The organism is Qipengyuania sp. S6317L1, from assembly GCF_023015615.1.
GTDB lineage: Bacteria > Pseudomonadota > Alphaproteobacteria > Sphingomonadales > Sphingomonadaceae > Erythrobacter.
In genome coordinates this window covers 223,045-265,768 of record NZ_JALKAJ010000001.1, presented here as the reverse complement: position 1 = coordinate 265,768, position 42,724 = coordinate 223,045, and the positions used below count along the sequence as shown (strand labels likewise).

43 protein-coding genes (1 of these 43 cut by a window edge) are annotated in these 42,724 nt (G+C 60.0%); 23 read left to right on the top strand and 20 right to left on the bottom strand.

From position 1 onward, the window contains the following. The 3 genes from MWU38_RS01325 to MWU38_RS01315 all read right to left on the bottom strand — a co-directional run. The coding region (locus MWU38_RS01325; protein ID WP_247270028.1) for a M10 family metallopeptidase C-terminal domain-containing protein at positions 1 to 2,471 on the bottom strand (2,471 nt) is incomplete at its 3' end. A 35-nt stretch (positions 2,472 to 2,506) separates the two neighbouring features. After that, the gene (locus MWU38_RS01320) at positions 2,507 to 2,827 is read right to left on the bottom strand and encodes a hypothetical protein (RefSeq protein WP_247270027.1); all 321 of its coding nucleotides are present in this window, start codon (positions 2,825 to 2,827) and stop codon (positions 2,507 to 2,509) included. A gap of 131 nt (positions 2,828 to 2,958) precedes the next feature. Then, a complete protein-coding gene (locus MWU38_RS01315) occupies positions 2,959 to 3,804 on the bottom strand; it encodes a sterol desaturase family protein (RefSeq protein ID WP_247270026.1) in 846 nt (281 codons plus the stop codon). Positions 3,805 to 3,854: 50 nt separating this feature from the next. Between MWU38_RS01315 and MWU38_RS01310 the strand changes: the two genes are divergently transcribed. Next, a complete protein-coding gene (locus MWU38_RS01310; RefSeq protein WP_247270025.1) occupies positions 3,855 to 4,532 on the top strand; it encodes a Crp/Fnr family transcriptional regulator in 678 nt (225 codons plus the stop codon). A gap of 31 nt (positions 4,533 to 4,563) precedes the next feature. Here the strand turns inward: MWU38_RS01310 and MWU38_RS01305 are convergent, their stop codons facing one another. From MWU38_RS01305 to MWU38_RS01290, 4 genes are all read right to left on the bottom strand, one after another. After that, positions 4,564 to 5,085 carry a hypothetical protein gene (locus tag MWU38_RS01305; protein WP_247270024.1) on the bottom strand — a complete coding sequence of 174 codons (522 nt, stop codon included), beginning with the start codon at positions 5,083 to 5,085 and terminating at the stop codon, positions 4,564 to 4,566. Positions 5,086 to 5,115: 30 nt separating this feature from the next. Further along, positions 5,116 to 8,676 (bottom strand): YadA-like family protein, encoded by a 3,561-nt coding sequence (locus MWU38_RS01300; RefSeq protein ID WP_247270023.1) that lies wholly within the window; start codon positions 8,674 to 8,676, stop codon positions 5,116 to 5,118. A 265-nt stretch (positions 8,677 to 8,941) separates the two neighbouring features. Beyond that, complete coding sequence (locus MWU38_RS01295) at positions 8,942 to 9,706, bottom strand: anti-sigma factor (protein WP_247270022.1); 765 nt, start codon at positions 9,704 to 9,706, stop codon at positions 8,942 to 8,944. Continuing rightward, on the bottom strand, positions 9,699 to 10,250 hold the full coding sequence (locus MWU38_RS01290; RefSeq protein WP_247270021.1) for a sigma-70 family RNA polymerase sigma factor: 552 nt from the start codon (positions 10,248 to 10,250) through the stop codon (positions 9,699 to 9,701). Before MWU38_RS01290 ends, MWU38_RS01295 begins: the two co-directional genes overlap by 8 nt. A gap of 374 nt (positions 10,251 to 10,624) precedes the next feature. Between MWU38_RS01290 and katG the strand changes: the two genes are divergently transcribed. Both katG and MWU38_RS01280 read left to right on the top strand, forming a co-directional pair. After that, positions 10,625 to 12,934, top strand: a complete 2,310-nt coding sequence (katG, locus tag MWU38_RS01285) for a catalase/peroxidase HPI (protein WP_247270020.1) — start codon at positions 10,625 to 10,627, stop codon at positions 12,932 to 12,934. An 88-nt stretch (positions 12,935 to 13,022) separates the two neighbouring features. Continuing rightward, a complete protein-coding gene (locus MWU38_RS01280) occupies positions 13,023 to 13,490 on the top strand; it encodes a pseudoazurin (protein WP_247270019.1) in 468 nt (155 codons plus the stop codon). Between the two features lie 61 nt (positions 13,491 to 13,551). Here MWU38_RS01280 and MWU38_RS01275 read toward each other — a convergent pair whose 3' ends face one another. The 4 genes from MWU38_RS01275 to MWU38_RS01260 all read right to left on the bottom strand — a co-directional run bounded on the left by MWU38_RS01275 (position 13,552) and on the right by MWU38_RS01260 (position 17,339). After that, positions 13,552 to 15,672: a TonB-dependent receptor gene (locus MWU38_RS01275; RefSeq protein ID WP_247270018.1), complete on the bottom strand. Its 2,121-nt coding sequence runs from the start codon at positions 15,670 to 15,672 to the stop codon at positions 13,552 to 13,554. Positions 15,673 to 15,756: 84 nt separating this feature from the next. Then, the gene (locus tag MWU38_RS01270) at positions 15,757 to 16,257 is read right to left on the bottom strand and encodes a hypothetical protein (RefSeq protein ID WP_247270017.1); all 501 of its coding nucleotides are present in this window, start codon (positions 16,255 to 16,257) and stop codon (positions 15,757 to 15,759) included. Positions 16,258 to 16,326: 69 nt separating this feature from the next. Further along, entirely contained in the window at positions 16,327 to 16,680 is a 354-nt protein-coding gene (locus MWU38_RS01265; protein ID WP_247270016.1) for a metalloregulator ArsR/SmtB family transcription factor, read from the bottom strand. After that, positions 16,677 to 17,339 carry a peroxiredoxin gene (locus tag MWU38_RS01260; protein ID WP_247270015.1) on the bottom strand — a complete coding sequence of 221 codons (663 nt, stop codon included), beginning with the start codon at positions 17,337 to 17,339 and terminating at the stop codon, positions 16,677 to 16,679. The genes MWU38_RS01265 and MWU38_RS01260 overlap by 4 nt, the downstream gene beginning before the upstream one ends. Positions 17,340 to 17,411: 72 nt before the next feature. Here MWU38_RS01260 and MWU38_RS01255 point away from each other — a divergent pair, with 72 nt between their 5' ends. The 16 genes from MWU38_RS01255 to MWU38_RS01185 all read left to right on the top strand — a co-directional run bounded on the left by MWU38_RS01255 (position 17,412) and on the right by MWU38_RS01185 (position 29,955). Further along, positions 17,412 to 18,344 carry an MBL fold metallo-hydrolase gene (locus MWU38_RS01255; RefSeq protein WP_247270014.1) on the top strand — a complete coding sequence of 311 codons (933 nt, stop codon included), beginning with the start codon at positions 17,412 to 17,414 and terminating at the stop codon, positions 18,342 to 18,344. Beyond that, positions 18,341 to 18,802, top strand: coding sequence for a YeeE/YedE thiosulfate transporter family protein (locus MWU38_RS01250; protein ID WP_247270013.1), 462 nt, complete (start codon positions 18,341 to 18,343; stop codon positions 18,800 to 18,802). Before MWU38_RS01255 ends, MWU38_RS01250 begins: the two co-directional genes overlap by 4 nt. After that, the gene (locus tag MWU38_RS01245) at positions 18,799 to 19,218 is read left to right on the top strand and encodes a DUF6691 family protein (RefSeq protein WP_247270012.1); all 420 of its coding nucleotides are present in this window, start codon (positions 18,799 to 18,801) and stop codon (positions 19,216 to 19,218) included. Before MWU38_RS01250 ends, MWU38_RS01245 begins: the two co-directional genes overlap by 4 nt. Then, on the top strand, positions 19,218 to 19,628 hold the full coding sequence (locus tag MWU38_RS14975; RefSeq protein ID WP_348646856.1) for a TIGR01244 family sulfur transferase: 411 nt from the start codon (positions 19,218 to 19,220) through the stop codon (positions 19,626 to 19,628). The genes MWU38_RS01245 and MWU38_RS14975 overlap by 1 nt, the downstream gene beginning before the upstream one ends. Positions 19,629 to 19,649: 21 nt before the next feature. Continuing rightward, positions 19,650 to 20,873: an FAD/NAD(P)-binding oxidoreductase gene (locus MWU38_RS01240; RefSeq protein ID WP_348646855.1), complete on the top strand. Its 1,224-nt coding sequence runs from the start codon at positions 19,650 to 19,652 to the stop codon at positions 20,871 to 20,873. Between the two features lie 27 nt (positions 20,874 to 20,900). Continuing rightward, positions 20,901 to 22,658 (top strand): sulfate permease, encoded by a 1,758-nt coding sequence (gene sulP, locus MWU38_RS01235; RefSeq protein WP_247270038.1) that lies wholly within the window; start codon positions 20,901 to 20,903, stop codon positions 22,656 to 22,658. Beyond that, complete coding sequence (locus MWU38_RS01230; protein ID WP_247270011.1) at positions 22,658 to 22,804, top strand: helix-turn-helix domain-containing protein; 147 nt, start codon at positions 22,658 to 22,660, stop codon at positions 22,802 to 22,804. Before sulP ends, MWU38_RS01230 begins: the two co-directional genes overlap by 1 nt. Positions 22,805 to 22,850: 46 nt before the next feature. Continuing rightward, positions 22,851 to 23,318: a Dps family protein gene (locus MWU38_RS01225; protein ID WP_247270010.1), complete on the top strand. Its 468-nt coding sequence runs from the start codon at positions 22,851 to 22,853 to the stop codon at positions 23,316 to 23,318. Between the two features lie 187 nt (positions 23,319 to 23,505). Next, positions 23,506 to 24,135, top strand: coding sequence for a peroxiredoxin (locus MWU38_RS01220; protein WP_247270009.1), 630 nt, complete (start codon positions 23,506 to 23,508; stop codon positions 24,133 to 24,135). A 91-nt stretch (positions 24,136 to 24,226) separates the two neighbouring features. After that, positions 24,227 to 25,681, top strand: a complete 1,455-nt coding sequence (locus tag MWU38_RS01215; RefSeq protein ID WP_247270008.1) for a cytochrome ubiquinol oxidase subunit I — start codon at positions 24,227 to 24,229, stop codon at positions 25,679 to 25,681. Further along, positions 25,681 to 26,676, top strand: coding sequence for a cytochrome d ubiquinol oxidase subunit II (gene cydB / locus MWU38_RS01210; RefSeq protein WP_247270007.1), 996 nt, complete (start codon positions 25,681 to 25,683; stop codon positions 26,674 to 26,676). The genes MWU38_RS01215 and cydB overlap by 1 nt, the downstream gene beginning before the upstream one ends. Then, positions 26,676 to 26,807 (top strand): DUF2474 domain-containing protein, encoded by a 132-nt coding sequence (locus MWU38_RS01205; protein WP_247270006.1) that lies wholly within the window; start codon positions 26,676 to 26,678, stop codon positions 26,805 to 26,807. The genes cydB and MWU38_RS01205 overlap by 1 nt, the downstream gene beginning before the upstream one ends. Positions 26,808 to 26,826: 19 nt before the next feature. Beyond that, positions 26,827 to 27,423: a DUF3365 domain-containing protein gene (locus MWU38_RS01200; RefSeq protein ID WP_247270005.1), complete on the top strand. Its 597-nt coding sequence runs from the start codon at positions 26,827 to 26,829 to the stop codon at positions 27,421 to 27,423. 83 nt (positions 27,424 to 27,506) lie between these two features. Further along, complete coding sequence (locus tag MWU38_RS01195) at positions 27,507 to 28,859, top strand: MBL fold metallo-hydrolase (protein WP_247270004.1); 1,353 nt, start codon at positions 27,507 to 27,509, stop codon at positions 28,857 to 28,859. Beyond that, positions 28,852 to 29,475 (top strand): class I SAM-dependent methyltransferase, encoded by a 624-nt coding sequence (locus tag MWU38_RS01190; RefSeq protein WP_247270003.1) that lies wholly within the window; start codon positions 28,852 to 28,854, stop codon positions 29,473 to 29,475. The genes MWU38_RS01195 and MWU38_RS01190 overlap by 8 nt, the downstream gene beginning before the upstream one ends. Before the next feature lie 27 nt (positions 29,476 to 29,502). Further along, positions 29,503 to 29,955 carry an isoprenylcysteine carboxylmethyltransferase family protein gene (locus MWU38_RS01185; protein ID WP_247270002.1) on the top strand — a complete coding sequence of 151 codons (453 nt, stop codon included), beginning with the start codon at positions 29,503 to 29,505 and terminating at the stop codon, positions 29,953 to 29,955. A 13-nt stretch (positions 29,956 to 29,968) separates the two neighbouring features. On the opposite strand, the gene MWU38_RS01180 is transcribed toward MWU38_RS01185, so the two are convergent. Then, the gene (locus MWU38_RS01180; protein ID WP_247270001.1) at positions 29,969 to 30,427 is read right to left on the bottom strand and encodes an Lrp/AsnC family transcriptional regulator; all 459 of its coding nucleotides are present in this window, start codon (positions 30,425 to 30,427) and stop codon (positions 29,969 to 29,971) included. A gap of 137 nt (positions 30,428 to 30,564) precedes the next feature. On the opposite strand from MWU38_RS01180, the gene phhA reads away from it, so the two are divergent. The 4 genes from phhA to kynU are packed head-to-tail and all read left to right on the top strand — an operon-like array spanning position 30,565 to position 34,247. After that, positions 30,565 to 31,458 (top strand): phenylalanine 4-monooxygenase, encoded by an 894-nt coding sequence (phhA, locus tag MWU38_RS01175; protein ID WP_247270000.1) that lies wholly within the window; start codon positions 30,565 to 30,567, stop codon positions 31,456 to 31,458. Then, the gene (locus MWU38_RS01170) at positions 31,455 to 32,390 is read left to right on the top strand and encodes a tryptophan 2,3-dioxygenase family protein (RefSeq protein WP_247269999.1); all 936 of its coding nucleotides are present in this window, start codon (positions 31,455 to 31,457) and stop codon (positions 32,388 to 32,390) included. The genes phhA and MWU38_RS01170 overlap by 4 nt, the downstream gene beginning before the upstream one ends. Next, complete coding sequence (gene kynB, locus MWU38_RS01165; protein ID WP_247269998.1) at positions 32,380 to 33,015, top strand: arylformamidase; 636 nt, start codon at positions 32,380 to 32,382, stop codon at positions 33,013 to 33,015. Before MWU38_RS01170 ends, kynB begins: the two co-directional genes overlap by 11 nt. Beyond that, complete coding sequence (gene kynU, locus MWU38_RS01160) at positions 33,012 to 34,247, top strand: kynureninase (protein WP_247269997.1); 1,236 nt, start codon at positions 33,012 to 33,014, stop codon at positions 34,245 to 34,247. Before kynB ends, kynU begins: the two co-directional genes overlap by 4 nt. Positions 34,248 to 34,259: 12 nt before the next feature. Here the strand turns inward: kynU and MWU38_RS01155 are convergent, their stop codons facing one another. The 8 genes from MWU38_RS01155 to MWU38_RS01120 form a co-directional block, all read right to left on the bottom strand. Next, complete coding sequence (locus MWU38_RS01155) at positions 34,260 to 35,099, bottom strand: phytanoyl-CoA dioxygenase family protein (protein ID WP_247269996.1); 840 nt, start codon at positions 35,097 to 35,099, stop codon at positions 34,260 to 34,262. Between the two features lies 1 nt (position 35,100). After that, positions 35,101 to 36,339 (bottom strand): ABC transporter permease, encoded by a 1,239-nt coding sequence (locus MWU38_RS01150; RefSeq protein ID WP_247269995.1) that lies wholly within the window; start codon positions 36,337 to 36,339, stop codon positions 35,101 to 35,103. Further along, positions 36,339 to 37,103 carry an ABC transporter ATP-binding protein gene (locus MWU38_RS01145; RefSeq protein ID WP_247269994.1) on the bottom strand — a complete coding sequence of 255 codons (765 nt, stop codon included), beginning with the start codon at positions 37,101 to 37,103 and terminating at the stop codon, positions 36,339 to 36,341. Before MWU38_RS01145 ends, MWU38_RS01150 begins: the two co-directional genes overlap by 1 nt. A gap of 6 nt (positions 37,104 to 37,109) precedes the next feature. After that, a complete protein-coding gene (locus tag MWU38_RS01140; RefSeq protein WP_247269993.1) occupies positions 37,110 to 38,342 on the bottom strand; it encodes an efflux RND transporter periplasmic adaptor subunit in 1,233 nt (410 codons plus the stop codon). 124 nt (positions 38,343 to 38,466) lie between these two features. Beyond that, on the bottom strand, positions 38,467 to 39,291 hold the full coding sequence (gene kdsA, locus MWU38_RS01135) for a 3-deoxy-8-phosphooctulonate synthase (protein WP_247269992.1): 825 nt from the start codon (positions 39,289 to 39,291) through the stop codon (positions 38,467 to 38,469). Positions 39,292 to 39,300: 9 nt separating this feature from the next. After that, positions 39,301 to 40,617 carry a hypothetical protein gene (locus tag MWU38_RS01130; protein WP_247269991.1) on the bottom strand — a complete coding sequence of 439 codons (1,317 nt, stop codon included), beginning with the start codon at positions 40,615 to 40,617 and terminating at the stop codon, positions 39,301 to 39,303. Between the two features lie 3 nt (positions 40,618 to 40,620). Beyond that, the gene (locus tag MWU38_RS01125) at positions 40,621 to 41,613 is read right to left on the bottom strand and encodes a KpsF/GutQ family sugar-phosphate isomerase (RefSeq protein WP_247269990.1); all 993 of its coding nucleotides are present in this window, start codon (positions 41,611 to 41,613) and stop codon (positions 40,621 to 40,623) included. Next, positions 41,610 to 42,724: the 3' portion of a hypothetical protein gene (locus MWU38_RS01120; RefSeq protein WP_247269989.1), read on the bottom strand. The gene runs 88 nt beyond the window's last position; only the last 1,115 of its 1,203 coding nucleotides appear in the window; the start codon falls outside the window, past its right edge — the gene reads right to left on this strand; it ends in the stop codon at positions 41,610 to 41,612. Before MWU38_RS01120 ends, MWU38_RS01125 begins: the two co-directional genes overlap by 4 nt.

The window sequence follows — 42,724 nt, the reverse complement described above, 5'->3', positions numbered from 1 at the left end:
CCATCGGCCTCCATGATGGCGCGCAAGAATGCTGTGCCATCGGTGAGCGCGAAATACACCTCCTGCAACCCGTCACCATCATAGTCATCCGCGCCAAGAACGCGGTTGATATTTTCGATCGCAAGATCGTTCTGGAAACGCTGCTGGCTGTCGAAGGGGCTGCCCTGTTCGACGTCACCCGCCTGCACCAGCGGGTCAAGGTAGATACCCGCCACCCGCGTTTCACCGGCCCAGCCGTTATCGTTGAAATAGATGAGACCGTCGTCTGCCGTGCCGACAGTCGCAAAGCGGGCAATCGCATCGTTCACAAGGATCTGGTCGATGTCGCCATCGCCATTCACATCGGCCTCGCCAATGCGCAGCCATGCGCCATTTCCGCCCAGCGCATTGCCGTTGAAATCGAGGATCGCGTTCATCGCATCCTGATAGACGGACGGGTCAGCGGACGCGAAGTTCACCGCGACCCCTTCGCCCGGAAGCAGGCGCAGCGTCTGATCGTCGAATTCGAGAAATTCGATATTGGTGAGCGTGTCGGTGCCATCGGTTCCGGAAACGCGAAACACTCCAAGGGAGGTCTGGGTAACGGTGTATGCGGACCTGTTGCCTGACACGATCGCGACATCGACGTTGCTGCCGCCGTCGAGCGTGTCGTTGCCGCGGCCGCCGGTCAGCCGGTTTGCCGTGACATTGCCGATCAGCGTATCATTGCCGCGCCCTGCAATCGCGTTCTCGATCACGGTTCCGCGCGCAATGCTCATATTCCCGATGCTGCCGCCGACGCTGGAGAAAGTCTCGGGATTGAGATCAATCACCTGCGCGCTGGTGAAGATCGAATAATCGAGCGTGTCATCGCCGCCATTGTCGACGATCACAAATGCAAGCAGATCGCCATCATCATTGTTGGCTGCATCGCCAACGCCATAGGTGGCTCGTCCGCTGTTATTGCCGACCCCGTAGGTGGTATCGCCAGTGCGCGTATCGCTCGCTGCGCCATAGGCCACTTGCGCAGCGACAATATCAGCGGACATTGGCGTCACCGAAAATCGCCTGTCGAACCCCTGATCGGCGAAGAAGGTGTTCTGGCTCTGGCTGAAATACGACATCGCCGTCGTCGCCCAGGAATCGTTCAGAAATTCGGCATTTTGCGAGTAGCTGGCATCACCATTGTAGCCCCCCGGATGCCTCAACCCCAGAGCGTGCCCCACCTCGTGAATGAAGGTCTGGAAGGAATAGCTGTCGAGCGTGGTCCCCTGCGTTTGCAGCCAATTGGTCGACACGTTGACCGTCGCACTTGTGATAAAAGCGCCTGTCTCTATCGTTTGGGCATAGGCGCCCTCTTCTGTGTCCTGAAAGGTGATCTGCGCGCCAAATGATACCTCCGAGAAAAGGATCCCGGTGACATCTGCCCAAAGCTTCAGGCTTTCTCGTGCGAGCAATTGGCCTGCCGTAGTGAGCGAAGTCAGGTTGACGGTAAGGGTATCGCCCTGACCGACGTTCCAGCGCCGCAGATTGCTTTCATCAAGGGAGGCGCCATACAACAGGCGCGCGGCGATTTCGTCATTGCTCAGTTCCTGCAGCGGCGGGGCAACGCCTGCGCTGACCTGATAACTGCCCTGCTCGCCATCGGCCCAGCCCCCTACATCCAGATAGAAGGTGCCGCTTTGCGACGCGGTAAAACGGATTTTTGAATAGGTCGCGTTGGCGTCGTCATTATAGGCCAGCACATCGCCATTGGCGGTTCTGAGTGACAAGGTCGTATCGACGTCATTGGACCCGCCAGTGTCGAAAGTCTCGAAGACGTAGCTTTCGCCAGCCTGCAAGGTCACCGCATACCAATCCCGGTCACCTGTCTGGTCAAGCACGCCGGCGGTGGCGGCGGCGTCAATCTGGAGCGTGCCGCTTGTCGCGGCTGTGCCGCCGACGGCATCGCCAAGAGGCCGCGAACTGGAGAGGAAAAAGGTCCCCGTCGCGCTCGAAAAGCCGCTGACAGCAAGGAAATATTGGCCCGACGAAGTGGGTGTGTAGATGATCTCGGAATACAGCAGGTTCTGGTCGATATTCGCATCGTCATTTTCGCGGATGACCAATGCGTTGGAGCCGTGGAGGCGCAAGATGCTGTCCGGCAATCCGCCTGGGGGGAGATACACTGTGAAAGTGTATGTCTCGCCTGCGAAAAGGTTGATCGCGAACCAGTCGCTGTCGCCTGACGCATCGATCTGGTCAGCGACAAATGTGCCGGGAGACACCCGGCCATTGGTGAAGGTGTTGCTGCCTGTATCATTTTCCATCACCGCAAAGGTGACGCCGGCATCAATCGGCTCATCGCTTTTTTGATGGCACGCAAGACAGCCACATTGCCGTTCGTGCGGACCGCCCTTGTAGAAATCTTCGATCGACGCGCCCGCATCGGCCATATCACCCGCTGCATCTGCCGGTTCGAACGGATCGGTATCGAGGGTTTGCAAAGTCATGGGTTACGTTCGCTCGAATTGCGCATGCAGATGTGTCAGGGCTTGGGATCAAGCAGGGCGCGGCCAACGGCGCTCGCCAGGCTTTCGATGTCGCTTGCATTGATGGAACGGTCGAAGACCTTGACGCTTACCGGCTCCAGGACTGGTGCGCTCGTTTCCGATGCCGCATGAACGCTTGCCTCCACCTCATGCGAATTGCGCGGTTTCAAGACGATGCGAATGGCGGACAGGTCGATATCGCTGCCCACTTCGTCCGCAAGTCGGCGTTGAAAGCATTGGCACATTTGCGAAGACGACATCGACAGCTTTGCCGCGTTCGCGTTTTCGACACGGCACGAGGGCACATCGGCCGCCATCAAACGCTCTCCTGTAGAGAGTGAAAGCGCACACAGCGCGCATAAGATGGCGACATAATGAATGGCGGGCCTGCCATGAATACTGCGATGAATATTGCGATCACAAACTCATAGCCGACTTCGCGCTCCGATTACAAATGCGGCTCGGGCTCCCTTGGGCTCGCGATATCGTCACCTTCCTTGGCCTCCGGAAAGATTGGCCAGAGCAATTGCTGGCCCAAGGTTGCAGGTGTCAGATTTTCGACGCCATAGTTTTCCGGATAGGTGCGGGTGATGTGCGCCGTGCCGAACAGGACGTCCCAGAAGAACAGCAGATTGCCGTAGTTCCCCTTGTAGTTGACCGCGGGATCATCGGCATGGCGACCATGGTGGGCATGATGGGTTGCAGGGGTAGAGATCGTGCGTTCGACCACCCACATCAGGGGCGAGAGCCATTTGATTTTGTACAGCGGCCTGTCCCAAGCAACATCGGAGTGCGCGCCTGTGATGACGAGCAGTTTGACCACGATGTAGCCTGCATAAACCCAGCCCAGCCCCAGCCAGATCAGCACGCCCGAGAACCAGAGGCTCGGCATCATCGCGTAGTAGATGATGTTGTTTCGATAGACGAGGCGCACGCTCATGTAGCGTGCATTGTGATGCGCGCGGTGCAGATTGTAGAGAAAGGGTGTCGAGTGGCTGGCGCGGTGCCACCAATATTGCGCCATGTCATCGAAAACCAGAAACAGTGCGATCGCGGCAATCACCGGTATCCCGGAAAGCGCACCTGCATATTGCGGCGCAATAAGGTCTGCCAGAAAACCCGCGGTGAACAGGACCGTTGGCTGAGTAATGCCAAGCAGGAAAACCGTGCTCACCACCTCGACAATTGCGTCGTCGCGGGTCTGTTCCGCCTTGCCGAACAGGTTGGAGCGAAAAAGCTCCATCAAGGCGAAGCCCAGATAGATTGCGATGATCGCGATGGTTGAGGATGCCATGAAACGTCTCCCTTGTGTCGGCCCTTCCTACTGCGTATCGCTTGCGAAGAATGTCTGATTCTTTACATTTGAATGAACGGCGCAGTTCGATGCCCGCGCCCATGCTGTTCGCAGCGCTTGAGCCGGCGCTTAAGGAAAAGCTGATCGCGCAAAGCATCATCCGGTCGTATTCCGACGGCCAGTTCATCCAGCACAGAGGGTCGAAGGCGGACGGCTTCTGGTTGATAGAAGAGGGCAGCGTGCGGGTGGGCAGGCACCTTCCCGACGGGGAATTTCGCGCGATGGCGGTCCTGGGGCCGGGCGATTCCTATGGCGAGCTGGCGGTATTCGCGGCAAGCCGGCGCAAGGTCGACGCATTATCGCGCGGGAAAAGCAAAGTGCGCTTCATCCCGGGAAGCACATTTCTGGCCGCCCTTGCCGAACATCAGAAATCGAGCATGGCGCTGCTCGCGGCGCTGTCTGCCCAATTGCAACACACGCTGGATGAGCTTGCCGGAATGCGGCGCGGGTCCAATCCCATGCGCCTTGCAGCATTGCTTTCCAATCTTGTCGGACGAGACGGGGTGACGAAGGTCACACAGCAGGAATTGGCGGAACTTTTGGGAGTGACGCGGGCGACGACAAACGCGGCGCTGCGCACATTGGAAGAAACCAACCTGATCGAGCGGGGATATGGTCTAATCCGCGTGATCGACCCGCAACGCCTCGCCAATTTCAGCCTTGGATGAAAGCTATTGAAGGCGCCCCGCCCGTTTCAATTCATTGCTGCTGCGCCATTTCGAGCGGTTGCAGGTCGATGCCGAACAGCTTCCAGCGACCCTGTTCCCATTGGTAGTAGAGGTCAAAGCCGATCGAGATCGGACGCATCTGAAACACGCCCTGCACGCGGAAAACATCTTCGCGAACGAGCTGCGGTGCTTGCGTGTAAGTCGGCGGGACGAGCAAGGCATTGCCCAGATCAACGCCGAGCCCGCGAAGGCCGGAGAACACCTGCGCCAGTTGCGCAGGGTTGTTGTTGATCTGAAATCCCGATGAAGAAATGTCGCGCAACACCGAATAATTGCCCGAGCGATTGGCATGGTCGACCGCTGCGACCGTTGACCAGATCATCTTGGAAAGTTCGAGCTGTCCGGGTGTTGGCCTGATCGAGGCAGGCGGCTGCACGCTTCCTTGCGGAGCGGGGGCGGCCTGACCTTGCGGCGCGTTCTGTGCCGCTGCCGGAGTGGCCAGCGCAAAAAGAATTGCCGGAGCTAGAAGCCCCGGCAATCCCGTATGTTTCATGAGTGTTTTCATGATTGCGTTGCTAAGCGATTACCAAGCGAATTGGAAGCCGCCGCGTGCGCCCACTTCGCCGCTGTCGAAGCCGACACCGACACCTGCAGAGATCGACGCATTGTCGCTTACCCGTGCAGACAGAGCCATGGTGCCTGCACCCTGGTTCTCGAAGTAGCCGACACCGCCCGAAAGCGCGAATGTCGTACCTGCGGGCAGTTGTGGCGATTCCATCGCAAGCGCCATGGCAACACCTTCATTGGCGCGGTCAATCGCCTCACGGTTCGCCTGGGTCTGACCGAACAGCGTGTTGATCTGGCCCGTTTGGGTCGAGGTCAATTGCTGCAGGCTGCCGATAGCGGTCGAGTTGGCAGCGATGTTTGCGCTGTTGGTGTCGACAGAAGACTGCGCTGCAAAAGCGCCCATGCCGTTCTCACCCGTGCCGCTAAGGCCCAGAGTGCCTGTGGCGTCAGCGGTAACGAGGAACAGGCCGCCGGTCTGGCTGCCAGTGCTGTCATCAAGGCTTGCAACGACCACCTGGCCATCATTGGCGGCCGATGCGCCAGCGCCGATTGCGACCGAGTTCGCACCGGAAGCCGAAGCCCCCTGACCAAGCGCAACCGCGCCGGCCCCGCTTGCAGCAGACGTGTCACCCACTGCGATAGCACCGGCACCGCTTGCATTGGCGGCTTCACCAAGTGCGGTCGAACGCACGCCCGAGGCTACGGCCAAGTGGCCAAAGGCTTGCGCGCGTTCGGCGGTTGCCTCTGAACGCCAACCAAATGCGGTTGCGCCTGCACCATCGGCAATGGCCTGACCACCGACAACGGTCGTCGAAGGCCCGCTTGCAACAGTGGCACGGCCACCCATCCCGTCGCGATTACCACCGATGGCGATGGAATCGCCGCCGGTTGCCTGCGCGGTGTTACCGATAGCAATCGAGTTGCTGCCCGATGCCACTGCATCTTCTGCGCCGGCAAAGCTTTGTGCGCCCGACGCAGTCGTCTGGTGACCAACGGCTGTTGCCATGTCACCTGTCGCCTGCGCCTGCCAGCCAAAGGCAGATGCACCCGGGGTTGTCGCAACACTCTCACCGCCGATGGCCGTGGTCGAGTTGCCTTGCGCAAGCGCGCTGTCACCAAGGGCAAGCGCATCAACGCCTGTCGCAATCGATTCATTACCAATCGCGGTGGCAAAATCGCTCTGTGCATCGGCGTTTTCGCCCATGGCAAGCGAACGTTCGCCCTGGGCTGTTGCGAGGTGACCGAAGGCCTGAGCCCGCTCGCCGGTGGCCATAGCGCGCCAGCCAAAGGCCGAGGCGCCCGGACCCATTGCAACCGCTTCGCCGCCGACTGCGGTGGTCGAGGGGCCGCTTGCAACGGTGAAGGCAGCGCCCGCATCATCAGAACCGATGGCAATCGCATCGACCCCGTTTGCTTGAGCGCCAGTGCCGACAGCGACCGAACCTGCGCTGTCGGCACTGGTGAGCTCGCCCAGCGCGGTGCTGTTGTCACCGGTTGCTGAGGCATCGACACCAAAGGCTGCCGAGTTTGCTCCTGTGGCCATTGCATTGCCACCCACTGCGGTTGAACCGCTTGCCACTGCACCAAAACCGATTGCAGTTGCATTTTCCGAAGTCGCTTGCGCGTTATCGCCAACGGCGGTCGAACCCGTCGCAGACGCAACCGCGCCATCGCCGAACTCAACGCTGTTCATGCCTGTGCCGTCGTCGATCTCGTCGTCGACTTCATCATCGGTGGTCGCATCAATTGATGTGCCGCCGTCGCTGGCGTTGAGCGAAGCTTGGAGTGCGGTAAGCTGGGCAAGGTTTACAGCATCCGTGTCATCGACACCGGCTGCGACATTGACGATGCGACGCTCTGAACCGGTTGCCCCGACCGATACGGTATCGGCCTGATCGGCGACCGAGCCCGAGCCGAGCGCAACAGAATTTTCTGCCGTTGCAGACGACTGGTTGCCGATAGCGACCGACGTGTCTGCCGTGGCCGATGCAGCTTCACCCACTGCAAGCGAGCGCACGCCAGAAGCGGTTGCAAGGTGGCCGAGTGCGTGGGCACGTTCGGCGGTCGCCTGTGCGCGCCAACCAAACGATGTCGCCGCCGTTCCATCAGCGACGCTTTCGCCGCCGACTGCGGTGGTTGAGGTTCCGTCGGCGAGCGCGGTGTCACCCACGGCCAGCGCGTCCATGCCATTGGCGATGGATTCATTACCGATAGCGGTCGAAAAATCGCTTTGCGCGTCGGCATTTTCACCAACCGCAACCGAACGCACGCCTTGCGCTGTTGCCAGATGGCCAAGGGCGGTTGCCCGTTCGGCTCCTGCTTGAGAGCGCCAGCCGAATGTCGTGGCGCCCGGACCTGTTGCAAGTGCCTCGCCGCCTACTGCTGTGGTCGAATTGCCAACCGCTGCTGCGCCAAAGCCTGCGTCATCGCCGCCAATGGCAAGGGCATCCACACCCGCTGCGACAGAGGCGTTACCGATTGCGATGGACGCATCGCCGTCCGCCTCGGCAATGTCACCCATGGCAATCGAAAAATTGCTGTTTGCAATGGCCGCTTCGCCAACCGCAACCGAACGCACACCAAGCGCGTTGGACAGATGGCCAAGGGCGGTTGCCCGTTCGGCGCCTGCTTCAGAGCGCCAGCCGAATGTCGTGGCGCCTGGACCTGTTGCAAGCGCTTCGCCGCCCACTGCTGTGGTCGAGTTGCCAATCGCTGCTGCGCCAAACCCTGCATCATCGCCGCCGATGGCAAGGGCATCCACACCCGCTGCGACCGAGGCATTACCGATTGCGATGGACGCTTCGCCGTCTGCCTCTGCCAAATCACCTTGCGCGATTGAGAACTGGCTGTTGGCAATTGCCGCTTCGCCGATGGCAATCGACCGCACACCAAGCGCATTGGCAAGGTGGCCGAGCGCGGTTGCGCGTTCTGCCGATGCAACCGAACGCCAGCCTAAAGTCGTAGCCCCCGGCCCAATCGCAAGCGCCTCGCCGCCAATCGCAGTGGTAGAATTGCCGACCGCCGCAGCGCCTGCGCCGTCGTTGTCACCGCCAACCGCGAGCGCATCGACGCCTGCTGCAACACTGGCGTTACCGATTGCGATGGCTGCCTCACCATCTGCCTCGGAGATGTCACCGATCGCAATCGAGAATTCGCTGTTTGCAATCGCCGCTTCGCCGACCGCTACCGAACGAACCCCCAACGCGTTAGCGAGGTGGCCAAGAGCGGTTGCGCGTTCGGCTGCTGCGACAGAGCGCCAGCCAAGGCTGGTTGCGCCAGGGCCGGTTGCAGTGGCTTCGCCGCCGACTGCCGTGGTCGAAGGCCCGGTTGCGGTTGCAGGATTTGTGCCTGCATCGTCCCCACCGATGGCCAGAGCGTCGGTCCCGTTTGCCGTTGCGCCATTGCCAATCGCAGTCGCTCCTGCATTGGCGCCCGTGTCGCTGTCAGTGCCACATTCCGTGCTTTCGGCCCCTGCGCCATCGTTGCACTCCGGCGTTGCATCTGCGTGTGCCGGGGCGGCGATGGCAAGCATTGCCGTGCCTGTCAGCAACATCGCGATATTTTGTCGGTTGATCATTCTCATTTTACGCTCCTGAGCGTTGGTTCGGTTGATCTGGGACGTTCGAAATTCTCTCTCGTGGTGACATTTGAAGCGGCGCTCTCCCGCACCGAAAAAACCATCACCCCTGAGCCGACCGGCTCAGGCCCGTGACCCGGAAGACTGGATCACGCGCGCATCTACCCGCGAGGCTCCTGATCGGATGCAGCACGGCTGGAAAAAATTTAAGGAATTTTACAAAGCATTGATTGGCAGAAGAGATTTCTGCCTTTTCAAACGCATCCTAAACCTGATCGAGGGGTCCTGCGAGGAGGATAGGAGGTGTCGGTGCCTTATGCGGGACGCCTGTATCTTCTTCAAAGGTGACCGCGATGGTCGCGCCGCCTTGCAGGAGTTGTGCTTCGTCCTCGCTGATTACCCGGCGGAACTCGCCTTGTTCAGGGATCGAGCCAAGCGATACCGGATCGCCGCCTTCCGGAATGACCCACAATTCAGGCGCCTGACCGGTTTCTGCCTCCAATCCGGTGATCGAAAGCACCATTGTGCGGCGGTCACTGTCTATACGGCTGGCCAGTTTGCGCGCGCCGGTTTCGTCCTGCAATTGCGCGATCAGTTGCGGCGATGAGCTGGCCTGAACATAGGGCGTGCCGACGTCCGTGTCGGCCGATTGCGGGAGGAACAGGAACACAGCGGCTACCGCGGCGGCAGCCAGACCTGCAAGAGCAAGCGGCTTTCCCAAATTCCACCCCACATCGTCATACACGCGGCGGGATTGGAGCGGGGTGGCGCCTCCACCTTCGGACGCATCCATCGCATCAATCCTGGCTTCGATAGCGCGCCACACATCAGCCGAAGGAGTGAGCGACGGGGCGGCTTCTGCCATTGAGCCAAGCCGCCATTCCCACCACTCGCAAGCGTTTCGAAAGCCTGCATCCTCAAGCCGGCGGCGCTGGGCATCGGTAAGCTCGGCCCCCTCGAGCATGCCAAGCACCAAGGCCCCTGCGAGCACGGCAGGATCGTCGCCCTGTGCCATAAAATCGTCACCCATCGAGACACCCCTTAAGACCCGCAAGCCCGCGCCTGATCCAGCTTTTCATAGTGCCCAGAGGAACACTGCGACGATCGGCAAGCTCGGATTGTGAATAGCCTTCGAAATACGCATTGATAATCGAACTGCGATGATCGGGCTGCAGCGTGTCGAGGCAGTGCTTCAACGCGAGGCTGTCCTCCTTGTCGCACAACCAGTCATCTGCCGGCGACACGGTGTCGTCAGGGATCGCCTGAAGCGCCTCGTCGGTGATCTCCTCGCTGCGTCCCGCTCTGCGCAGATCGTTCAGCGCCGTGTTGCGGGCGACCGTGCAAAGCCAAGTGATCGGGGCGCCTTTGGAACGGTCGAAAGACCCCGCCCGTCGCCAGACTTTGACATAGACATCCTGCAACAAGTCCTCTGCGCGTTCCCGGCTTCGAACGACGCGCAAAATCGTGCCGAAGAGCTTGGCTGATGTCATTTCATAAACACTCGCCAACGCGGAGCGGTTGCCCTTCGCCACTTGCGCCATGGCCGCATCCAGTCGCTCTTTCTCGCTCGACATCTTGGAAGATCCCCCTCGTGTTACAGCACCCACACACCTTCTATCTCAAAAGATTGGCCGGTGTGAACCGGAAAGAAGCCTGAACAGTAAAGAACCGCTGCTGCGGTACAAGAGCATCCCTCCAAAGCAATCACTGATACATCGCGCGCGCGCAGATTTGCGATTGCAATTTTCAATCTCCGTGATCGGAAATTGCGGTTTTTCCTAATCGTCTTGCGCGATTAGTAGCCCTACCACTTATCGATTTCCTCGCACTGAAAGAGCGGCGTCTGCTTGCAGATTTTGATGCCGTGCCATCATGCGAAGGAAGTTTTGGGGATAGGAACTTGCCTGCACCAATCATGGGCGGGCGACAAAGAACAAAGGGCAAATATATGTTCAAGCTTCCACTTAAGAGTGCACTTTTCCTCTCGGCGAGTGCGCTTTTGGCAACGTCGGTCAGCGCAACGCCTCCGGGCTTCAACGAGCCGGGAATGGGCCAGATGCCGATGCGCACAGCGGGCGATACAAAGCCGCGCGCCGTGCAGGACTGGTGGCCTGAAGTCGTCGATCTTGCGCGTCTTCGCCAAAACGAAATGGACGCCGATCCGATGGGCGAAGATTTCGATTACGCAGCCGAATTTGCAAAGCTGGATCTTGATGAAGTCAAAGCCGACGTCGCGGCAACACTGACCGATTCCAAGGATTGGTGGCCCGCCGATTATGGCAGCTACACCGGCCTCTTTATCCGACTCGCATGGCACAGCGCTGGCACATACCGTTCAGGCGATGGCCGCGGTGGTTCTGATGGTGGACAGATCCGTTTCGAACCGCTCAACAGCTGGCCCGACAACGGCAATCTCGACAAGGCGCGCCGCCTGCTGTGGCCGGTGAAGCAGAAGTATGGCCGCGCGCTTTCGTGGTCCGATCTCATCATCCTGTCAGGCAATGTCGCGCTTGAGCAAGCGGGCTTTGACACTTTCGGCTTTGCTGGCGGTCGCACCGACGATTGGCAGCCTGAGCTGGTTTATTGGGGACCGGAAAGCAAATTCCTCACCGCATCGCGTTTCAGCCACGGCGGTCAGCGTCCTGAAGGCACAGGCGAAGCAGAAGCCACGCCGCAAGAGCTGGAGGACACGCTTGGCGCATCGGAAATGGGTCTGATCTACGTCAATCCCGAAGGGCCGGAAGGCAATATGAACATCCTCGAAAGCGCCGAGCGTATTCGCACGACCTTTGGCCGGATGGGCATGAACGATGAAGAGACAGCCGCGCTCATCATCGGCGGTCACACGCTGGGTAAAAACCACGGCGCGAGCAAAAAGGACTGCATCGGCAAAGAACCGGCAGCCGAAAGCGTCGCTGCGCAAGGGTTCGGCTGGAAAAACTCGTGCGGGACGGGCGCTGGCCCTGATGCGACGACCAGCGGGCTCGAGGGAGCGTGGACAGCTACTCCGATCACCTGGAGCAGCAATTACCTTGAAAACCTCTACAACTTTGAATGGCGCGAAACCCGCAGCCCGGCTGGCGCTGGCCAGTGGATTCCGGTGAATGCCGATCAGCTCGAATTCGTCCCCGACGCGTTCGATCCTGAGAAATTCCACCCGCCGGTCATGCTCACCACTGACCTCGCCATGCGCTATGACCCCAAATACGGGGCCATCACCAAGCGCTGGGCCGAAAATCCGGAAGAAATGGACGCAGCTTTTGCCAAGGCGTGGTTCAAGCTGACCCACCGCGATATGGGCCCGGCTGCGCGCTATGTCGGCAGCGAAGTGCCTAGCGAACAGTTCAGCTGGCAGGACCCGCTTCCGGCCGCAGACTATGGCACGATCAACGAAGCCGACATCGCCATGCTTGAGGGTAAAATCCGCGCCAGCGGCCTTGCAACCTCCGAGCTTGTCCGCACCGCATGGGCCTCAGCGGTCACCTATCGCGACACCGACATGCGCGGCGGTGCCAATGGCTCGCGCATCCGCCTTGCCCCGCAAAAGGACTGGGCGGTGAACGATCCGGAAGTGGTCGCCAAGGTCGTCAATGCGATGGAAGGCATTCAGGCCGACTTCAACGCGCGTGGCACAGGCCGCATGGTGTCAATCGCCGACCTCATCGTGCTTGGCGGCGGCGTTGCGATTGAAGATGCGGCGAAAGCTGCGGGCTATTCCGTTGATGTGCCGTTCACTCCGGGCCGCGTCGATGCGACCCAGGAAATGACAGATGCGGATGGCTTTGAATATTTGCGCCCGGCAGCCGATGGCTTCCGCAACTTCTATTCAGAGCGTGCCCGCCTCTCTCCAGCAGAAATGCTGGTCGATCGTGCGGATCTTCTGACGTTGAGCGTGCCGGAAATGACCGTTCTCGTCGCCGGTATGCGCGCGCTTGATGCCAACACCGATGGTGCAAAGCACGGCGTGTTCACCGATACGCCGGGCGAGCTCACCAACGATTTCTTCGTCAACCTTCTCGACATGGGCACCCAGTGGGCCCCGGTCGAAGGCGAGGAATATGTGTTCGAGGGCCGCGACCGTGAAAGCGGCGAGGTCAAATGGACCGCGACCGAGGTTGACCTCGTGTTCGGCTCCAACTCCGAACTGCGCGCCGTGGCCGAGGTTTACGCCTATTCCGACGGGGAAGAGCGTTTCGTCAACGACTTTGCCAAAGCATGGTCGAAAGTGATGATGCTCGACCGCTTCGACGTAAAGTAAGCCCAACACAACATGGGGGCGCAAGGTGTTTGCAGGCGGTTGCCTGCCGCCTTGCGCCCCTCTCTTTTTCGCTCAAAAGGAGCCTTTCATGTTCGACCGCCGCACAGCCATCCTTGGCGCAGGCGCAACCGCTTTTCTCGCCAGTGCCGGGCTGGCCGCAGCCCCACGCTCGCACCTTGTGGAAATGCTGACGCAGGACCCCGAGACGGGCAGGCGCATGGTCTTTACCCCCCGCATCCTGCGCGTGGCATCGGGCGACACCGTGACATTCAGGCCGTCGCAACCCATGCACAATTCCATGTCCACCCCAGGCATGGTGCCCGAAGGCGCAAGCGGTTGGCGCGGGTCAATCGGCAAGAGCGTGTCGGTGACTTTCACCAAGCCGGGCTATTACGGCTATCACTGCCTGCCGCACAAAAGCATGGGAATGGTCGGCCTTGTCATTGTCGAGGGCGAGGGGCTCGATGCGAACCTCGAGGCGGCCCAAAGCGTGCGCCAGACCGGCAAGGCCAAAGAGGCTTGGGACGAAATCTGGGCCGAGGTCGCCTCTATGTGAACAAGCGGGCCAGACCGTCAGCGCGTAGGCTGATGACTTGGCTGGCCCGATTGTTTCTGGTTTAGAAGCGGGCGGTCACACGCACCCAGCCGCCACGGCCAGCACCGGGCAACCGTTCACCCACGGGCACATCGGATGCGCCCGCGCGATTGCGTCCTGCAAGATGCGGCTCATATTCGGTGTCGAACAGGTTTTCGACCCCCGCCTCAATCGCGAGCGCATCGGTCAGCGCATAGCGTGTGAACAGCCCTACAATCGCGTAACCGTCACTGGGCGCTTCACCGTTTGAGATCGAGACGCGGCTTTGATCGGCAGCCGCGAGCAACTCTGCGCCTGCGGAAAAGCGGTCGCCGAGATAAGCGGCTGACAATCGCAGGTTCGCAGGTGCAACGCGGTAGAGATCATCGTCAATATCGCGCCTTTTGCCGCGCACGTAGCTGGCCGTGCCGGACACTTCGATACGCTTGATTGGACGCAGTCTGAAATCCAGATCCGCGCCGTAAAGCTCTGCATCGACATTGTCGAAACGCAGAGGCGTGGTGTCGCCGTTCATCGCTGCGATCATCTCGACCGGACTATCGACAACGCCCACGGTCGCATCGAAAGGCACGCCCTGAATGAAATCATCGACCCGGCGATAGAACAGCGTCGGGCGCAGCGAAAACACATCGCCTTGAAGGTCGAAGCCGATTTCCGCAATCCATGCGGTTTCCGGATCAAGGTCGAGATTGCCGACATAGATATTGCCATCGGCAAGTCCGAAACTCGCCTCTGTCGGAAGCCAGCCGAAGCGTTCGAGCAGGCTGGGCACACGCTCTTTACGCGCCAGTGTTATGCGCGGCGTGACCGCATCGCCCGGCAACCATGCGCGCAGCACCGTGTCCACCGTCGTCTCGGCGCGGGTCCGGTCGGCGGCGGTGAAGGCAGCGGCGAGAACGCGCGGCCCCATTGGCACAGCTGCCCCCAATTGCGGGAAACCTGCCGACTGGTCGGTGCGGTCAATCCGCGCGCCCAGTTCAAACTGGAGTGCATCAAGCGCGCCGCGCCACTGTGCAAAGGCGCCCAACCGCTCCGACTGCACATTGGGCTGTGCATCGATGAAGAAGCCTGCATTGAACGGATTGGTAATCTGCACGAACTTATCGGTCAGCTCCGCATCCGCGCCGACCTCGAAATAGGCGCCGCTGGTCCCGAAACGCAGCGAACCTTCGAGAGTGCTTGTATCCGCATCGGCAAAGGTTGCCCTTGCGCGCATGGGCACAGCAGCGGGTTGGCGCGTGGTCTGATTGTCCATCAGGTGACGCACCGCGACATGGCCCGCTTTCACGTTGAGAAAGACATCCTCTGCGATCTCCCCGCGAAAGCCGCCCTGGATGAAGTCCGTGTTGAAATAGACGATGTCGAGCGCGAAGGGCGGGTTGCCGGTCGGGTCGGTTTCGCTGCGGCGGTATTCGACGAACAGTTCGCCTGGCCCTGCGTGAAAACCGGCATGGGCGCCGTACAGATTGCGCTCAAACGATGTGCCAACGGCTGTCCCGCCGGGAAAGTCGTAATCATCGCCCTGTTCGCGGGCAGCGATCACGCCAAAGCGCACCGTTTCGTTGGCGATCCCTGCAAGGCCGCCCACCGCATAGCTGTCATCGACGCTGCGATACTGGCTGGTAAAGCGGAGCTGCGGGGTAAGGGCCGCGCTATCGGTGAACTGGGTTTCCACCAATTGCGCGTTCACTGCCCCTGCAAGCGATGGCCCTTGCGAGACGGGCGCAACACCGCGCGCAATGTCGATGCGCTCGACAAGGATCGAGGGAGCGTAGTGCAGCGGCGGGTCCATCGCATTGGGTCCGCCAGAGGCAAACCGCTGGCCATTGACGCGGCCCAGCACGCGCTGTCCGGCGAGGCCGCGATAGGACAATTGTCCCGAAAGCGCGCCATTGCCAACGAGCGCGCCGCCCGGCGTGCGCGCCGCAATCCCGGCGGTATCGGCGGGAAGCGCGATCTGTTCAGGGGGCGCGATATCGTCGCGCGAAACGCTTTGGGTGCGCGCGGCCGTCACGACAATCGTGTCGGTCAACACCGCTTCGGTTTCGGCCTTGGCGGGAGGATGATCTGCAAGGGCAGGCTGCGCCATGCACAGCGGGCAGGACGCCAGAAGGGCGGCCCTGCGAAGAGCTTTGGAAGTCATAGAATTCTCGTAAATTTTCAATTTGCACGCAGCCACAGGCGTCAGGGCTTCACCCTTTACGCCTTGGCCGATTTGTAACGGGGATCAGCCGCGCTGCGGTGGCCCGCGCAAAGGTGGCCGCAAACGGCGCTGCGGCGAAACCACGAGAGGTTCAAGGGCGGGCGAAAATTCCTGACCGGGTTCAAGCGTGATGGCGACGGGCGCTGGCGGTTCGGGCGATTCACCGGAAAAGGCGAGCGCCGAAAACGCACAATCGACATTGCCACGGCTCGCCCCCGGCTCGTCATTATGCTCGTGACCGTGCTCTCCACCATGCGCTTCACCATGCGCTTCACCATGCGCGCCCGTAACATGATGCCCCATTGCTGCATGGTCGTGGACCTGCTCGGAAGCGGTGTGTCCCTGTGCCGCAGCAAGGGAGCGGGCAAGCGAGTTCGTCTCCGGGCAAAGCGTAACGCTGAGACCATGCTGCGAAGGCGACACCATGAAGCCCGCCGGAATGAACGCATTCATCCCCAACGCCATCAAAAGCAGCGTCAGAAACAGCTGCCCCTTACGGGCTGAAAGACGGGACAGGCGGGTCATGGTCGGCGAGTGGCAGGAACCATCCGAAAATCGTCAAAAAGCGTTCGCGTCGCCCTATGGTGAAAACGGTCAGGAAAGTCGTGCGAAATTTGCAACACCGGGTGCAGGCGTTCGGTGCGCAGAGGTTTGCCGGGGCGCATTTCTGGCAAGATCGCCCGCATCAAGCCCGCCAATCAGCGCGCCCAGCTCGCGCATGCGATCCGCGTTGAGCGTGTAGTAAACCAGCTTTGCATCCTTGCGCGTCTCGACCAGCTCCGCCTTGCGCAGAACGCCGAGCTGCTGCGACAGGGCGGGCTGGCCAATGCCGGAGGCTTGCTCAATCTCGCCGACATTCATTTCGCCGCCCCTCAACAGCTGGACGATCTGGAACCGCAGCGGGTGCGCGATGGCTTTCAATTCTTCGATAGGCGCGTCGTCGCTCATTTGCCTTTACCTGTGGTCTTGCCGGTTTCGCGCAGGAACCATGCGGTTTCATCGCCCGCGCCGAACACTTCATCAAGGTCCTGCGTGGGCGATCTCAGCATGGGCTCGCCCGGCTGCCAGTTGGCAGGCGCGAGCGCTTCATTCGCGTCAATCGCCTGAAGCGCATCGAGCATACGCAGCATCTCGGGGATCGAGCGCCCCATATTCGCAGGATAACAGGTCATCGCGCGGATCACGCCCGCCGGATCGATGAAGAATGTGGTGCGCACAGTCGCGCTGTCATTGTCCTTGGGCGCAACCATTCCGTAGGCGCGGCCAATAACCAGTGTCGGGTCCTCGACGATGGGAAAGCGCACCTCGACATCGAAGCGGTCGCGGATCGCGCGCAGCCATGCGAAATGCGAAAACAGGCTGTCCACCGACAGCGCCATCAGATTGCAGTCGCGCTTTTCAAACTCATCCGCCTGACGCGCCAGTTCGACAAATTCGGTCGTGCACACCGGGGTGAAATCCGCCGGGTGCGAAAAAAGGATGAGCCAGCGGTCCCTGAACCCTGACAGCTTGACCGGGCCAATCGTGCTGCGCGCCTCGAAATCGGGCGCACTGTCGCCGATGCGAAGGGCGCGCGCACTCTCGGCTGGGGTTTCGTTTGTGTCCATGACCATCCTCTTAGCACTTGACTCCGATAAAGCAATACATATACATACTTTATGTAATCAAAGGAGTTTAGGATGTCTACGCCAGATACAGTCGTCCAAGCAGCAACCGACCAGATCACCCGCGCAACCGAACAGAAGACGCTTCGCCCCTCTATCGCGGGCTTCTTCGACGAGGCGACATTTACTGTAAGTTATGTGATCCACGACCCCGAAACCTGCGAAGCGGCGATCATCGATTCGGTGCTCGACTACGAAGCGGCCGCAGGGCGCACCTCATATGGCTCGGCGGATCGCATAATCGAATACGTCACTTCGAATAATCTGAAAGTGACCTGGCTGATCGAAACGCACGCCCACGCCGATCACATTTCAGCCGCGCCCTATCTGCAGCAAAAGCTGGGCGGGAAACTTGCCATCGGCAAGGGAATCATCCGCGTGCAGGACGTGTTCGGCAAGCTTTTCAACGCCGGCACCGATTTTGAACGCGACGGTTCGCAATTCGACCACCTTTTCACCGATGGTGAGACGTTCAAACTGGGCAAGATCGAAGGTATTGCACTGCACGTGCCCGGTCACACGCCTGCGGATATGGCGTTCATCATCGGCGATGCGGCATTTGTCGGCGACACGATTTTCATGCCCGATTTCGGCACTGCACGCGCCGATTTCCCCGGAGGCGATGCGCGCCAGTTGTTCCAGTCGATCCGGCGCCTGCTTTCCCTGCCCGATGAAACGCGCCTGTTCCTGTGTCACGATTACAAGGCGCCGGGCCGCGACGAATATGCGTGGGAGACGACCGTCGGCCAGCAACGGCGCGAGAATGTCCATGTGAAGGACGGGGTGAGCGAGGACGATTTCGTCGAAATGCGCACCACGCGAGATGCGACGCTGGCCATGCCCAACCTCATCATGCCTTCGGTGCAGGTGAACATTCGCGGCGGGCGCTTGCCCGAGCCGGAAGAAAACGGCGTCAGCTACATCAAGATACCGGTGAACGCGGTATGACGCAGACGTTTGTTCTGACCGGCTTTCCGGACGCAGCGCCGATGGCAGGGCTTGCCGGCGGTGTTCTTATCGGGCTTGCCGCTGCGCTGATGCTGCTTGGCATCGGGCGGATCGCGGGCATTTCGGGCATCACCGCGCGCGCGGCAGGGATCTCCGACAGTGGCCTGCCGCGGGTTTCGGCCTGGGGCTTTGTCATTGGCTTGCCGCTGGGCGCGTTTATCGTGATGCTTGCTCAAGGCGGCCTTCCTGCAAACTTCGCCTCGCCGCTTTACCTCGCCATTGCTGGCCTGATCGTGGGCATTGGCACCCGCCTTGGCAGCGGCTGCACCAGCGGGCACGGCGTTTGCGGGATGAGCCGTTTCTCGCAGCGGTCCATCGTTGCAACGATCACCTTCATGGTTACCGGCTTTGCCACGGTTGCCGCGATGAATGCGCTTGGGCTGGAGGTGCTGCCATGATGCGCCGTATCCTTATTCCGGTCCTTTCGGGTTCCATCTTCGGCGCTGGCCTTGCTCTGGGCGGGATGACCGACCCTGCGCGGGTTCGCGGTTTTCTCGACCTGTTCGGAGACTGGGACCCCACGCTTGCCTTCGTCATGGGCGGCGCGGTTCTGGTGATGGTCATCGCCTGGCAAATTCAGCCCAAATTGATCCGCCCCTTATTCGGCGGCGAGTTCGCGCTTCCGGGCACGCAAGATCTGACGGCGCGATTGATCGGCGGTTCGGCGCTGTTCGGGATTGGCTGGGGCATCGCTGGCCTTTGCCCCGGCCCCGGTATTGCCGCGCTTGTGATCGAACCTGTGTCCGCTGCGATCTTCATTGTCGCCATGCTCGCAGGGATGGTTCTGGTGCGCCTGTTCGAAGGGAAAGCGTGATGGACATTCGCCCCATTTCCCAAGGCTTTGCGGTTGCGCCGCAGATCCAGCCGGCGGACTTTGCGGCCCTTGCCAAACAAGGCTTTGTCGCGGTTCTATGCAACCGGCCCGACGGTGAAGAAGACGGCCAACCGAACGCAGGCGAGATGCGTGAAGCAGCCCATGCCAATGGCATTGCCTTTCACCACATCCCCGTATCGGGCGGGCAATTTCCCGAAGCCGCCGTTGCCGCCTTTCGCGCGGTCCGGCGCGGCACCGATGGTCCGATGCTTGCCTACTGCCGTACGGGCACGCGCTCGATCACTCTCGATACGCTTGCCGATCCTGACGACATCCCCCCCGCCGAGCGTCTCAAGCGCGCGAGCGATGCGGGATACGACCTCACAGATCTGAGCGATCGGCTCACCTGACACGCTTTTCGGAGAACAATCATGTCTGCATCCCATACGGTGGTGATCGTTGGTGGCGGTGCCGCCGGACTTGCCACCGCATCTTCGCTGCTCAAGCGGCGTAGGAACCTCGATATTGCGGTGATCGACCCTGCCGATACCCATGCCTATCAACCCGGATGGACCATGGTCGGCGGCGGGGTGTTCAAGCCGGAAGTGACCCGCCGATCCATGGCAAGCGTGATGCCCAAGGGCGTGACCTGGATAAAGCAGGCGGCCAGATCCTTTCAGCCCGACAATAACGAAGTGACGCTCGCCGATGGCTCAACGGTGCGGTACGATGCGCTGGTCGTTGCGCCCGGTATCCGCCTTGCGTGGGAGAAGATCGAGGGGCTTGAAGAGACGCTTGGCAAGAATGGTGTCACGTCAAACTACCGCTATGACCTTGCGCCTTACACGTGGGAGATGGTGCAAAAGCTCAAGCAAGGCCGCGCCATTTTCACGCAGCCGCCCATGCCGATCAAATGCGCAGGCGCGCCGCAAAAGGCGATGTATCTGTCGTGCGATCACTGGCTGCGTGCAGGCGTTCTCGACCACATTGATGTGGAGTTCTGCAATGCAGGCGGCGTCCTGTTTGGAGTGCAGGATTACGTCCCGGCGCTGATGAGCTATATCGAGAAATACGACGTTGCGCTCGACCTTGGCCACACGCTGGTTTCGGTCGATGGTCCTGCGCAAAAAGCGGTGTTCAAGACAGAAGGAGGCGAAGTCACGCGCGAGTTCGATATGCTCCATGTCGTGCCCCCGCAAGTCGCGCCGCAATTTCTCGCAGACAGCCCGCTCGCTGCCGAAAGCGGGTTCACCGATGTGGATCAGCACACCTTGCGCCATGTGCGCTATGACAATGTTTTTGGCCTTGGCGATGCAGGCGCGATGCCCAATGCAAAGACCGCTGCCGCCGCGCGCAAACAGGCGCCGGTCGTGGCGGTCAACGTGCTGCAACAACTGGGCGGGCATGGCCCCAAGGCGGGCTATGACGGCTATGGCTCGTGCCCCCTTACGGTAGAGCGCGGCAAGATTGTCCTCGCTGAATTCGGCTATGGCGGTAAGCTTATGCCGAGCTTTCCGGAGTGGATCATCGACGGGACGAAACCGGCGCGCCTTTCGTGGATGCTCAAAGCCGATGCGCTGCCGTGGATTTACTGGAACGGGATGCTCAAGGGCCGCGAATGGCTGGCAGGGCCAGGCGGATTGATCGCGCAGTAAAGCGCCGGGACGAGGGGCCTTTTGACCATGCTTTCGCGCTATCTTCCGATCCTTGAATGGGGCCGGACATACAACCGGAACATATTGACCGATGACCTGATGGCGGCGGTGATCGTCACCATCATGCTCATCCCGCAAAGCCTCGCCTATGCGCTGCTTGCAGGATTGCCTCCGGTTGTGGGCCTTTACGCCTCGATCCTGCCGCTTGTGCTCTATGCCATTTTCGGGACCAGCCGCACCCTGGCAGTGGGGCCGGTGGCGGTGGTTTCCCTGATGACGGCATCCGCAGCGGGCGCGGTGGCGGCGCAAGGGACGGCTGAATATCTTGAAGCTGCGATTACGCTTGCGATGCTGTCGGGCGTGATGCTCGCTATTCTTGGGCTTCTTCGGGCGGGCTTTCTTGCGAACCTTCTCTCCCACCCGGTGATCAGCGGTTTCATCACCGCATCGGGCATTCTTATCGCGACCAGCCAGTTAAAGCATATCCTCGGCATCCAGGCTGGCGGCGACAACTGGCCTGAGATGCTCGGCTCGCTCGCCGCCTCGATTGGGGCGACGAATGTCTGGACGCTGGCGGTTGGTATTCCTGCCACGCTGTTCCTGTTCTGGGTGCGCAAAGGGGCAAAGCCTGCGCTTGAGCGCATCGGCCTGCCTTCTCGCGCCGCCGATATGACCGCAAAGGCAGGGCCGGTGGTTGCCGTGGCGCTCACCATCCTTGCCGTCATTGCATTTGATCTTGGCGCAAGAGGCGTCAATCTGGTCGGCGCGATCCCGCAAGGCCTGCCGCCCTTTGCCCTGCCCAGCACCGATTTGTCGCTGATCGAGAAATTGTGGGTCCCTGCCCTCCTCATCTCCATCATCGGTTTTGTCGAAAGCGTTTCGGTTGCGCAGACCCTTGCCGCCAAGCGGCGTCAGCGGATTGCCCCCGATCAGGAATTGATCGGCCTTGGCGCCGCCAATATCGCGAGCGCGTTTTCAGGCGGTTATCCTGTGACAGGCGGCTTTGCCCGGTCGGCGGTAAACTTCGATGCTGGCGCGCAGACCCCGGCCGCGGGTGCCTATACCGCCGTGGGAATTGCACTGGCGACACTGTTCCTGACCCCGCTTTTGTTCAGCCTGCCCATCGCAACGCTGGCTGCGACCATTATCGTTGCCGTGCTCAGCCTTGTTGATCTCAAAACGCCGGGCCGCCTGTGGAATTATTCGAAGGCCGATTTTGCAGCGCATATCGCCACAATCGCGATCACCCTGCTTGCAGGGGTCGAGATGGGCGTGATCACAGGGGTCGGCGTGGGGCTTCTCCTATACCTGTGGCGCGCCAGCCGTCCGCACGCCGCCATCGTTGGCCGCGTTCCAGAGACGGAGCATTTCCGCAATGTCGACCGTCACACAGTCTTCACCGTGCCGCACATCCTCTCGATCCGCATTGACGAGGCGCTGACCTATCTCAATGCCCGCTGGCTTGAGGAATATGTGCTCGAACAGGTCGCGGACCGGCCGGCCGTGCGCCACGTGATCCTGATGTGCAGCGCGGTCAATGAAATCGACGCATCGGGCCTCGAAAGCCTTGAGGCGATCAATCACCGCCTTGGCGATGGGGCAATCGGCCTGCATCTTTCCGAGGTGAAGGGTCCGGTGATGGACCGCCTCAAACGCTCCCACTTCGTCGAAGAACTGAACGGCGAGGTTTTCCTCTCGCAATCCAAAGCTTTCGATAAACTTGTAAGCGATGATGGCGCGCCGCCGGAACCGGTCGATCAACATGAAGCGCGCGGGCTTATCTGATGGGCGCGATTGCCGATAAGGACGCAAAATGCCGCCGCATCCTTGCCTTGATCGAAGGCGGTAAAGGCGTTTGCGAAAGCTGCCGCGAGGTCGGCATATCGGAGAAAACCTTTTACCGCTGGCGCAAGGTGCAGTCGGTGCGTTAAACTCCCGCTGCGCAAGCGACACTCTCATTGAAGGAAAGATATGGCTATGGATATCAACATCGGAATTGATGACGCAGGACGCGAGAAATCATCGGCGGCTCTGAAGAAGCTGCTTGCAGACACCTATACGCTCTATCTCAAGACCCACGGCTATCACTGGAATGTCGAAGGGCCGCATTTTCAGCAATTGCACCTGCAATTCATGGAGCAATACACCGAAATGTGGACCGCGGTTGACGAACTGGCAGAACGCATCCGCGCGCTTGGCCATTATGCGCCATCCTCCTATTCCGAAATGAGCGGGCTTTCCTCGATCAAGGAAGAGACCGGCAGCCCTGACTGGCACGCAATGGTGACCAACCTTGCCAAGGGCCACGAACAGGTCGCCAACACCGCGCGCGAGGTTTTGCGGGTGGCCGAAGAGATCGGGGACGAGGCGACGCTGGACGTGGTCGCACCAAGGCTCACCTTGCACGAAAAAACGGCGTGGATGCTGCGGGCGACGGCGAACTGAGCGGCCATCAATGAAGCAAATAGTGTAATTGATTGCACATTTGCGTCGTGACATTGCCGATTTTGCACGCAAATCAGCCGTTTTGTCGCTTGTGCAGGAAATTCGATTAATGTAAGTGCGTAATTGAATTGGACGACTCACGACGCCGCGCGTAGCTCGTGGGTCATCAATCCAAGGAGTACACACCATGAGCTTGCATATCGGCGACACTGCCCCCGACTTCACCATTGCCACCACCAAGGGCGAGATCACCCTCCACGACTGGTCCGGCGATAACTGGGTGTTTTTCTTCAGCCACCCGGCTGATTTCACGCCTGTGTGCACTACCGAAATGGGCATGACCGCCAGGCTCGCCGCCGAGTTCGACGCGCGCGGCGTCAAGCCGCTTGGCCTTTCAACCGATACAGTTGAAGAACACCTTGAGTGGGTCAAGGACGTGGACGAGACACAGAACTGCTCGCTTCAATTCCCGATTGTCGCAGACCCCGACCTTGAGATCGCAAAACTCTATGACATGATCCACCCCGATCAGAGCGAGACGGCGGCGGTGCGTTCGGTCTTCATCATCGATCCGTCGAACAAAATCCGCCTCACCATGACCTATCCGATGAGTGTCGGGCGCAATTTTGACGAAATCCTGCGGGTGATTGACAGCCTGCAACTCACCGACCGCTGCACCATTGCAACGCCGGCCGATTGGCGGCCCGGTGATGAGGTCATCATCCCGCCTTCGATCAACGATGAAAAGGCAACCGAGATGTTCCCGCAAGGGTTCACCACCATCAAACCATACCTGAGGACGACAAAAGTCGCCTGAGGGTCGCAAGAGACGGCGCGTTCGCAGTAAGCATTGCGGGCGCGCCCTCTCACATCACAGTTTTCACAAGTGAGGGATCACACCTAGCACCATGTTTGATCAGCTCGACGCCCTTTTGCTGGCACGTATCCAGTTCGCCTTCACGGTCAGCTTCCACTTCTTCTTTCCCGCCTTTTCCATCGGGCTGGCGAGCTATCTCGCCGTGCTCGAAGGGCTGTGGTTGAAAACCGGCAAACAGATCTATCTCGACCTGTTCAAATACTGGCTCAAGATATTCGCCATCGCCTTTGCCATGGGTGTCGTCTCCGGCATCGTGATGAGCTATCAGTTCGGCACCAACTGGTCGGTGTTTTCCGACGTTGCAGGGCCGGTGATCGGGCCGCTCATGGCTTACGAGGTGCTGACCGCCTTCTTCCTTGAGGCGGGCTTTCTTGGCGTCATGTTGTTCGGCATGAACAAGGTGGGCCGGAAACTGCACTATACCGCAACGCTGATGGTTGCGCTCGGCACGTTTGTCTCGGCCTTCTGGATCCTGTCGGTGAACAGCTGGATGCAAACGCCGGTGGGCCACATCATCGGCGAGAACGGACAGTTCCTGCCCGGCGAAAGCTGGTGGGACATCGTCTTCAACCCGAGCTTCCCCTACCGCCTCGTGCACACGGTCATGGCCGCCTATCTCACCACGGCCTTCGTTGTCGGGGGCGTGGGCGCATGGCACCTTTTGAAAGAGCGTAAAGACGGCTCTGCCAACCCGCACGCGCGCAAGATGTTCTCGATGGCGATGTGGATGGCAGCAATCGTGACCCCTGCACAAATCTTTGCCGGCGACCTTCACGGCCTCAACACGCTTGAACATCAACCCGCCAAGGTGATGGCGATGGAAGGGCATTTTGACAGCCACCCCGAAGGTGCGCCCCTGATCCTTTTCGGCATTCCCGACAGCGAGGAAAAGACCGTCAAATACGCCATCGAAATTCCCAAGGCATCCTCGCTTATCCTGAAGCATGACCTCAACGCGCCGATGGACGGGCTCGACACGATCCCGGACGACGAAGAGCCGCCTGTGGGCATGATTTTCTGGTCGTTCCGCATCATGGTCGGGATCGGCTTTGCGATGCTGGGTATCGGTTTGTGGAGCCTTTATGGCCGCGCGCGAAAGCGGCTTTACGATATGCCGTGGCTGCACCGTGCCGCCGTCCTCATGGCACCCAGCGGCTTTGCAGCGGTGCTGGCGGGATGGATCACCACAGAAGTGGGCCGACAGCCTTATGTGATCTATGGCCTCCTGCGCACAGCCGATGCGGCAAGCCCGCTTGATGCGCCTGCCGTGGCCGCTTCGCTGCTTGCCTTCATCATCGTCTATTTCACCGTCTTCGGGATCGGCGTGTGGTACATCCTGCGTCTGATGAGCAAGACCCCGCATTCTGGCGAACCCGATGCGATGGAGGGCGATTCCGGCCCGATCCGTTCGGCAGGCATTACACCTGGACCAACGCAAAATCCGGGGCATGACGAACCCCTTCCCGCGCACAAGGAGGACGTGTGATGGACTTGACTGTCATCTGGGCGTTTATCATCGCCTTCGCCGTCTTCGCCTATGTCGTCATGGACGGGTTTGATCTTGGTATTGGCATCCTGTTCCCCACGGTCCGCGTAGGTCAGGGCCGCGACCGGGCGATGAATTCCATCGCGCCTGTCTGGGACGGAAACGAGACGTGGCTGGTGCTTGGCGGAGGCGGGCTGTTTGCCGCTTTCCCGCTTGCCTATGCGGTGATCTTGCCTGCCACCTATCCGCTTATCATCGCCATGCTTCTGGGCCTCGTGTTTCGCGGGGTGGCGTTCGAATACCGCTGGCGCGACCCCGGTCACCGCGCATTCTGGGACGCGGCCTTCTTTGGCGGCTCGCTTGTCGCGGCGATGGCGCAGGGGATGACGCTGGGCGCGCTTTTGCAGGGGATCGAAGTGGTCGATCGCAGCTATGCGGGCAGCTGGTTCGACTGGCTCACGCCCTACACCCTGCTTTGCGGGCTTGGCGTTGTCGCCGGCTATGCGCTTTTGGGCAGCACATGGCTGATCTGGAAGCTGGATGGCGGCGCACAGAAACACGCACGTTACCTCGCCCTTCGCGCAGCGATTGCGACCATCGTGCTGATGGGCGCGGTCAGCCTTTATAACATCTTCCTCAACGCCGAATATGCCGACCGCTGGCTCACCGCGCCCGAGATATATTTCGCAGCGCCCGTGCCGATCCTCACCGGTCTTATCGCCCTCTCGATGATCCAGGCGATCCGCAAGGAACGCAACAGCAAACCCTTCTGGCTGGCGATTGCGCTGTTCTTTGCCGGCACGGTGGGCCTTGGCGTCACCATGTGGCCCTATGTTGTGCCCCCCGGCGTCACGATCTGGGATGCAGCAGCGCCCGAAAGCAGCCAGATTTTCATGCTGGTGGGTGTTGCGATCACCATGCCGCTGATCATCGGCTACACCGCCTGGGCCTATTGGGTGTTCAGGGGCAAAGTGGACGACGAGGGGTATCATTAATGCCGCGCCTCGATACCGAACCCCAACCTCCCTTGTGGAAGCGCCTCGCGTGGATGGCCGCAATATGGCTGGCAAGTGTGACTGTGCTGGGCGTGGTGGCGATGATTATCCGCTTCTGGCTCAAGGCCTGACGATAAAGGAGAGCCGTCGATGCACTTTAATCCGAGCAAGCACACCCTCGCCCTTGCAGCCGCGTGCAGCGCCCTTGTCCTAGCCGGGTGTTCGCCAGACACCTCCAGCGATAAGAGCGATGCCGAACAGGCGGCTTTTCTCAACCGCTCGCAACAGGTCACTGCGCAGTTTCAATCCGAACTCCAGACGACGCTTTCGACCGCGATTGGCGACAGGGGAGCGGTGGGAGCAATCGGCGTGTGCCAATCGGCAGCACCCGCCATTGCGCAAGCCCTGTCTGAGGAAAGCGGCCTTTCCATCAGCCGCATCGCGCGCCGCAATCGCAATGCGGATGGCGGCCTCTCCCCCGAGCTTGAACCGCTTTACGCACAGCTTGAAGCGGCGCCGATGGACAATGGCGCTCCGCGCAAGGTTCACGGATCGGTGGATGGCGCCATGGTCTATCTGCAAGCAATCCCGATGAAGGAACAGCCGTGTTCTGTGTGTCACGGCACCAATATCGACCCAACGATCAGCGATGCAATCGCCGCAGCCTATCCCGATGACCTCGCCACCGGATTTGCGCCGGGCGAGCTTCGCGGCGCTTTTCTTGTGCAGGATCAGGCGCAGCCCTGAACACTGGCACTCTGCCCGAATGGAACGCGCCTGTGCCCCTAGGTGTTCGACAATAAAGACAATTTGCAAACAGGAAATCCGCCATGCTTCTCGAAAAGATCAAAACACCCGGCCTCTCGCACCTGTCCTACCTTATCGGGTCCGGCGGCAAGGCGGCGGTGATTGATCCGCGGCGCGATTGCGAAATCTATCTTGAAAAAGCGCGCGCCGAGGGGCTGGAGATTACCCATATCTTCGAAACCCACCGTAATGAGGACCTTATCACAGGCTCCCCCATTCTCGCTGAAATGACAGGCGCAAAGGTGCTGCACGGCCCCAATGCAGCGGGCGAAATTGCTTTTGCGCAAACAGCGCGCGAAGGCGACACCTTCGAAATCGGACAGCTAACCATCGAGGTGCTGGAGACACCGGGTCACACCGACGATCACCTCGCCTTTGTCATCCATGACCGCGAATATGCCGATGGTCCGGTGGGGGTATTCACGGGCGATGCGCTGTTCGTGGGCGATGTCGGGCGCACCGACTTTTACCCCGACCGCAAGCGCGAGGTCGCAGGCCTCCTTTACGATTCGCTGCAAAAGCTGCTCGCACTCGGCGATCAGGCCATCCTCTACCCTGCGCACGGGGCGGGCTCTGTCTGCGGCTCGGGCATGGCGGAGCGTGAATTTTCGACCATCGGGCACGAACGCCGCAATAACCCGCGCTTGCAGATTGGCGAACGCGAGGCGTTTATCGAGGCCAAGATCGCCGAGAATCATTACCAGCCGCCCTATTTCCGCCTGATGGAACGCTTGAACATCGAAGGGGCGCAAGCCGCCCCTCGCGTGGTCCGGCCAAAACGGCTGACACTGTCCGAAATGCGCGGTGCAACAGCCGACCATGTGATCGACCTGCGCGAACCGCTTGCCTATGCGGGCGCTCATTTTCCCGGCTCGATGTGCCTTCCCGTCGGCATGATTTCCGCCTTCGCCGGCTGGTTCATCCGCGAGGGCGAGACGATCCTTCTCGTGGGATCGGACGAGGGACAGCTTTCCAGCGCCATGTCGCACCTCACCCGCATCGGGCTCGACAATGTTATCGGCGGTTACAATGGCGTTGTGCCGGCCGCGGCCAATGGCGTTGCCATGAACACGATCCCCATGGTCGATACCGATACGGTCAAATCACGGCTTGAGGGTTCTGAGCGCGAGTGGACCCTGCTCGATGTGCGCGACGCGGACGAGCGCGAAGCCGCTGCAATCGAGGGTTCCATGCACATCTATGTTGGCGAACTCAACGAACGGTGGAGCACGCTCGACAAGGACAAATCCTACACCCTCATGTGCGCAAGCGGGATGCGCGCCACCGTCGCGGCAGGCTGGCTTGCAAGTCGGGGATTTGGCAATATTGATGTCTATCTTGGATCAATGGGCGCATGGAAGGCAGCGAATGGCTGATGCGATTGACGGTCAGGCGTTCTGGGACGAACGTTTTTCAAGCGAGGATTATGTCTTCGGCACGCAGCCCAACGCCTTTCTCACAAGAGAGGCGCACCGCCTGAAAGAAACTTCGCGCGTGCTTGCGATTGCCGATGGCGAAGGGCGCAACAGCGTCTTTCTCGCAAGGCACGGGCACAAGGTGACAGCGACCGATATTTCGCCGCGCGCGATTGAAAAAGCCGAAAGGCTGGCAGCAAAAAGCGGTGTCGAGGTTCATTTCATCCACGCCGATCTGGCAAGCTGGGACTGGCCCGAAAACGCCTTTGACGCCGTGGTCGGTATCTTCATCCAGTTCGCCGCCCCGCCCTTGCGCGATCGTCTGTTTGAACGGATGGCCAAGGCATTGAAGCCCGGCGGCCTCTTGCTGCTGGAGGGGTATCGCCCCGAGCAATTGGATTACGGCACCGGCGGGCCACCCACGGCGGAGAACATGTACACCGAGGCGATCCTTCGCGAAGGGTTCGAAGCGCTCGAAATCGAGCATCTTGAAAGCTATGATGCGCAAGTCAGCGAAGGGAACGGTCACGAGGGCATGTCGGCGCTGATCGATCTTGTGGCGCGGCGGCCCGAATAGCGCGGGAGCCAAAGGCGAGGAATTGAGATGAAACTGCTGATACCTCCCCCCATTGTCGCCGCCCTTTGCGCGCTTGCCATGTGGGGCATCGCGCATTTCCTGTCCCAGACACGCCTCGCCTTCTCTTTCCAGACGCTTGTTGCCTGCGCCTTTATCGTGGCGGGGCTGGCTATTGACCTTGTCTCGGTCGGGGCCTTTAGAAAAGCCAAGACAACCGTCACGCCCCTAGCTCCGGAAAAAGCATCGAGCCTCGTTGTCACAGGGCTTTATCGCTACACGCGAAATCCGATGTATGTGGGGATGCTGTTCATCCTGATCGGCGTTGCGGTCTGGCTGGGTTCGCCCGTGAATGTGATCGTCCTCATCGCATTCGTGGGGTACATCACGGTGTTCCAGATCATGCCCGAAGAAGCGCGCCTATCGGAAATTTTCGGCGCTGATTACGAAAGCTACAAAACGCGGGTCAGGCGCTGGCTCTGAAAACCATTGCCGGTCAAAGCGCGGTTGACAGATCGGCAAGCGAGCCACTGGCCTTGATCGTTTTGAGGCAGATGGTTGTCTCGCTCGATTGGACACCGGGCAGCTTGGAAATTTCGTGGCGCAAGAGTTCATCGAGATGTTCGACCGATGCTGCATAAACGCGCAGGAGATAATCGCTTGAGCCAGCCGTGGTGTGACATTCGGTGATGGCGCGGTGCTCGCACACGGCGGCCTCGAAATCGGCGTGCGCGTCGAACCCGATGGTGACCGAGATATAGCACTGGACGCCAAGGCCGAGCGATGCCGGGTCAAGCTGCGCCGTGAAGCCGGCGATCACGCCCGTTTCGCGCAGCCGTTGCACGCGGTTCCAGCACGGCGTTTTGGAAAGGCCCACCTGCTCTGCCAGATCGGCAAAGGAAATGCGCCCGTCGCGCTCAAGCAAGGCGACGATTTTGTGGTCGATCCTGTCCATTGAACAAGCATAGCAATTGCGTCGATGTATGAACAGAACATTGGTCCTGTAGAGAGGTGTTCAATGGCCTATTGTTCTTCATGAGAGCCGTTTCAGGGCATTTTAGAAACAATATCCCTGCCAAAGCAGTTTATCACATGTCGTTCACGACCCCTCGTCCCAAGATGGATTTTATGAACGAAACCCCTCCCCACGCCGCCCCTCCCGAAGGTGCAAATCCCGACTGGTCCATGCCCCAGAACTGGGAGCAATTCTCCGCGTCCGACCACCAGCGATGGAGCGAATTTGCCGCCCGTCAGGCCAAGGCTCTTGAAGGGCTCGCCTGCGATACATTCCTTGACGGGGTGCGCGCGCTCGAGCTTGATCGCATGGGCGTGCCCGAGTTTGCCAAGTGGAATGATCGCCTGCGCTCACTCACCGGCTGGGAAGTGGTCGCCGTGCCCGGAGTGATCCCGAACGAGCCGTTCTTCAAGATGCTTAGCGAACGCAGGTTCCCGGTCGCCAACTTCCTGCGCCAAGGCCCCTCCTTCGACTATAGCGACGAGCCCGATATGTTCCACGATGTCTTTGGCCATATGCCGATGTTCATCGACCCCGCCTTTGGCGAATTCATGTCCGCCTATGGCAGAGCGGGGATCAGGGCGGAGCGCCTCGGCATGTCCGATTGGCTGGGGCGCCTATACCTCCATACGGTCGAGTTCGGCCTCATCAAACAGCGTGGCGAGCTGCGCGCCTATGGCGCTGGCCTCATGTCGAGCCATGCCGAGGCGGTCCATGCGCTCACCAGCAATACTCCCCGCCGCCTGCAATTCGACCTGCCTCGCCTCATGCGGACCGATTGGCCGTTTGACGAATTCCAGCCGACCTATTTCGTGATCGAGAGTTTTGAGGCATTGCTCGAAGAGATGGAGACGACCAGCCTCGCCCATGTCTATGACGAGGTGCGCGATTTGCCACTGATCCCGATTGGCGAGGCCGCGCCAGGCGACCGGCCCTATGTTATGAGCCCGTCTCAAGGAGAATGCGCGTGACCATCAGGAAAACCATGGAAGACGGGGTCGAAACCTTCGAGGCCGAGATTGATGGCGAGACGATCCAATGGGACCGCGGCCTGTCCTATGCGCGCCACATCCAGACCGACGCCCTCTTGCAGAGCCAGATGCCGGTGTCGGATAAGCCCGACGAAATGCTCTTCATCATCATGCACCAGACGATGGAGCTTTGGATCAAGCTGGCGACCCACGAGGCGAACGTCGCGATGGAGCATCTGCGCGCTGATGAGCCCGGCGAGGCGGAGAAGACGCTGGACCGGATTGCGACGGTGCTGCGCCATATGGTTCATTCGTGGGAGGTGCTGGCAACGCTTAGCCCGCACGATTTTCTCACCTTCCGCGGGTTCTTGCGCAAGGCATCCGGTTTTCAGTCGCACCAGTACCGCACACTCGAATTCTGCCTCGGCCTCAAACGCGCAGACCTTGTGCTGATCCACAATGACGATGAAGATCGCCGCGCGGCCTTGGAAGAGGTGCTGCACGCGCCATCGCTCTATGACGAACTCCTCGCGCTGCTCGCGCGGCGCGGGTTTGATATTCCCGACGACAAGCTGACACGCGATTTCTCGCAAAGCTACGAACCGTCAGAGCAGGTCGAGAACGCCTGGCTGCAAATCTACACCAACCCCGGCGACCACTGGGACCTCTACACCCTCGCTGAAAAGGTCACTGCGGTCGAGTATTACTTTCAGGAGTGGCGCTTCAAGCACATGAAGACCGTCTCCCGCGTGATCGGACACAAGGTGGGCACGGGCGGTTCGTCAGGGGTGAACTATCTGGTCAAGGCTTTGGACCTTCCCTTCTTCCCCGAACTGTGGTCGATGCGCACCCGAATTACGGCGCCCAAAGAAGGCGGCAATTACGCCGATGAGGCCCCTCGCAACGGAGAAGAGTGCCCTTATGGCCACTAAGCTTTGGGATATTACACAAAGGCTGGGCACAAAGACCCCGCTCTGGCCGGGCGAGCCCGACCTTGTGGTGAAACGCAATGTGCAAATGGGCCCCGATTGCCCGGTCAATATCGGCGAGGTCACCATGCCGCTGCACGCTGGCACCCACGCCGATGCGCCGGTGCATTATTGCGATGACGGCGTCGACAGTGCAGGCTCGTCATTGGCGGCCTACGTCGGACCTTGCGTGGTTGCTGACGTTCGACATGCAGGCGAGCGGGTGGAAGCAAGCGATTGCGACTGGGCGGTTCTGGAAGGGGCCACGCGCGTTATCTTCAGAACCTACAATAGCTTCCCGCATGATACATGGGATGAGAATTTCAAAGCCATCGCGCCCGCGGTCATCGCCCGGTTGCGCGAAGCAGGAGCGGTCTTGATCGGGGTCGATACGCCCTCGCTCGATCCGCAAAACTCGAAAACGATGGATGCCCATCACGAGGTACTCAAAGGCGATATGCGCATCCTCGAAGGGCTGGTGCTCGATGACATTGCACCGGGCGAATATGAGCTTATCGCCCTGCCCCTGCCGCTGGAGGGTGCCGATGCGAGCCCTGTTCGTGCGGTTTTGAGAGAGTTGGCGAAATGACGATTACCACCGCCGATATCGTTGCCATGGATGCAGCCGATCCGCTTGGCGGGTTTCGCGATGAATTCGTGATCCGCGATGGCCTTATCTACCTCGACGGCAATTCGCTTGGTGTGCTGCCCAAGCGCACGATTGCCCGCATGAACACGACCATCAATGATGAGTGGGCGGAGGGTTTAATCACTTCCTGGCTTGGCGCGGATTGGATTAACGCGCCGACCCGCATCGGTGACAAGATCGCGCAGCTTCTGGGCGCAGAGCCGGGCGAAATAATCGCTGGCGAAAGCACCTCGATCAACATCTTCAAGGCGCTTACCGCTGCGCTTTCCCTGCAAAAGGGACGCAGCGTCCTGCTCACCGAAACCGGCAATTTCCCGACCGACAATTACATGATGCAAGGGCTCGCGCGCTTTTCTGGCGGCGCGCTTCAATGCCGCGAAGTCGCGCCCGAGGATGTGCTCGACGCTCTCGATGAAGACGTGGCCGTGCTGTTGCTGACGCAGGTGCATTACAAGACCTCGCGCATCCGCGATATGGCGAAGATCACCGCGAAGGCTCACGCAAAAGGTGTGCTCACCGTCTGGGACCTTAGCCATTCGACCGGCGCAATCGAAGTCGATCTGAATGGTGCGAAAGCCGATTTTGCTGTGGGCTGCGGCTATAAATTCCTGAACGGCGGCCCGGGCGCGCCCGCTTTCCTGTTCGCGGCAAAGCGTAACCACCAGGCGGACCCGGTTCTGTCGGGCTGGTTCGGCCATGCCGCGCCCTTCGATTTTGATGGCGATTTCAAACCGGCGCACGGCATTGATCGTTTCCAATGTGGCACTCCCCCGGTTCTTGGCCTCGCGGCCTTGGAAGAGGGCGTCGACATCATGCTGGAGGCCGACATGGAAAGAGTGCGCGCCAAGTCGAGCCAACTGACCGAATTGTTCGTCACATTGATGGAGGAGCGATGCGGCGAGTTCGGTTTTGAATTTATCTGCCCGCGTGATTCCACGCAGCGCGGCAGCCAGGTCGCCTTTGCCCACCCCAATGCTTACGAAATGATGCAGGCGTTGAAAGCGCGCGATGTCATCGGCGACTTTCGCGCGCCCGACATCATGCGTTTTGGCGTGACCCCGCTCTACATCTCCTTTGCCGATATAGCAGAGGCGGTGGACCGCCTTCGCACGATCTGCGTCGATGCAGAATGGGACCGCGAGGAATACCGCACCAGAGCGGCCGTGACCTGAGCTCTTTGAAGCTTACGAAAACCCGCGAGACGGGAAGTCTTCGGACCGCTGTATCCAGTTGAGCGGTGAATATTCGGCGGCCCCATCACAAACATGAAGCGTGAACGCGTGACGCGCCTTTTCAGAGCGATTGGGCGGACTGTAATGCGGCAAGAGCCCGTGCAGCATGACCAACGTGCCTGCCTCGACCTCGAGCGGTTTCGCGGCAGCATCGCCTGGCCATGGGGCATCAGACAATGTTTCCATCTCCACCGCTCCATCACGCAGGCAGAAGCGTTGGCGCAACGGTGTTTCGATACCCTCATCGCTCACCCAAAGGCAGCCGTTTTCAAGGGTCGCATCGTCAATCGCAAACCAGAAGGTCAGCACCGAAATTGGCGCGGTGTAGAAAAAGGTCGCGTCCTGATGCCAGTTGACCTCGCCCCCGATGCGCGGCTGCTTGAAGATATACATCGACTGGTAAATCTTGGGGTCTGCCTGTCCCAAACCTTTCGCAACCAAATCGCAATTGGGATCGCGTGAAAAGCGTTCGAACACTGGATCAAGATCATGCATCGCGTGACCGATCTTGTTGATCGAGAGCGCCTTGTCCTGAGCAAGCTTGCCGTCTGCATCGAACGCCTCTTCTTCAAAGAAACAGCGGACCGTATTGGCAGAGCTCAGGAAGTATTCGTCGCGCGTTTTTGCGTGGTCCCTGGTCGTGAAGATCGCGCGCTCGCCCTCGGCATCGAAGTCCTCGATGATTGCCGCTGCTGCTGCGCGCAGTTCCTCAAGCTCGTCCGCGCGCTTGAAACCTTCAATTGCGCAATATCCCTTTGCGCTGAATTGATCGATGTGGGTTTGGGTCAGCATTTTATTCGGTCCTCAACGCTTCGATTGGCGACAGGCGCGAGGCCCGGACTGCCGGATAGCCTCCAAAAGCGAGTCCAATCACTGCCGAGAAGATGAGCGAGCCAATGGCTACGCCCACTCCGATAGGCACAGGAAAATCGGCATAAGCGGTAAGCGCGGTCCCGGCGAGCCATGCAAGAGCAAGGCCGACTGCTCCGCCAAGGACACACAGGACAGCGGCCTCAACCAGAAACTGGTTGCGAATGTCAGATCGCTTCGCGCCCAAGGCCATGCGCAGACCAATTTCGCGCGTGCGCTCTGTTACGGAGACCAGCATGATGTTCATGATGCCGATCCCGCCAACAAGCAGCGAGATCGAGGCAATCGCAACCAACACCGCCTGAAGGATGCCGGTGATGAACTGGCTTTCCTCCATAAATTCCTGCGTGGTGCGCACGCGAAACGGGTTAATCTCGCCATCACGCACCCGGTAACGGTCTTTCAGGACATTGGTGATGTCGATCTTGCCCTGAACAAGTGATGCGCCTTCTTCAAAGCCTGCGAAGGCGAGTTGCAGATCGTCCGGGCCGGGCAGAGTATCGCCGACAAAGCGCTGGCGCATGGTCGAAATCGGCATGACCACCGTGTCGTCATTGTCGGTGCCGAAGGTCGATCCCTTCTCCTCCAGAAGGCCGATCACCTGGAAAGGAACGCCATCGACGCGCACGCTCTCGCCCACGGGATCAAACTCGCCGAACAACGTTTCAGCCGTGGTGCGGCCCAGCACCAAAACCCTTGCCGCGGACCGCACATCTGCCTCGGTGATGTAACGGCCCCGGTCTGCGGGATGGTGGGTGATCGAGCCATAGCCAGGCGTTGTTCCGACAGAGCTGGTCGTCGCATTCGCCCCCGGCGTCACGAGATCCAGGGTCGAGCGCAATTGAGGTGCGGTGGCGATGACGCCGGGCACTTCGCGCTCGATCGCTCGCAGGTCGCGCTGGGTAAGGCGGCCCCGATCAAAAGATCGCCGTCCTCCCTCGTTATCTGGCTCGGGCACGATGATTGCCATATTGGATCCGAAGCTGTTGATCGACTGCATCACCGACACCTGTGCGCCATTGCCCACAGCAACGGCCAGGGTAACGGCAAAGACCCCGATCAAAACGCCCAGCATGGTCAGGATCGAGCGCATCAGATTGGTGCGCAACGCGGTGAACGCGATTGCTATATTGACGCTCCAGCTGGCGAGCCATTTTTCCATCAGACGCCCTCCGCTTCGGCGTGGGCGCTTGCAACCGTGCGATTTTTGACGAGACGATCCTCGATCACCTTACCGTCGCGAAATTCAATCCGGCGCTTGGCGTGATCTGCGATCTCGTCTTCATGGGTGACGACAATCACCGTGATACCAGCCGCATTGAGCTTCTCGAAGATCGCCATGATCTCTTCACTTGTTCGGGTGTCGAGAGCGCCGGTGGGCTCGTCTGCGAGCAGCACCAATGGCTCGGTCACAAGCGCCCTTGCGATAGCGACTCGCTGCTGCTGACCGCCCGAAAGCTTGGCCGGCGTGTTGAGAAGCCGGTCGCCCAGCCCCATGTCCCGAAGCTTGGCAATCGCCCGCTCTCGCCGCTCTGCCTTGTCGATGCCCGCATAGATGAGCGGCACCGCGACATTGTCGATCGAGGATGTGCGGGCGAGCAGATTGAATTGCTGGAAAACAAAGCCGATTTTCTCATTGCGCAAACTGGCCAGTTCATCGCTCGACATGGACGCGGTGGGCGTCCCGTCGATCAGGACTTGTCCAGATGTGGGCACATCAAGGCAGCCGATCATGTTCATGAAGGTCGATTTGCCAGAGCCGCTGGTCCCCATGATAGCAACATATTCGCCCCGCTCGATGCTGAGCGACACGCCATTGACCGCATGGATGGTCTCGCCGCCCAGATTGTAGCTTTTGACAAGCTTGCGGGTTTCGATAAGCGGCTGATCCGTTGCGGTTCGAGGCGTTGCGGGGGTGGCCATCATCGCGCCCTAAGAACCTTCGCCAGAGCCATCGCCACGCAAGGATCTGGAGCGAACGAGCACGCTTTGCCCGGCCTCAATGCCACTGGTGATCTCGACATAATCTTCGCCCTCAAGCCCGATTGTGACCGCGATCCGCGAAGGCGCATATGGATCTTCGGCCGGCACCCAGACATATGCCTGCTTCGCATCCTCGCCTTCCTCGTCAAGCTGCTCACCGCGATCATCTTCGCGCGGCAAGAAGCGGGTGGCAGCAACCGGCACGCGAAGCACATCTGACTTCGTGCCAGTGATAATCTCGACATTGGCAGTCATGCCGGTAAGCAAGCGTCCGTCGGAATTGTCGACATCGAGAATGACGAGATAGCTAACCGCATTTCCCGACTGCGTGGCGGACTGGCGAATTTGCTGAACCGATGCCTCGAAGTCGGCATCGGGGTAGGAATCGACGGTAAAGCGCACCGTCTGGCCCGAACGCACCTGACCAATGTCAGCCTCATCCACCGAGGCCTCGACCTGCATGCGGCTTGTGTCGGCGGCGATGGTAAAGAGGTTGGGCGTCTGGAAGTTTGCTGCAACCGTCGTGCCGGGTTCAACCAGCTTGTCGATTACGACCCCGCTGGTGGGCGCGACGATGCGAGTGCGCGAGAGATCGAGGCGCGCCGATTCCAGCTCTGCCATGCTCTGAGCAATCTGGGCGCGCGCGCTTTGTGCCTGTGCCTGCGCGGTGCTCAGATTGGCCTTGGCCGCAACGAGGGCATTCTCCGCCTGATCCAATCCAGCGGTCGATACGAAGCCCTTTTCCGCCAGCTCCTTACGCCGGGCAAATTCGCGAGTTTGCACATCGACATCTGTTGTAGAGCGGGCGATCGAGGCCTGTGCCTGAGCAAGGCTGGCGCGCGCCAGATCCACCTGCGCGCGGGCTTGGGTCACACGGGCGCGGGGCCGCGTTGCGTCTATTTCTGCGAGCAATTGGCCAGCGGCCACGGGCGAGTTGAAGTCGACATAAACCTGCGTGATCTGGCCGGAAACTTCCGCGCCCACGTTGATCGTGTTGAGCGCTCTCAACGTGCCGCTGGCGGACACGACACGGGCCACTTCACCCACGCTAGCCTCTTCAGAGACATATTCGTAGTCGCGCTCACCCGAGGAGAAGATGGCCCACACAATCGCCAAAAGGACAAGCGCGATGATGACAGTGATAATCGGATGTCGTTTGATCCAATCGAGAATTCGCTTCACTTCAATGCCCCGTGTTTCATGCGCTTTGAAAACCATACACGCTCTCGCATCGCAATCGAGCATCAATCATGTCGTTTGCAGGAGATTTTGATGGGGTCGCCGAATTTCGGGAGGGCCCGCCGAGCTACAATAGCGATTTGGCGAGGCCATCGAACGGTCGCAACTGCTCCAGCAAAGCGCGCATCTGAGCGAGCGGGATCATATTGGGCCCATCGCTCGGCGCGCCATCAGGTTCCTGATGCGTTTCGATAAAGAGTGCAGCTACGCCCACCGCCAGCGCGGCGCGCGCGAGCGGTGCGACAAACTCGCGCTGCCCGCCGCTGGAAGTCCCCTGCCCACCGGGCTGCTGGACCGAGTGTGTGGCGTCAAATACCACCGGATAGCCGGTCCCAGCCATGATCGGCAGGCTTCGCATATCGTTGACGAGCGTGTTGTAGCCAAAGCTGCTCCCTCGCTCGCACAGGAGGATGTTGTCATTGCCGGTGCTGGCAATCTTGGCCGCCACATTGGGCATATCCCAAGGCGCCAGAAACTGTCCCTTCTTTACATTGATCGCGCGCCCTGTTTTCCCCGCTGCGAGGAGCAGATCGGTTTGACGGCACAGGAAGGCGGGGATTTGCAGCACGTCTACCACCTGCGCCACGGGCGCGCACTGCGCGGGTTCGTGGACATCGGTGATCACCGGGCAGCCTAAAGTTTCGCGGATTTCGCTGAAGACGTTCAACGCCTCACCAAGCCCGATACCGCGAGGAGAAGACACCGCGGTTCGATTGCCTTTGTCGAAAGAAGATTTGTAGATGAACCCTATGCCGAGAGCTGTGCAGATCTCGTTGAGGCCCGCAGCCATTTCCAGCGCATGTTCCCGGCTTTCCATCGCGCAAGGCCCGGCGATGAGGACAAATGGCTGGTCACTCCCGATGGTCAGATTGCCGACTTGAACGTGCTTCATCACCGCCTCCTAAAACGCGCCATGCGCCGATAAGATCTTCTGCACATCATCGCCGCGCGCCGCGCTCAGGCGGATCTGGGCTTCGGTTGCGAGGACATCCCAGGCAAGAGCCTCAACCTTGCTCCAGTCGCTTTGCGGGATGACCACCACGCCGTCTTCATCAGCAAACACCACATCGTCGTTGCTGATCGGGACCTCGCCGATGCGGATCGGGGTATTCATGGCTTTGAGAGTGCCCTCAAACTTGATGTCGTTGCAGTGGCTGGCGTGCGCATAAACCGGCAGTCCAAGGCGTCGCACATCCTCGGTATCGCGGGTGACGCCGTCGATCACGGCGCCGACCGCCCCCGCCCTGACGGCGAGCGATGCGTTGAGGTCCCCGAAATACGCGCGCCCAGGAACTTCATTGGCAACCATGATGACATCACCCTGCCGCACGAAACCATAGGATTGAAGGGCGCCGTAAATTCCTTTCCATGCGTCGCTCGGGGCGTCGCGGTTCACTTTGCCCAATTTCAGGGTCTTGGCCCTTCCCATAACTTTGCCGCCTGTGGTCGGGCGGATATGTGCAGGCAGGACCGCCGGGATACCAAGTTCCTTGGCGATGTCGGCGAGGACGGTGGAGGAAAGGACGCCCGTCATTGATCGGAAACGAGCGGCCTCGCGTGAGCGTTGTCCGGCGGCAATTGTCTCTGCGAGGGCAAAATCCGAGGGAGTGTCGATGTCGATCTGTTCGGTTGGATCAAGCTCAAACATGATGGGTGAGCGGCCATAGCGCTGATCCGGAGGCGTGCCGTTTTCTGATCGTCGCACCATGTAAAGGCTCATCGCCTCCGCAACGGTTTCAGGCAGGTCGCCACTGTTGGGAACACAGCCCTTTGCATCAAGGTATTGAGGGCGCCCGTGAGCCCAGCAATAGTGTTTCTCGCGAACAACGCCCACAAGACTGTCGGCACTGGGGTTCTCAATCAGAGCCTCAAGCGCGCGGGTGATTGTATCGGCGGTGACGAACGGGGCTGTGCACAGCAATTGGACCCAGATGTCGGCGCCGGGTCTTTGGCTGCACTGCCATGCAAACATGGCGTGCCCGTCGGTGGCATTGGTTGCAAGATAAGCCGGGCGCTCCAGCCACGTCACGGGCAGATCGCTTGCGAGCGCGGCGATTTCGGCATCCTCGCTATCCAGACACACCTCGGTGATGAGGGGGCAGTCGAGAGCCTGACGCAGCTTTCGTTTGAAAAGGTGTTCGCCATCCAGAACCGCACGGTTCTTTCCGGGCACTCGCTCGCTGTTTCCCTTGGCGGGAATGAAGGCCACAATCTTCATCGCTTATTCCAGAACATCTTGCGCATGGAGCATGCCTTCAAGGTGGCCTTCGGCATCGACCACCGGCAACACCAGCCACGCGCGCCGTGCTTTGGATCGCAACGCGAGGACATCACCAAGGGTCGCGTCCAGTCCCACTGTTTGCGGGCAGGGTTGCATCAGCTCCCCTGCTGTTACACCGGTGATATCCGTGCCGCGCTGGAGGTATCGTCGCACATCTCCATCAACCACCAGACCAAGTAGGCGATCAACGCTATCAACGACGCAGGCAGCGCCCATGCGCTTCGCTGACATGACACTGAGCAAGTCAACGAGGGGCAATTCGGGCGACACTTTCGGAAGATCCTCGCCGTGTCGCATGAGGTTTGTGACAGGGATCATCTGCCGACCCAGAAGACCAGCGGGATGATGTTGCAAAAAATCATCGCGCGTGAACCCGCGCCTCGCGCTTGCTGCAACCGCCAGCGCATCACCGATCGCAAGATGCAATGTGGTGCTGGAGGTCGGCGCCATTCCAATGTGATCCGCCTCGCCTTCCACTTCGGCAAGGATCGTGTGCTCGGCAGCCCTTGCCAGCGGCGAATCCTTGCGCCCGACTATAGCGACCAGAATGCAGGCGCGGGCGCGCAGCATGGGAACCAACCGGGCGATCTCTTGCGTCGTTCCACTGTGCGACAGCATGATAACGAGGCTGCCTGGTCGCACCGCCCCTAAATCGCCGTGAGCGGCTTCTGCTGCATTCATGAAATGTGCTGGCGTTCCAAGGCTCGACATCGTGGCCGCGATCTTGGCTGCGATATGACCTGATTTACCGATGCCTGTGACGATAACGGACTGACTTTGCGCCGAGATGAGGGCGATAACCTTCTCGATTGACGCTTGCGGCGGGGTTTGCAGAAAGGCCTGCAACGCATCCTTCTCGCTCGCAATCGCTCTGTAAAATGTATCGGATGCGGGCGAGTTTCGCGGCGCTTGGATTACCGGCACTGCGGTCATGTCGCCACCTGCTCGCCGCGCATCCAGTCTGCTGCGTAAACGCCGAGATTTCTCTCCCAGCGTTCCGGGTTGAATGGTTTGGAAAGACGCTCCAGAATGTCTGCGCCAGTCAGTTCAGGATCCTTTGGCCAGACGAGATTATTCGCTGCGTGACAAGCGAACCATGTGCGTGCACTCGCATCGCTTGGCGCCAGCGCGCATCCCTTGATGAGGTCCGCGGCAAACCCCTCCAGATTTTCGCTTGCCCCAAGCCAATTCGCGCTTTCGAATTTGGAACGACGCACGATCGGTGTCCCGCAGAACGCAGCGAGCGAGAATGCCTTGGAATCGCCCAGATATACACCGTCAGCAGCCCGCATAAGGGACGGCGTGGTGCGCGCCCCGCTAGGCATTTGCGCAGGCAGAAGCGAAAGCCGTTCGGGATGGGTCGCCGCCAGCATTTCAATTGCGCTGTTGTCGACGTAAAGTTCGTTCAGCGGGTGGTTGGTCATCGCCACAAAAACGCGCGGGTCCAATGCATCGAGCAGTTCTTCAACCCATCGAACATTGGGCAAGGCGCCCTTGCGATGGATGGTGAAGAAGTTTTCCTCGTGCTCATATTCTAGCGGAAGAAAAAGGATCGGGCGGTCGAAGGGCAGCTTAGCCCATTGGCGAATGGCATTTCGCGCCGCACCCTTGGCAGGGCACGCATCCACCAGAGGCTGCCAATAGGGTTCCACCAGAGAATTAAGCCGCCTGAAATGCGCATCATCGAGATCGGGGATGATCCCGTGCGCAAACGGCTCTTTCGTGAAATGAACCGCATCCACGGGAAACGAAAGCGGTTCCGCGCCTCCCTCTGTGATATGACGCACGATACCGGGAAATTGCCGCACAGTTTCAAGGTCAGCCGAACGACACAGCACAAAATCGGGAGCCAGGCCTTTCACGAAGTCGATGATCGCACCGGCCTGTGTAGCCTTGGTGCGCATTGAAACGTGGTCGTGATCGGTTACGATATGCCAATGTATCTGCGGCATATGCGCGCACAGATCGTATTGGCATTGCCCCACGCCCGTGCCCTTCCAGACAATCGGTGCAAGAATATGAATCTCATTGTCCGCCGCAAGCT

Bases quoted from the DNA above. Each gene is read 5' to 3' on its own strand.
- katG (WP_247270020.1), top strand. From the start codon at position 10,625: ATGTTCAAGCTTCCACTTAAGAGTGCACTTTTCCTCTCGGCGAGTGCG.
- kynU (WP_247269997.1), top strand. From the start codon at position 33,012: ATGACGATTACCACCGCCGATATCGTTGCCATGGATGCAGCCGATCCG.
- MWU38_RS14975 (WP_348646856.1), top strand. From the start codon at position 19,218: ATGGACATTCGCCCCATTTCCCAAGGCTTTGCGGTTGCGCCGCAGATC.
- MWU38_RS01205 (WP_247270006.1), top strand. From the start codon at position 26,676: ATGCCGCGCCTCGATACCGAACCCCAACCTCCCTTGTGGAAGCGCCTC.
- MWU38_RS01260 (WP_247270015.1), bottom strand. From the start codon at position 17,339: ATGGACACAAACGAAACCCCAGCCGAGAGTGCGCGCGCCCTTCGCATC.
- MWU38_RS01125 (WP_247269990.1), bottom strand. From the start codon at position 41,613: ATGACCGCAGTGCCGGTAATCCAAGCGCCGCGAAACTCGCCCGCATCC.
- MWU38_RS01265 (WP_247270016.1), bottom strand. From the start codon at position 16,680: ATGAGCGACGACGCGCCTATCGAAGAATTGAAAGCCATCGCGCACCCG.
- MWU38_RS01255 (WP_247270014.1), top strand. From the start codon at position 17,412: ATGTCTACGCCAGATACAGTCGTCCAAGCAGCAACCGACCAGATCACC.
- MWU38_RS01220 (WP_247270009.1), top strand. From the start codon at position 23,506: ATGAGCTTGCATATCGGCGACACTGCCCCCGACTTCACCATTGCCACC.
- MWU38_RS01225 (WP_247270010.1), top strand. From the start codon at position 22,851: ATGGATATCAACATCGGAATTGATGACGCAGGACGCGAGAAATCATCG.
- MWU38_RS01295 (WP_247270022.1), bottom strand. From the start codon at position 9,706: ATGGGTGACGATTTTATGGCACAGGGCGACGATCCTGCCGTGCTCGCA.
- MWU38_RS01290 (WP_247270021.1), bottom strand. From the start codon at position 10,250: ATGTCGAGCGAGAAAGAGCGACTGGATGCGGCCATGGCGCAAGTGGCG.
- MWU38_RS01195 (WP_247270004.1), top strand. From the start codon at position 27,507: ATGCTTCTCGAAAAGATCAAAACACCCGGCCTCTCGCACCTGTCCTAC.
- cydB (WP_247270007.1), top strand. From the start codon at position 25,681: ATGGACTTGACTGTCATCTGGGCGTTTATCATCGCCTTCGCCGTCTTC.
- MWU38_RS01280 (WP_247270019.1), top strand. From the start codon at position 13,023: ATGTTCGACCGCCGCACAGCCATCCTTGGCGCAGGCGCAACCGCTTTT.
- phhA (WP_247270000.1), top strand. From the start codon at position 30,565: ATGTCGTTCACGACCCCTCGTCCCAAGATGGATTTTATGAACGAAACC.
- MWU38_RS01150 (WP_247269995.1), bottom strand. From the start codon at position 36,339: ATGGAAAAATGGCTCGCCAGCTGGAGCGTCAATATAGCAATCGCGTTC.
- MWU38_RS01305 (WP_247270024.1), bottom strand. From the start codon at position 5,085: ATGAAACATACGGGATTGCCGGGGCTTCTAGCTCCGGCAATTCTTTTT.
- MWU38_RS01180 (WP_247270001.1), bottom strand. From the start codon at position 30,427: ATGGACAGGATCGACCACAAAATCGTCGCCTTGCTTGAGCGCGACGGG.
- MWU38_RS01155 (WP_247269996.1), bottom strand. From the start codon at position 35,099: ATGCTGACCCAAACCCACATCGATCAATTCAGCGCAAAGGGATATTGC.
- MWU38_RS01315 (WP_247270026.1), bottom strand. From the start codon at position 3,804: ATGGCATCCTCAACCATCGCGATCATCGCAATCTATCTGGGCTTCGCC.
- MWU38_RS01320 (WP_247270027.1), bottom strand. From the start codon at position 2,827: ATGGCGGCCGATGTGCCCTCGTGCCGTGTCGAAAACGCGAACGCGGCA.
- kynB (WP_247269998.1), top strand. From the start codon at position 32,380: ATGGCCACTAAGCTTTGGGATATTACACAAAGGCTGGGCACAAAGACC.
- MWU38_RS01275 (WP_247270018.1), bottom strand. From the start codon at position 15,672: ATGACTTCCAAAGCTCTTCGCAGGGCCGCCCTTCTGGCGTCCTGCCCG.
- MWU38_RS01310 (WP_247270025.1), top strand. From the start codon at position 3,855: ATGTCTGATTCTTTACATTTGAATGAACGGCGCAGTTCGATGCCCGCG.
- MWU38_RS01250 (WP_247270013.1), top strand. From the start codon at position 18,341: ATGACGCAGACGTTTGTTCTGACCGGCTTTCCGGACGCAGCGCCGATG.
- MWU38_RS01190 (WP_247270003.1), top strand. From the start codon at position 28,852: ATGGCTGATGCGATTGACGGTCAGGCGTTCTGGGACGAACGTTTTTCA.
- MWU38_RS01230 (WP_247270011.1), top strand. From the start codon at position 22,658: ATGGGCGCGATTGCCGATAAGGACGCAAAATGCCGCCGCATCCTTGCC.
- sulP (WP_247270038.1), top strand. From the start codon at position 20,901: ATGCTTTCGCGCTATCTTCCGATCCTTGAATGGGGCCGGACATACAAC.
- MWU38_RS01200 (WP_247270005.1), top strand. From the start codon at position 26,827: ATGCACTTTAATCCGAGCAAGCACACCCTCGCCCTTGCAGCCGCGTGC.
- MWU38_RS01270 (WP_247270017.1), bottom strand. From the start codon at position 16,257: ATGACCCGCCTGTCCCGTCTTTCAGCCCGTAAGGGGCAGCTGTTTCTG.
- MWU38_RS01300 (WP_247270023.1), bottom strand. From the start codon at position 8,676: ATGATCAACCGACAAAATATCGCGATGTTGCTGACAGGCACGGCAATG.
- kdsA (WP_247269992.1), bottom strand. From the start codon at position 39,291: ATGAAGCACGTTCAAGTCGGCAATCTGACCATCGGGAGTGACCAGCCA.
- MWU38_RS01240 (WP_348646855.1), top strand. From the start codon at position 19,650: ATGTCTGCATCCCATACGGTGGTGATCGTTGGTGGCGGTGCCGCCGGA.
- MWU38_RS01215 (WP_247270008.1), top strand. From the start codon at position 24,227: ATGTTTGATCAGCTCGACGCCCTTTTGCTGGCACGTATCCAGTTCGCC.
- MWU38_RS01145 (WP_247269994.1), bottom strand. From the start codon at position 37,103: ATGATGGCCACCCCCGCAACGCCTCGAACCGCAACGGATCAGCCGCTT.
- MWU38_RS01130 (WP_247269991.1), bottom strand. From the start codon at position 40,617: ATGAAGATTGTGGCCTTCATTCCCGCCAAGGGAAACAGCGAGCGAGTG.
- MWU38_RS01245 (WP_247270012.1), top strand. From the start codon at position 18,799: ATGATGCGCCGTATCCTTATTCCGGTCCTTTCGGGTTCCATCTTCGGC.
- MWU38_RS01185 (WP_247270002.1), top strand. From the start codon at position 29,503: ATGAAACTGCTGATACCTCCCCCCATTGTCGCCGCCCTTTGCGCGCTT.